This window comes from Nonomuraea sp. NPDC049504 (assembly GCF_040676845.1).
Classification (GTDB): Bacteria; Actinomycetota; Actinomycetes; order Streptosporangiales; family Streptosporangiaceae; genus Nonomuraea; species Nonomuraea salmonea.
The window spans coordinates 1-55,808 of sequence record NZ_JBFAPT010000005.1 but is presented as its reverse complement, the minus strand read 5'-3'; the positions used below and the strand labels follow the sequence as shown (position 1 = coordinate 55,808).

Here is a 55,808-nt window from a genome sequence, read left to right as displayed (position 1 = left end):
GTCACCTTCCCGTACGCCGGATTCACCGCGCACGGCTGGGAGTCGGCCGGGCTCACCCCGTTCACGCTCGCGCGTGGCCGCGCCCCCGAGGCCCCGGGCGAGGTCGTCGTGGACGCCCGCCACTCCGGCGCCACCATCCCCGGCCACCGGGTGGTCGGCGTCACCGCCCAGGCGCTGCCCAGCCAGGACACCCTCTTCTTCAGCACCGAGGAGGCACGCCGGCTGGCCGGCCGCCCCGGACAGCTGACCGCCATCGGCGTCTTCCCGCAGGTGGACCTCACCGTGCGGGACGCGCAGGTCTACACCGGCGCGGCACGCGGCGCCGTCGAGTTCCTCGACGCGGAGAACGCCAGGATCCGGCTGATCAGCCTGGGCGGCGCACTCGGCGGCACCGCGCTGATCGTCGCAATGCTCGTCGTGGTCGGCACCTTCGCCCTGTCCATCCAGCAGCGGCAGCGCGAGATCGCCCTGCTGCGCGCGGTCGCCGCCACGCCCCGGCAGGTCAGGCGGCTCATCTCCGGCGAGGCGCTGGCCATCGGCGTGGCCGCGGGGCCTCTCGGCGCGGGCGCCGGAATCCTGCTCGGGATATGGCTGCACCGGGAGTTCGTCGGGCTCGGCGCGGTGCCCGCCAACCTGCCGCTGGTCGTCGGCCCCTTCCCGCCGATCGCCGCGTTCCTGTGCACCGTACTGGCCGGGCTCGCCGCCGCCCGGCTCGCCGCCCGCCGCGTCGTGTCGATCCGGCCGGTGGAGGCGCTCGGCGAGGCGGGGCTGCCCGCACGGAGGCTCCCCTGGAGCAGGATCGCCGCGGGGCTCCTGGTGACGGCCGGCGCGGTCGTCCTGACCGTCGTGCTCGCCTCGCTCACCACCGAGGCCGCGTCCAGCCCGGTCACCATGCTCACCGCGCTGACGTGGACGATCGCGGTCGCGCTGCTCGGGCCCGTGCTCGCCGTGCCGTTCCGCGTTCCCGGCGTCACCGGCCACCTTGCCCGGCGCAACCTGCGCACCGGCAGGAAGCGCATGGCCTCCGTGGTCACCCCGCTCACCCTGCTGATCGCGGTGACCTGCACGAGCCTGTTCGTCCAGACGACCATGGAGGCCGCCACGCAACGCGAACTGGACGCCGGCGTGCGCGCCGACCACGTCATCCGCGGCGGCACGGCGGCCGACGCCCGGCGCGTGCCCGGTGTCGAGGCCGCCACCGCCGTCCTGCGCACCTCCGTACGCGTCGGCCTGGACAAGTACACCGCGCAGGCCGTCACCCCCGACGGGCTCGGCGCGACCATGGACCTCGGCGTGGTCGCCGGCTCGCTCGCCCGCTTCGGCGACCGGTCGGCGGCGGTCAGCAGCACCGCGGCCGACCGGCTGGACGTCGCGGTGGGCGACCGGCTCTCGCTCCTGCTCGGCGACGGCACGCCCGCGCAGGTCGAGGTGGCCGCCGTCTACGCGCGCGGCCTCGGCTTCGGCGACCTGACGCTCCCGTACGCGCTGGTCTCGGGCCACGTGGACGACCCGCGCGGCACCGTCCTGGTCACGGGCGGCGACCGCACGGCCCTGGAACGAGCCCTGCCCGACGCCACGGTGCTCGACCACGTCGTCGCGATCGCCCCCGCCGCCTCGAACGCCCCTGCTACGGCGATCGCACCCGCTACTGCGATCGCCCCCGCCACCTCGAACGCCGCCGTCAACTACGTCGCCATGGGCCTGATCATCGCCTTCTGCGCCATAGCCGTGGTCAACACACTGGCGATGTCCACCTCGGCCCGCTCACGCGAGCTGGCCCTGCTCCGGCTCGTCGGCACCACCCGCCGGCAGGTGCTGCGCATGCTCCGCACCGAAACGGCGTCCGCCCTCGCCCTCTCCACGGCCCTCGGCACCGGCATCGCCCTCGTGACGCTGGCCGCCTTCAGCACGGGGATGACCGGCTCGGCCCTGCCGTACGTGCCGCCCCTCACCTACCTCGCCGTGATCACGGTGGCGGCCGTCCTGGCCCTGACCGCCACCGCAATCCCGGCCCGCTTCATCCTCCGCACACCCCCGGCCGAGGCACTCGGCACCCGGGAGTAGCGGTCAGCAGACCTTGTAGTCGTCCCGCGAGGAGTTGTACGAGCAGGAGTCGATCAGCTTCCCCGCCGCGTTCCGCAGGTAGGCGGTGTCCTTGCTCTGATTCCAGATGTACGCCAGCGTCCCCCCGCTCCTGCCCCAGTAGCGGGTGGTGCTGGTGTTCTTGCCCTTCCCGGTGCGCAGAGTGACCGTCTTGCCGGGCTTCAGGGTGAACGTCCCGAACGTGTAGATGTGATCCTGCCGCCGCGTCGCATCGCGCATGGTCCAGCCACGCAGGTTGACGGCCTTCTTCGTCATGTTCCTGACCTGCACGTACTCGCCGTTGAGGCTGCTGTTCCCGCCGTTGTCCGGCGACCCGGGCGAGTCATAGTAGATCTTGGTGATCTGTACGGCGGGCGCGGCGGCGTACGCGGGCTGCGCGACGGCGACGACGGACGCGGCTAACAGGGCAGCGGTCAACAGAGATCGGCTACGCACGGGGACGCCTCCTGGGTAGTGAGACTTATCGCGAAAGATCCTATGGAGGATCATGAGCCGATCTTGGACCGTTCCGTATCGGTTTGGTGTCCCACGCGCAGCCTGACGCGGAGTCAACGACCACGGAGATCGTAGTCACGCGGTCCGTCACCCGGAGAACGAGAAAGGCCGCTTCCGATGATCGAAAGCGGCCCTCTAGCTGGGTCGGGGTGGCGGGATTTGAACCCACGACCTCTTCGTCCCGAACGAAGCGCGCTGCCAAGCTGCGCTACACCCCGGTCGCACGCCCGTCGTGCGCGTGCTTCTGAAAGTCTAGCGGACTTCCAAGGTGCTTGTGACCGCCTTTATCTCCGGGGCACCAGCGTCAGCAGGGTCGCCTCAGGGGCGCAGGCGAAGCGGGCCGGGGCGTACGGCGAGGTGCCGAGGCCGGCCGAGACGTGGAGCCAGGCCGAGTCGTGGCGGCTGAGGCCCTTGACGCGGGCGCGGTCGATGCCGCAGTTAGTGACCAAAGCGCCGTAGAACGGGACGCAGAGCTGGCCGCCGTGCGTGTGGCCGGCCAGCAGGAGCTGGTAGCCGTCGGCGGCGAAGCGGGTCATGTTGCGCGGCTCGGGCGAGTGCATGACGCCGAGGCGGAGGTCGGCGTCGGCGGGGGCGGGGCCGGCGACGACGTCGTAGCGGTCGCGGTTGATGTGGCTGTCGTGGATGCCGGCCACGGCCACGTCGAGGTCGCCCACCTTGATGCGGGCGGTGGTGTTGTTCATGTCGAGCCAGCCCTCGGCCGCCATGCCGGCCCCGAGCTCCTCCCAGGGCAGGTTGGGGGTGTGCTGGCGGCGGTCGTTCTTGGAGGTGCGCCAGAGGTAGCGGGCCGGGTTCTTCGGCTGGGGGGCGTAGAGGTCGTTGGAGCCGTACACGAACAGGCCGGGACGCGACAGCAGCGGCTCGAGCGCGTGCAGGAGCGCGGGGACGGCCTCGGGGTGGGCGATGGAGTCGCCGGTGTTGACCACGAGGTCGGGCTCCAGGGCCCCCAGCGAGCGCACCCAGTTGATGAGCATGGTGCGGCGCGGCGTCAGGTGCAGGTCGGACAGGTGGAGCACGCGTACGGGACGCCGCCCCCGCTCCAGCACCGGCACGTCGAAGCGGCGCAGCCGGAACCAGTTGCGCTCGACGACGGACGCGTAGCCCAGCCCGGCAAGGCCGAGACCGAGCAGGGACAGGGGCACTGCGGCGGCTTTCCTCACCTCTTCATGATGCCCGAGATCCGGCGCGGGAAGTCCGGATGGCGCCGGGGTGGTCCGCGCAGGCGGCAAGATAAAGCGCATGAGCGCTTTGAAGGACAAGCTGAAGGCCGATCTGACGGCCTCGCTGAAGAGCAAGGACGAGGTACGTCTCCGTACGGTCCGCATGGCCCTGGCCGCGATCAACGTCGAGGAGGTCGCGGGCAAGGAGGCCAGAGAGCTGACCGACGACGAGGTCGTCAAGGTCCTGACCCGGGAGGCGAAGAAGCGGCGCGAGGCCGCCGAGGCGTTCGGCAACGCCGGGCGCAAGGAGCAGGCCGAGGCCGAGCTGGCCGAGCAGGCGGTGCTGGAGGAATACCTTCCTGCGCAGCTGTCCGACGAGGAGCTCGGCGCGCTGGTCGACGAGGCCATCGCCGAGACGGGCGCTTCGGGGCCGCAGGCCATGGGGCAGGTGATGAAGGCGGTCAACCCGAAGGTGGCCGGCCGCGCCGAGGGCGGCAGGGTGGCCGCGCAGGTACGCGCTCGCCTCGCCGCAAAGTAGACGCCGAGTAACCCCGCGTACCCGGCCCCCAGCGACTCTCTGCGACGCGGCGGGCCGCCAGGTGGCATCCTGGGGCAGCTGAGGCCTCCTCCCTCCCGGGTGGAGGCCTCAGGGCGTCTCAGCGGCCGGGGGTGATGAGGGGGCCGGTGTCGCCGCCGCGGCCGAAGGGGCCGCCCCGCCGGTCGTCGCCGCCGCCGCGCCCGCGATCGGGCCCGTCACCGAGCCGGTCGCCGAAGCGGTCGCCGAAGCGGTCGCCGCCGTCGCGGTCGAAGATGTCGAACGGGTTCCCCCCGTCGCCCTTCTTCTTTTTCTTCGGCTTGGGCGCGCAGTTGTCGGTGCACCCGCCGAACCGCGACCGGTCGACCGACTTGAACTTGGTCGGCTCGACCCCCTTGAGCGCCTCCAGCATGGAGTCCTTCCAGATGCGCCCGGAGATCGACGAGCCGTACACGTAGGGGTAGTAGCGCCCGCCGATGGTGATGCCGATCAGCTTGTGCGCCGAGGTGCCGCGCGGGTCGCCCAGGCTGACGGCGGAGGCGAGGTTGGGGGTGTAGCCGGAGAACCAGGCCGACATGTAGTTGTCGGTGGTGCCGGTCTTGCCCGCCGCGTCGCGCCCGATGCCGCCGACGTCGGTCATCGTGCCCTTGGTGAACACCCCGGACAGGATGCCGCTGACCGCGTCGGCGACCTCCTCCTCGATGACCTGGGAGCACTTCGGCTTGTACTGCTTGGCCTTGCCGTTCCTGTCCGTGATCTCGGTGATGGCGAGCGGCTTGCAGTATTTGCCGCGGGCGGCGAAGACGGCGTAGGAGTTGGCGATGGTGACGGGGTCGACCTCGTTGACGCCGAGCGTGAACGTCTCGACCTCCGACAGCTTCTGCCCGTCGGCCCGCGCGACGCCGAGCTTCTTCGCCATCTTGACGACGTCGCAGAGCCCGACCTCCTCCTGCAGCTTGATGAAGAACGTGTTGACCGAGCCCCAGGTGCCGGACTCGAGCGTCTTGAAACCGCCGCCGCCCTCGCTGGAGTTGCGCACGGTGTGGGACGGGTCGCCGACGTTCTGGCCCTTGCAGTTCTTGAACGAGCTGTAGCCGCTCGCCTTGTAGCCGGCCGGCGAGGGGAAGCCGTCGCCGTACTTGAGTCCTTCCTCCAGGGCGGTGGCCAGCGTGTAGACCTTGGCCGTCGAGCCCTGCTGGAACCCGCGGCCGCCGCCGTGTGCGGCGTCGGCCACGATGTTGTAGCTCATCTCGTTCTTCTTCTTGCTGCGGCCGAACTTGCGCGAGGCGGCCATGGCCTTGATCTCGCCGGTGCCGGGGACGACCATCGCCTGCGAGGCGACGGGCTTGTCCTTGGAGCTGACGTACCTCTTGATCGCCTTCTCGGCGGCCGCCTGCATCTTGGTGTCGAGCGTGGTCTTGATCCGCAGGCCGCCGCGCTGGAGCAGCTTCCTGCGCTCCTCCTGGTTCTTGCCGAAGTCCTCGTTGTTGAGGATCTCGTACTGGACGTAGAGGCAGAAGTACGGATATCTGCTGGCCTCGCAGCCGCCGGGTGCCTTGATGTCCTTGAAGCCCAGCTTCTTCGCCTTGGCCGCCGCCGCCTCCTGCGGGGTGATCTTCTTGAGCTGGGCCATGCGGTCGAGCACGGTGTTGCGCCGCTCCAGCAGGCGCTGCCGCGACTCGGGGCCGACGTTGGGGTCGGTGCGCGCGGGGTTCTGGACGGCGCCGGCGAGCGTGGCGGCCTCGACCAGGTTGAGTTTGGAGGCCGGCTTGTCGAAGAAGCGCTTGGCGGCGGCCTGGACGCCGTGGGCGCCGGCGCCGAAGTAGGCGATGTTGAGGTATTTCTCCAGGATCTGGTCCTTGGAGTACTTCTCCTCGATCGCCATGGCGTAGCGCAGCTCCGACAGCTTGCGCGAGATCGTGGGCGCGATGGCCGCCTGCTGCTCTTCAGGCGTCTCGGCCTTGTTGACCAGCACCTGCTTGACGTACTGCTGGGTGATGGACGAACCACCCTGCGTGACGCCGCCGCTGGTCACATTCTTCAGCAGCGCTCTTGCCGTTCCTTCCACATCGATCGGCCCGTGCTGGTAGAAACGGAAGTCCTCGATCGCGATCAGAGCGGTCCGCATGATCGGGGCGACCTCGTCGAGGCTGACGGACTGCCGGTTCTCGAAGTAGAACTGCGCGATCTTCTTGCCGTCCCCGTCGAAGAGTTCGGTGCGTTCAGGCAAGGGAGGCTCGTCGAGGTCCTCGGGCTTGAGGTTGAGCCCCTCGACGGCGGTCTTGGTCGACATGCCCGCTCCGCCCACCGCCGGCAAAGCCACGGCGGCGGCGAGCACCCCGGCGGCCGAGCCCGCGATGAGGAGTCGCAGGACACTGAGGATGGGGTTGGAACGACGTTTGCCCTGGGCTTGCACGCCTACAAGAGTACGTCGAAAGACAGACCGAATCGGTAGCACGACACCATTTCGCCTTGACTGACGGGGGTGACTAGTCATTCCCGGTCAAGATGGCCGCGAGAAATTGGTCCTCTGGGGTCTGTCGGCCCGAACGTCTGGTTGCGTACGTTCTCCCTGCGGCAACTGAATACGGAGGCTCGGCGCCCGCGCCCGTCGGCCCCAAATGACGACTGACCACCTAAGGGGAGTGGGGTCGAAAAATGTGGATCACGGATTGGACCTCCCGTGCCGCCTGTAAGGGTGCGGATCCGGATGCCCTGTTCGTGCAGGGCGCCGCGCAGAACAGGGCGAAGCTGATCTGCCGGGGTTGCCCGGTCCGCACCGAGTGCCTCGCCGATGCGCTGGACAACCGCATCGAGTTCGGGGTCTGGGGCGGTATGACCGAACGGGAACGTCGCGCGCTGCTTCGACGGCGGCCCGACGTGGACTCGTGGCGAGAGCTGCTCGAGTCCGCCAAGGAAGAGTACGAACGCACCAATGAGCTGATCGCCGGCTGACCCCAGCCAGGCGACCGCGTACGGCCGGCGCCGCCGCCGGCCGTACTTCTATGCGGTGGCCAGCAGGGTCCCGATCTGACGCAGACCCGTCAGGTCGTGGACGTCCTCGGACATGGCGCGTACCTGCACCACGGGCACCGTGGGGTGGGCCGAGACGAAATGCTCCTGCTCGCGGTTCTCGCGGGCGGCGAGCTGCATTCGCCCGGCGTGCAGCCGCAGCACGGCCGCGGTGAGCTCGTGCTCGCCCCTCGACTCCAAGTCCTCCGCGGCGGCGGCGCTGCGGGCGGCGGAGAGCCCCGAAGCGGGCGCGACATGCACCCGGTTGACCACCAGGCCGGCCAGGGGCATGCGCTCCTCGGCGAGGCGCTCCACGAAGTAGGAGGCCTCGCGCATCGCGTCCCGCTCGGGCGCGGCCACCACGAGGAAGGCCGTGCCGGGCGCCTGCAGCAGCTGGTACGTCATCTCGGCCCGCTTCCTGAACCCGCCGAAGACGGCGTCGAGTGCGGACACGAACGTCTGCAGGTCCTTGATCACCTGCGCGCCCAGGAGCTTGGTCATCGCTCCTGCCATCAGCCCGAACCCGGCGTTGAGCAGCCGGAACGCGCTGCGCCCTCCGGCCTTGGCGGGCGCGGTCAGCAGCCGGATGAACCGGCCGTCGAGGAAGCGGCCGAGCCGTTCCGGCGCGTCGAGGAAGTCGAGCGCCGAGCGGGACGGCGGCGTGTCGACGATGATCAGATCCCACTCGTCGGAGCGGCGCAGCTGCCCGAGCTTCTCCATCGCCATGTACTCCTGCGTGCCGGAGAAGCTGGAGGACAGCGACTGGTAGAAGGGGTTCGACAGGATCTGCCGGGCCCGCTCCGGATCGGCGTGCGCCTCGATGATCTCGTCGAACGTACGCTTCATGTCGAGCATCATCGCGTAGAGCTGGCCGCCGCCCTCGGGCGAGCTGACCAGGCGCGGGGTGTTGTCCAGCTCGGTCAAGCCCATCGACTGCGCGAGCCGCCTGGCCGGGTCGACGGTCAGCACGACCACGCACCGGCCGCGCTCGGCGGCCCGCAGGCCGAGCGCCGCCGCGGTCGTGGTCTTGCCCACGCCACCGGCGCCGCAGCAGACGATGATCCTGGTGCCCCGGTCGTCGAGGATCGCGTCGACGTCGAGTGCCGGCGGCTTCTTCACGCTGCTCCCTGGGTGCGCATGCTCTCTGCCAGCTCGTACAGGCCGGCCAGATCGACGCCGTCGGCGAGCAGCGGCAGCTCGTAGCCGGTCAGCCCGGCGCCGGCCAGCGTCTCGCGTTCTGCGCGCTCCAGCTCGGTGCGGTGGGCGTGCTCGACGACCTCGTCGCCGAGCGCCTTGGCCAGCTCGGCGGCCTGGGCGCCGTCGGCGACCCCCGCGGCCTTGAGGCCGAGCGCCAGCTCATCGGGGTCGAAGCGGCCCTTGACAGCCGCGTCAAGAGCGGCCTGGGGCAGCTGGGACTCGCGCACCATGTTGACGAAGACGCCGCCCGCGGGCAGCCCGGCGGCGCGCAGCTCGGAGATGCCGTCGAGGGTCTCCTGGACCGGCATCTCCTCCAGCAGCGTGACGAAGTGCACGGCCGTCTCGGGGGACTTCACGACGCCGCTGACGAGGTCGGAGTGGTTCTTGATGGGGCCGACCTTGGCCAGGCCGGCGACCTCCTGGGTGACGTTCAGGAAGCGCGTGATGCGGCCCGTGGGCGGCGCGTCCATGACGACGGCGTCGTAGATGCGGCGGCCGTTCCTGCCGCGCCTGCGTACGGCCTCGCTGGTCTTGCCGGTGACGAGCACGTCGCGGAAGCCGGGGGCCACGGTGGTGGCGAAGTCGACGATGCCCATCTTGGTCAGCGCCCGGCCGGCCCTGCGCATGCCGTAGAACATCTCCATGTACTCGAGCATGGCCTCTTCCGGGTCGATGGCCAGCGCGTAGACGTCGCCGCCCGAGGGGGCGACGGCGATCTTGCGCTCCTCGTACGGCAGCGGCGGCAGGTCGAAGACCTGCGCGATGCCCTGCCTGCCCTCGACCTCCACGAGCAGCACCTTGCGGCCGCCGGCGGCCAGCGCGAGCGCGAGGGCGGCGGCGACGGTCGTCTTGCCGGTGCCGCCCTTGCCGGTGACGACATGGAGACGTACGTCGGCCCAATCCGTGTCCGGAGAGTCCACGATTCGAGGCTACCGAACGGTCACTTGTCGAAAGCCGACGACCACCGTTTGAGATTGCTCACAATAAGCTGCCGTCATGAAGAAGTGGGAGTACCTGACAGCACCCGTGCTGATCCACAACACCAAGATGATTCTCGACAACTTCGGCGCCGACGGCTGGGAGCTCGTCCAGATCGTGCAGGGCCAGACGCCCGAGCAGCTCGTCGCCTACTTCAAGCGGGAGAAGCAGTGACGCCCGAGCAGAAGATCGAGGAGCTCGGCTACACGCTGCCGGCGCCCGCCACGCCGGCCGGCTCCTACATCCCCACCACGCGCACCGGCGACCTGGTCTACACCTCGGGTCAGGTGCCGATGCTGGAGGGCAAGCTGCACCAGACCGGCAAGCTCGGCGTGGACCTCGGCGTGGACGAGGGCAAGGCGCAGGCCCGCGTCTGCGTGCTCAATGCGCTGGCCGCGCTCAAGGCCGAGCTGGGCGAGCTGTCGCGGGTGCGGCGGATCGTGAAGGTCGTGGTGTTCGTGGCGAGCGCGCCCGACTTCGTGCAGCAGCCGCAGGTGGCCAACGGTGCCAGCGACCTGCTCGCGGAGGTGTTCGGCGAGGCAGGCAAGCACGCTCGCAGCGCGGTGGGCGTGGCGGCGCTGCCGCTGGACGCGCCGGTGGAGGTGGAGCTGATCGCCGAAGTCGGCTGAATGGGCATATGTCACCATGACCGAGTGAAGTTCTAGAGGAGGTCATGTGACCGGACTGCTGCTTCCAGCCGAACTCGCCGCCCGGGCCCGGGACGTCCTGGCCGGGCGGGTCAAGCCGGTCCAGGCGCGGGACGCCGCCACGGTGGTGCTCCTGCGCCCGGGGCCCGAGGTCTACCTGCTGCGGCGCAAGGCCACCATGGCCTTCGCCGCCGGCGCGTACGTCTTCCCCGGCGGCTCCGTCGACGTCCGCGACACCGACCACGACGTCGCCTGGGCCGGGCCTTCGCCCGCCGAGTGGGCCGCGGTCCTGCACGCCGACGAGGCGGTGGCGCGCGGGCTGGTGTGCGCGGCGGTACGCGAGACGTTCGAGGAGTCGGGCGTGCTGCTGGCCGGTCCAGGACCTCACGACGTGGTGGCCGACACGACGGGCGACGGCTGGGAGGCCGACCGGCTCGCGCTGATCGACCACGCGCTCGGGTTCGCCGAGTTCCTCGCCAGGCGGGGGCTGGTGCTGCGGACCGACCTGCTCAAGGCATGGGCGCACTGGATCACGCCCGAGGTCGAGACCAGGCGGTTCGACACGCGCTTCTTCGTCGCGGTGCTGCCCGAGGGCCAGCGCACCCGCGACGTGGGCGGCGAGGCCGACCAGGTCGTCTGGCAGCAGCCGGCCGACGCGCTCGACCTCGCGCACCGGGGGGACATCTTCCTGATGCCGCCGACGTACCGGACGCTGAGCGAGCTGGCCGGCTGCGCGGACGTCGCGGAGGTGCTGGCCACGCCGCGCGACATCGTGACCGTCATGCCGAAGGCGGTCGAGATCGACGGCGAGATGCGGCTGGTGGTGTCGTGAGCGGCTTGCACATCCCGCTCGGCACGCCCGACGGCTCCCGCACCGAGCACGCTGAGAACCTGCTCGCGCCCAACCCGTCGGCGATGACGCTCGACGGCACCAACACGTGGGTGATCGGCGCGGGTGATGACGTGGTCGTGGTCGATCCAGGGCCGGACGACGAGGGGCATCTGAGCCGCGTACGCGACCATCTGGGCGAGCGGCGGGTCACCGCGATCCTGCTCTCGCACGGCCACTTCGACCACAGCGGCGGCGCGAAGAGGTTCGCCGGGATGGTGAACGCGCCCGTCCGCGCCCTCGATCCCCGCCACCGTCTCGGCGACGAGGGGCTCGCCGACGGCGACGTGGTGACCGCCGGGGAGCTGGAGATCCGCGTCTACGGCACCCCGGGCCACTCGTTCGACTCGCTGTGCTTCTGGCTGCCCGCCGACCGCGCGATGCTGACCGGCGACACCGTGCTCGGCAGGGGCACCACGATCATCGCCCGCGACGGCGGGCTGGCCGACTATCTCCGCAGCCTCGACAAGCTGCGGGCCGCCGCCGAGAGCATGGAGGCGCGGGCGCTGCTGCCGGGCCACGGCCCCGTGCTGCCCGACCCGATCGCCGCGCTCGACGGCTACATCGCCCACCGCAGACAGCGCCTCGACCAGATCAGGGCGGCCCGCGAGCAGGGCGCGCGCACGCCGCGCCAGATCGTCAAGATCGTGTACGCCGACGTCGACCGTTCGCTCTGGCCGGCCGCCGAGATGTCGGTGGCCGCCCAGCTCGACTACCTCGACCGGTTGTAGAGGCGGTCCATGTCGAGGATGACCACGGCCTTGGCCTCGATGCGCAGCCAGCCGCGCCCGGCGAAGTCGGCCAGCGCCTTGTTGACCGTCTCGCGGGAGGCGCCGACGAGCTGCGCCAGCTCCTCCTGGGTGAGGTCGTGGTGCACCCGCAGGCCGTCGTCGGTCTTGGTGCCGAACCGCTCGGCGAGGTCGAGCAACTGCTTGGCCACCCGCCCAGGCACGTCGGTGAACACCAGGTCGGCCAGCACGTCGTTGGTGCGGCGCAGCCGCTGCGCGAGCGCGCGCAGCAGGTGGAGCGCCACCTCGGGGCGGCCGGTCAGCCAGGGCCGCAGGTCGTCGTGGCCGAGCCCGGCCAGGCGGACCTCGGTCAGCGCCGTGGCCGTGGCCGTGCGGGGCCGCGGGTCGAACAGCGACAGCTCGCCGAACATCTCGCTCGGCCCGAGCACGCTGAGCAGGTTTTCCCGCCCGTCGGGCGAGGTGCGGGAGAGCTTGATCTTGCCTTCCAGCACGACGTAGAGCCGGTCGCCGGTCTCGTTCTCGTGGAAGAGCGTCTGTCCCTTGGACAGCTGGACTTCGGTGATGCTCGTGCGAAGCGCCGCGGCGCTCTCGCGGTCGAGCGCGGCGAACAGGGGGGCCTTGCCCAGCACATCTTCGGTGTTCACTCTGCCTCCTCTGCTGCCATTGTGACTCACCCCACTCCAGGCGTGCGTACACAGGTTAGGGGAACGCCGGAGTGGTCCGGTCCTGCCCGGACATGTCGAGTCCGGTGGGGACCAGGAGGGAAAGGTACATGACGTCCGTTCCCGTATCGTGACCGGCACCACCTTTGAAGCTCAACCCGCCTTGTGCAAGAGGTCGTCCACCGACGCCACCGCCGCCGCGACGGACCTGCTGAGCAGCACCCTGAGCACGTCTCCCGAGGTGGGACGGCTCGCGGGGTCGGGTCTGCGGCACTGCGCGACCGCGATCCGCAGGGCGGGCGGGAGCACGGTCGTGTCGCCGTACTCGGAGCCCGTTGCGGCGAAGACGACCAGGTCGGCCCACGCGCGGACGTCGTCGGCGTGGGCGGGCGGCCCGGACGTACGCCAGCCGATGAGCACCTGGCCGCCGGGGCCGAGCGCCACGCTCTCCTTGCCGAGCCGCAGCCCGGTCGCGCCCCGCGCGTGCAGCTTCGCCACGGCGGCCACCGTGCCGACCGCGAACCGGTGCAGCGCCTGCCCGCGCAGCGGCCCGCCCTGCCCGACGAACTCCGCCAGCCTCGCTCCCTGCTCCCTCATCCCAGAACCCCCTTCTCGCGCCTGCTGGTTGTACGCGGAAAACCGGTCATGGGTTCAACCGTTCGCGGGAGCTTCTACAGTTGCGGCATGGCGACGAAAGCGGGGCGCAAACCGGAGACCCAGCTTGCCCTGGTCCGGCGGGCGCGCAAGATGAACCGCATCCTCGCGGAGACCTACCCCGACGCCCACTGCGAGCTCGACTTCACCAACCCCCTGGAGTTGCTGGTCGCGACCATCCTGTCCGCGCAGTGCACGGACAAGCGGGTCAACATGGTGACCCCCACCCTCTTCGCGAAATATCCGACGGTGGAGGACTACGCCGCCGCGGACCCGTCGGAGATGGAGGAGATCATCCGCTCCACGGGCTTCTTCCGCGCCAAGACCAACAGCATCATCGGCATGGCGCAGGCCGTCAGCGAGCGTTACGGCGGAGAGGTGCCCGGCAAGCTGAAAGACCTGGTCACGCTGCCCGGCGTGGGCCGCAAGACGGCCAACGTGGTGCTCGGCAACGCCTTCGACGTGCCCGGCCTGACCGTCGACACCCACTTCCAGCGCCTCGTACGCCGCTTCGGCTGGACCGAGGAGACCGACCCGGTCAAGATCGAGCACATCGTGGGCGAGCTGCTGCCCAGGCGCGAGTGGACGATCTTCTCCCACCGGGTGATCTGGCACGGCCGCCGCATCTGCCACGCCCGCCGGCCGGCCTGCGGGGTGTGCCCGCTCGCCGCGCTCTGCCCCTCCTACGGCACCGGCCCCACCGACCCGGCCCAGGCGGACAAGCTCGTCAGGCCCGGCCCCTTCTCCTGAGAAGGGAAGTGAACGACGCCACCGCGTGTTGGAGGATGCGTGACCCGAGTGCCCGAATGGCTGGAGAAACTGGCGACACAAGCGCAGCTGATCAGCGTCCCCCTTCCCCTCCGGCCGGTCGACGGGCGCGGGCGGGCCGCCGCGGTGCTCATGCTGTTCGGCGAGGGGCCCAACGGTCCTGACGTGCTGCTCATCCAGCGCAGCACCCGCGGGCGCAGGCACGCGGGCCAGCCCGCCTTCCCGGGCGGCGGCGTCGATCCCGACGACGCGGGGCCGATCGAGGCCGCGCTGCGCGAGGCCGAGGAGGAAACCGGCGCCGACCCGCGCGGGGTGCACGTCATCTGCACGATGCCCGAGCTCTACCTGCCCTACAGCGACAACCGCGTCACGCCGGTCATCGCCTGGTGGCGCGAGCCGTCGGCGGTCCACGCGGCCTCGCCCGACGAGGTCGACTCGGTCGAGCGGGTGCCGATCGCCGAGCTGGTCGATCCGGCCAACCGCGTCATGCTCCGCCATCCCCGTGGCGACACGGCGGGGCCCGCGTTCCGGGTGCGGGGGATGCTGGTGTGGGGGTTCACCGCGATGGTGCTCGACACCGTGCTGCGCGAGGGCGGGCTGGAGCTTCCGTGGGACGCGACGCGGGTGGAGGAGCTGCCGCCCGAAGTGGTCAGGCTCAGCGCCCGCTAGGCGCCTGACCTGAGCGGGTCGGGCTCAGCGCGCGTCAGGCGTCCGACCTGAGCGGGTCGGGCTCAGTCGCGTCAGGCGCCCGATCTCAGCGCCACGCCGAGCGCGGCCCAGCCGGCCACGTCGGCGTCGTCGTCGGCCGCGAGCGCGCGCAGCGTCTCCAGTCCCGCCCGGTCCGGCGGGTCGCCGAGCACGTGCTGCAACGCGTACGCGGCGCCGTACCGCACCCTGGGGTCGGCGTGCGCGGCCAGGTCGATCACCGACGGGAGCGAGCGCGGGTCGGCCAGGTGGCCGAAGGCGATGAGCACCGAGTAGAGCACCATCGCGTCGTCCTCGCTGGCCGCGAGATAGCGCAGCACCGGCAGCGTACGGTCGACGAAGGGCCGCAACATGCCCATGATGTCCACGCCCAGCAGCCGCTCGCTCACGCTGTCGGCGGCGCACAGCCGGCGTGCCTCGATGAACGACTCCAGGTCGCCCCGCTCACGCAGCAACGAGATCACGTGCCAGCGCAGGGCCCCGTCGGGATCGCTGTCGCGCAGAGCTGCCTGGATGAGGTCGCGCACTGCTGTCTCGTCCGGCGGCATGAAGCTCAAGATAGTCAGCAGGGTGACGCCGTCCTGATCGAAGACGTGCACACTTGACCCTATCGCTGGTTACCTTTGAAGCGTGCGCGGTGATCTGCTTGACCTCATTCTGATCGGCCTCGTGATCGCCTTCGGCGTCTCGGGTTACCGGCAGGGTTTCATCATCGGTGCGATGAGTTTCGTGGGGTTCGTGGGCGGCGCCGTGCTGGGGGTGTTCATCGCCCCGCCCATCTCGAAGGCCCTCGTCGACGGTGACACGCCGCAGGCGCTGCTGGCGATCGTGATCGTGTTCCTGGCGGCGACGATCGGGCAGTTCGCCTCCTCGACATTGGGCGCGGTCGTCCGCAGCCACGTCACGTGGGAGCCCGCCAAGGTGGCCGACGCGGTCGGCGGCACGTTCGCCAGCGCGCTGTCGGTGCTGGTGATCGCCTGGCTGATCGGCTCGCTGATCGTCTCCACGTCCTTCGCCCCGCTCGTCGACCAGGTCAAGAACTCCGCGCTGCTGACCACCGTCGACGAAGCCATCCCGCAGGCCGCGCGCAACTGGCAGCAGCCGTTCAAGAAGTTCATCGACCGCTCGGAGTTCCCGCCGGTCTTCGACGCGATCGGCGCCGGGCAGCTCATCGACGTGCAGCCGCCCGACCAGAGCGTGCTGCAGGGCGCCGAGCTGCGGCGGGCCCGCCGCGCGATCGTCAAGGTGCAGGGCAACGCCGAAAGCTGCAACAAGCACATCGAGGGCACCGGCTTCGTCTACGCGCCCGGCCGCATCATGACCAACGCCCACGTCGTGGCCGGTGTCACGCGCGGCCTGGAGGTCATCGACGCCGCCGACAACCGCCACGCCGCCACCGTGGTCCGCTACAACCCGCGCCGCGACATCGCCATCCTCCACGTGCCCGGCCTCGACCTGCCGCAGCTCGCCTTCGACGGCGACGGCTCGCGCGGCGACAGCGCCATCGTCGCCGGCTTCCCCAAGGGCAAGGGCTTCACCGCCGAGCCCGCCCGCATCGGCGGCCAGCTGGAGGCCGAGGGCCCCGACATCTACCGCGACACCACGGTCAGGCGGAAGGTCTACGTCATCCGCGGCCAGGTGCTGCCCGGCAACTCGGGCGGCCCGCTGCTCACCCCCGACGGCAAGGTCTACGGCGTGATCTTCGCCGCCGCGATCAACGAGGAGCAGACCGGCTACGTGCTGACGGCCGAGGAGGTCGCCCCCGACGCGGCGGCCGGCCGCAACGACACCGCGCCCGCCAGCACCCGCAAGTGCGACTAGCGGGGCAGGCTCGCCAGGATCAGCGCGATGGCCTCGGCGGGGTCGCTGTCCTGGGTCAGACCTGAGGCGGCCTTGCCGACCGCGTCGTACGCGCCGCCGTACGACTGCGCCTTGGCCGCGCCCCTGCTGAACAACGTCACCGCGCCGCGCCCGTTGCCCCGCTGCAGGTGCGTCAGCCCGACGCAGATCTGCGCCAGGCCCTGCCACAGCTCGCGCTCGTCGTCGGGCGCGCACTTCCACCGGCCCTCGAACACCTCGTGCGCGTTGAACGGCAGGCCCTCGTCGAGGAAGCGGCGGCCGTCGGCGAGCGCCTGCTCGGTGGTGGGGGCGTAGTCGTCGGGGACGCGCGGCATGCCGGTCGAGCCGTAGGGGAGCGGACGGCCGTACGCGTCGCGCGGCCTGGCGTTGCGCGGCCTGCCTTCGGGATCGCGGTCTCTCATCGGTCGGGCTCCGGGTCGTTGAGCCAGCCGAGCACCTCGGTGTCGAACACGTCGGGGATCTCCTCGTGGGGGAAGTGGCCGGCGCCCTCCAGCAGCCGCCACCGGTAGGGGGCCGCCACGTAGCGGCTCGAACCCTGCGCCGTGCGCGGCAGCACGCTCGGGTCGAGCGCGCCGTGCAACTGCAGCGTGGGGGCCTCGATCTCGGTGCGCATCGTGCGCGCGTAGCGCCGCCCGTCGGGACGCAGCTGCGAGCGGCCGAACCAGCGGTGGTATTCCAGCGCGCAGTGCGCCACGGCGGGGATACGGAACGCCTCGCGGTACGTACGCGACTCCGCGGGCTCCGGCCATCCCGGCCGCGACCACGCGTCGAGCAGCCGCCCCACCAGCGCCGCGTCGTGCCGGGTGAGCCGGCGCTCCGGCAGCAGCGGAAGCTGGAAGCCGATGCGCCGCCCGCTGGCCTTGAGCTGCCCGAACGGGTCGGTGACCAGCGCGCTGCGCAGCCGCAGCGGATGGGGGGCCGAGACGACGACGAGGCGGCGTACGCACTTGGCGTCGAGCACGGCCATCGTCCAGGCCAGCAGCCCGCCCCAGTCATGGCCCACCACGATCGCGCCGGTCTCGCCGAGCGCCCTGATCAGCCCCGTCGCGTCGGCCGCCAGCGTCGGCAGGTCGTAGCCGCGCGGCGGCTTGTCGCTGCCGCCATAGCCCCGCAGGTCGACCGCGACCGCGCGGTAGCCGGCGTCGGCCAGCGACACGAGCTGGTGCCGCCACGTCCACCAGAACTGCGGGAACCCGTGCAGCAGCAGCACCAGCGGGCCCTCGCCGGCCTCGACGACGTGGAAACGCGTGCCGCCCGCGTGCACCGCCCGGTGGGTCCACGGGCCCTCGATGTGGACGGCCGTCTCGTCAGGTGCCATCGCGGGTCACCGGCTCGCGATCGGGGGCGGGCGTCGGCAGCCGCTCCTGCTCGTCGGGCGTGGCGATCTCCTTCAGCCCTTTGATCGACCGTGCGGTCCGCTTCATCCCGGCCAGCCCCTTCAGCCTGCGCACCCCGAACAGCACCGCGAGGCCCGCCACCAGCAGGTAGAACACCGTCACGATGAGGAACGCCAGCCAGTTGGGCAGCACCTGGGCCAGCGCGTACGCGATCGTGAACGAGGCGAGGATCAGGCACAGGTGCGCCATGAACGCCGCGGCGGCGAACATCCCCACCGCCGTGCCCACCCGTTTGGCGTCGAACCTGAACTCGGCCTTGGCCAGCTCGATCTCCGAGCGGATCAAGGCCGAGATGTGACTGCTCGCCTGGGCGACCAGCGAGCCCAGGGATTCTTCCTCGGGAGTCTGCGGCATGAACGTCTCCTATCGAGGCCGGGTGGCCGTGTCAAACATCATCCAGCGCGACGCCGTACGGACCGCCAGGCGCCGCCGAACACGCCGGGGAACTTACCGAGCACGAGTCCACTCCCAGAACTACCTGATCGGACAAGATAGCGCTTCCGGTTATCGGCCCTCGGCCGCGCCCCCTTGAGTCTTTCGGGGAAAAGCGGACGGCCGCCCCCTGAGCTGGGAGCGGCCGTCTGCCGTGGACCTACGAGGCTCAGTCCTCCGACTTGGCGGACGGGAGCTTCTCCGAGATGAGGTTCATCACCGTGCTGTCGGCCAGCGTGGTGACGTCGCCGATGCTGCGGTTCTCGGCCACGTCGCGCAGCAGACGCCGCATGATCTTGCCGGACCTGGTCTTGGGCAGCTCGGGCACCACCAGGATCTGGCGCGGCTTGGCGATCGGGCCGAGCGTCTTGGCGACGTGGTTGCGCAGCTCGGCCGCGATGTCGTCGCCCTCCTCCGCCGTGCCGCGCAGGATCACGAACGACACGATGGCCTGGCCGGTCACCGGGTCGGTCGCGCCGACCACCGCCGCCTCGGCCACCTTCGGGTGGCTGACCAGCGCGCTCTCCACCTCAGTGGTGGAGATGTTGTGGCCGGAGACGAGCATGACGTCGTCGACGCGGCCGAGCAGCCACAGGTCGCCGTCGTCGTCCTTCTTGGCGCCGTCGCCGGGGAAGTACATGCCGTCGAAGCGGCTCCAGTACGTGTCGATGTAGCGCTGGTCGTCGCCCCAGATCGTGCGGAGCATCGACGGCCACGGGTCGCGCACCACGAGGAAGCCGCCGCCGCCGTTGGGCACGCTGTTGCCCTGGTCGTCCACCACGTCGGCGGTGATGCCCGGCAGCGGGCGCATGGCGGCGCCGGGCTTGGCGGCCGTGACACCGGGGAGCGGGCTGATCATGATGGCGCCGGTCTCGGTCTGCCACCAGGTGTCCACGACGGGGCAGCGGTCCTGGCCGATGTGCTGCCGGTACCAGACGTACGCCTCGGGGTTGATCGGCTCGCCCACCGAGCCCAGGATGCGCAGGCTGGACATGTCGTACTTGGCGGGGATGTCGTCGCCCCACTTCATGAACGTCCTGATCGCCGTCGGCGCCGTGTAGAGGATCGTGATCTTGTACTTCTGCACGATCTCCCAGAACCGGCCCCGGTGCGGGGTGTCGGGCGTGCCCTCGTAGATGACGCTGGTGGCGCCGTTGGCGAGCGGGCCGTACACGATGTAGCTGTGGCCGGTCACCCAGCCGATGTCGGCCGTGCACCAGTAGATGTCGGTCTCCGGCTTGAGGTCGAAGACCGCGTGGTGGGTGTAGGCCGTCTGCGTGAGGTAGCCGCCGGTCGTGTGCAGGATGCCCTTGGGGCGGCCCGTGGTGCCGCTGGTGTAGAGGATGTAGAGCGGGTCCTCGGCGTCGAGCGGCCGCGCCTCGTGCTGGTCGCTCTGGCGGTCGACCAGGTCGTGCCACCAGATGTCCTTCTCACCGGTGGCGACCTCCTGGCCGGTCCGGCGTACGACGACGACGTGCTCCACCTGCGGGCACTCCGCGACGGCCTCGTCCACCGTCGGCTTCAGCGCCGACGGCTTGCCCCTGCGGTAGCCGCCGTCGGCCGTGATGACCACCTTGGCGTCGGCGTCGTCGATGCGGCTCTTGAGCGCCGTGGCGGAGAACCCGCCGAACACCACCGAGTGGATCGCCCCGATGCGGGCGCAGGCCAGCATCGCGATCGGCAGCTCGGGGATCATCGGCATGTAGATGGCCACCCGGTCGCCCTTGCCGACGCCCAGCTCCTGCAGCGCGTTCGCGGCCTTGCTGACCTCGTTCTTCAGGTCGCTGTAGGTCAGCGTGCGGGTGTCGCCCTCGGGCTCGCCCTCCCAGTGGTAGGCGACCTTGTCGCCGCGGCCCTCCTCGACATGGCGGTCCACGCAGTTGTACGCGACGTTCAGCTCACCGCCCACGAACCACTTCGCGAACGGGGGGTTCCACTCAAGCGTCTTGTCCCACCTCTTGGCCCAGGTGAGCCGATCGGCCGCGCTCTCCCAGAACGCGAGGCGATCCGCCGCGGCCTCGCCGTACGCGGCTTCGGTCACGTTCGCGGCCGCCGCCAGGTCAGCCGGCGGTTCGAACCGGCGGTTCTCCTGCAGCAGGTTGGACAGCGCCTGGGTCTCGTTACCAGCGGTCTCCGGGGCCACCTCGTGCTCCTTCTATGGCCAGAATGGATAGGTTCGTGTCCCACTTCACCAGCTCACGGCCTCCGTACACAAGAGGTCTAGACAGGTCTGTACCGACGTGCGCGGCGGGTGCCTGGGTTATCTGGGCGGATGACAACAGCAATTGAAACGTTGTCATCCTGAAATCTTCAGAATGTGCGCGCGGGGGAATGGGCATGCTTTATGGGCCCCCCTCGAGGGGGTTTTCGGGGTGGCGGACAACGGCGTGGGCGCGGGTCCTGGAATGGGGGGAGCGCCGCTCGTGAGCGCCGTCGCGCGGCGCCGGCGGGCCTTTCCGCGGGCCGTCCGACCTTCCCATGGCCCTACCGTACGCAACCGAATCGCGCCGCGAACCACCGGGTGCCGTGCCGGTCCTTACCCGCGGGTAAGGTCGGGTGCGTGAGTGACCCCTTGGCCGTCATCGCGCAATTTCCCGGCGTTCCCGAGGCGGTGGACGAGGCCCGGCAGGCCGTGGACCGGCTCTACCGGCATCGCGTCCTGCGCCGCGCCAGCCCGGCGGTGTCCGCGGAGTCGTCCCTGCGCGGCGCCCGTGCGTCGGCCGCCATCGAGGGCACCGACGTGACCCTCGACGCGCTGCGCCGCGAGGAGGTGCACGACCCGCTGGTCCAGGGCGCGCTGCGGGCGTCGGCCGAGATGGGACGGCTCGGGCCGACGTGGCGCAAGGCGCCCAGGCAGGTGCTCGCGCGCCTGCACACCGTCGCCGCGGCCGGTCTGACCGAGCAGGCGAGCCTCGGACGTCCCCGGTCCTCTGACGAGGCTCCCGACCCGCTCTCGCTGGGTCCCGCGCCGGGCGCGGCCGACACCGCGACCCGCATGGAGAGCCTGCTCGCCCTGCTCGAACGCCCCACGAAGGCGCCCGCGATCGTCCTCGCCGCCGTGGTGCACGGGGAGCTGGCGGTGCTGCGCCCCTTCGGCTCGGCCGACGGGGTCGTCGCGCGGGCGGCCGGGCGGCTGACCCTGGTCGAGTACGGGCTGGACCCCAAGTCACTGGTGGCGGTCGAAGTGGGGCATCTGGAGCCGGACTACGCCGAGGCGCTCAGGGCGTATCTGACCGGTACTCCGGAGGGCGTGGCGACCTGGGTACAACACTGTGCCTCTGCGGTAACCCTGGGCGTCAGAGAGACGACTGCAATCTGTGAGGCCCTGCAGCGGGGCTGAGGGAGGCTCGCACATAGCTGACGGCGTCCCTGTCACGAGACGCCGTCTGCCTGTGCATCGCACCGGGTTACCAAGCGTGCACCTCAATCCGTCGGAGCGGGTCAAGCCCGTCACGACGCGCCTCCCGCGGCTGGTCGCACGTGGGTGCCCGGTCGATGCACCCGGACAAGGTGGTCCGTAACTCCGTTGTATGTCGAATCCGCGCTGATGGGAACCCCTGCGGGCAAGACCTTTACCCGATCATGGGCCCGCCCCCTCGTCTCGTCACTCTCCGTGATCGTCTTTATGTGATCGTTATGGTCGGAGGAAAAAACTTGGCGGAAATGCGAGATTGCTCCTCGACGAAACTCGAGTCGATCGGGCAGCATACGGAGGTATCGCCCGAAACTGGAGCGCTCTTGCTCGGGATGGCTTTGCTAGTCCCTTGCCAGGTTCTGGTCTGGTGATGAAAGCTTTCTTCTGAAACGGGACCGGCTCTACCCCCCCGGAGCCGGACCGATCAGGCGACCCCCGCTCTCCCCCCCGGCGGGGGTCGCCCCTTTTCCCCACCTCCCGCGCCAAGCCGTCGCGCCCGCTAGCGCCGTCCGCGCTTGAGGCTGGGAGCCTTTGATGGCGCCGGTTGTCGCTCGCATCACGCCCTCGTATCCGCTCCCTGCGCCCGCCTGACCACCGCCGCTCCCGAACCACGAGGGCTGCCACGGCGAGAGCCGCTCAGCGCCCGACGTGAGTTGCCCGGGTTGTCCACAGGTATCGGGCCTCGCCGGCCACTCATCCCCAGAACCGCGTTCGGCCCCTCGCCGCCCAGCCCCACTCGGCCAAGCTCGGACCTCCCACTCGCCAGCCGCTGGGAGGCCCACCATGCACCGCCCCTTGGTCATCACCGAAGACCACGCTCTGCTCGACGACCTCGTCCGCATAGCGGCCGCCGCCGGCGCCCAGCTCGACGTGGCCCACGCCCCCGCCCCGGCCCGCCCGTTCTGGAACCTGGCCCCGCTCATCGCCATCGGCGCCGACCAGGCGGAGGCCGTGGCCGCCACCTCACCCCCGTCCCGCGACCAGGTTCTCCTGGTCACCAGAGACCCAGACGACCCGGACACGTGGCGTAAATGCGTGGCGGTGGGCGCCCAGACCGTCCTCACGCTGCCCACCGACGAGCGCAGGCTGGTCGACCGCCTGGCCGACGCGATGGAGCCCGACCCGAGATCGGGTTCGACCATCTGCGTGATCGGCGGCAGAGGTGGCGCGGGAGCCAGCGTCCTGGCCGCCTGCCTGGCCCTGAGAGCTTCGGCCGACCACCTCCGCACCCTCCTCGTGGACGCCGACCCACTGGGCGGAGGCATAGACGCCCTCCTGGGCCATGAAGAGGCGAAGGGTTCACGCTGGGGCGACCTGGTGGCGAGGGAGGGGCGCATCAGCTCCAGCGCCCTGCAAGCAGCGCTTCCCGCGTTCGGCGACCTGGCCGTGCTCTCCTTCCACAGAGGAGACGTCGCCCCGATCCCCGCGCAGGCCATGCGCTCAGTCCTCGAAGCGGGCCGCCGCGGCTTCGACCTGGTGGTCGTCGACCTGCCGAGACACCTCGACCCGGCCGCGACAGAGGCCCTCAGCAGGGCGAAGACGACTTTGGCGGTGGCGCCGGCCGATGTGCGCGGCATCCTGTCCACCGTCCAGGTGCTCACCGAGGTGCGCAAGCACACCCTCGACGTCCGGGCGATCCTCCGTCCTGGAGTGCTGGACGACGACCTGGCCATGTCCTCCCTGGGCATCCCGTCCGCAGGCAACCTCCCCGACCAGCCCAGACTCACCGCCACCCTCAACCGCGGCGAACTCCCCAGGCTGGGCCCCCGCACCGTGCTCGGCGCCCTGTGCACGTCCCTCCTCCGCGAACTGCTCCCGGCGACATGACCGCCACCCCTGTCACGGCGGCCGTCTCACCCGAGCTGGTGGAGGCCGTCCGCGTACGCCTGGCCAGAACCGGCGTAGAGCCGACCGCAGCCCAGGTGGCGGTGGCGCTGAGGGCGGAGAAGGCGGTCTACGGAGACGCCGAGATCCTCGCCGTGGCCCGAGCCCTGTGCGCGGATCTGATCGGCGCGGGCCCCCTGGAGCCGCTGCTGGCCCGCCCCGACGTGACGGACGTCCTGGTCAACGGCCCTAGGGAGGTCTGGGTGGACGACGGCACGGGCCTGCGCCGCACGTCGGTGACGTTCGCCGACGACGGAGCCGTACGCCGCCTGGCCCAGCGCCTCGCCACCGCGGCCGGCAGACGCCTCGACGACGCCTCCCCGTACGTCGACGCCCGCCTGCCGGGAGGAGTCCGCCTCCATGCCGTACTCCCGCCGGTGGCCCCAGGAGGCACCTGCATCTCCCTCCGCCTCCCGCCCCGCCGCACCTTCACCCTGACCGATCTCGTCCGAGCCGGCACCATCACCCCACCCGCCCTCCCGGTCCTGACCGCCATGGTCACTGCGAGACTCGCCTTCCTCATCTCAGGCGGCACAGGCACAGGAAAGACAACGTTGCTGTCCGCCTTGCTCTCCCTGGCCGACCAGCGCGAACGCCTCCTCCTGGTGGAGGACTCCGCTGAGCTCCGCCCTCTCCACCCCCACGTCGTACGCCTCGAAACCCGCCCACCCAACCTGGAAGGCGCCGGCGAGGTGAACCTTCGCGACCTCGTCAGGCAGGCACTGCGCATGCGCCCCGATCGCCTGGTCGTAGGTGAGGTGAGAGGCGCGGAAGTGGTGGACCTGCTGGCCGCGCTCAACACCGGCCACGAGGGCGGCTGCGGCACGCTGCACGCCAACACCGCGGCCGACGTTCCTCCACGCCTGGAGGCGTTGGGTTGCGCAGCGGGCCTGACCAGGGAAGCCGTCCACAGCCAGCTGTCCGCCGCTCTGGACGCCGTCATCCACCTGACCCGAGACCGAAGAACCGGCAGAAGACGCATAGCCCAGGTCTGCCTCCTGACCAGAGCCTCAACCGGCCTGGTAGAGGCCGTCCCAGCCCTGACCTTCACCCCTCAGGGGACCACCCACCCCGGCCCCGCCTACGAGGCCCTCGCCCACCGCACCACCCACAGCCCACCGCTCGATCTCTCGCTACCGAGCGCAGCCGACTTGGACAGCCGCCCATGACCAGCGCCCTGATAGCCGCGTTGTCCACAGCCTGCGCCCTATGGCTGTGGACAGCCCCTTCCACCCCCACAACCCGCCTCACAAACCTGCTGCGGACCAGGAACATGCCACCCCACCCCCGCCCCTCACCGTCGAGACTCCTCGCCCGCCCCAGCCCCACCCGCCAAGCCGAAGCCTGGCGAAAGGCATCGATCGAGCTCTGCCAATCCCTGTCAGCGGAACTCTCCGCCGGCCGGACCGCAGCCGAATCGATGGCCCGAGCCCTGACCGCAGTGGACTTCCCCGACCCGGCCCTCCTCCGCCCCGTCCTGGCGGCCGCACGAGACGGCGGCGACGTCTCCACAGCCCTGAGGACGGCCGCCCCAGCCCAGGGCGGCGAGGGCCTGCACCAGTTGGCGGCCTGCTGGGAGGTGGGCACCACGGTGGGCGCGGGCATGGCCGCCCTGATCGACAGGGTCGCGCAAACGCTGAGAGCCGCCCAAGCCCACCGCCAGGACGTCGCAGCCCAGCTGGCAGGCCCCCGCACCACGGCCAGGATGCTCGCCGTCCTCCCAGCTCTGGGCCTCCTCATGGCCGCCGCCCTGAACATGCATCCCCTGGGCTTCTTGTTCGGCAGCATCCCGGGCCTCATGTGCCTGACAGCCGGCGTGGCCCTCGACGTCTGCGGCCTGTGGTGGACCAACCGCATGGCCACCCGAGCCCAATCCTGACCCGACCCCCGATCGGACCCTGCGATGCTCCACGTGCTGTCCGCCCTGTCCGCCCTGTCCGCCCTGTCCGCCCTGTGCGCCGGCATGGCCGCCTGGCTCTGGCTCTCTCCGAGAACCCCGGCAGAACGCCTCACCCGCCTACGCCCACCGAAAGAACCACCCGAAGAACGTCACCCAGCCCCACGCCGGCTGGAGCCGGCCACCCACCGACTCACAAAGCGAACGATCCTCACCGCAGCATGCACAGGCCTGCTCGCCGTACTCCTCATAGGCGGCACCCCAGGCCTGATCACCGGCGTCCTCCTGACCCCCGCGACAGCGTTCTACCTCCACCGCCGAAGCCCACCCGAATCCCAGGACGACCAGCGCAGAATCGCCGCCGACCTCCCCTTCGCCGCCGACCTCATGACCGCGTGCCTCCGGGCAGGACGCCCGGTGAGCACCGCCACCGAGACGGCTGCTACGGCCATAGGCGGCCCACTGGGCGAGCGCCTGACCTGGGCGAGCACCCAGCTACGCCTGGGCGCCGACCCAGAACCGACCTGGGCCTACCTGGCCAAGGACCCGTCCATGGGCCACCTGTCGAGAGCCATGAGCCGAGCGGCGCAAACCGGCGCTCCCGTGGCCGACGTACTGACCCGCTTGGCCGACGACGCCAGAGAAGCATCGAGAGCAGCCGCAGTCGCCGCCGCGAGAAGCGTCGGCGTGAAAGCAGTGGCCCCGCTGGGCCTGTGCTTCCTACCGGCGTTCGTATTGCTGGGAATCATCCCGGTAGTGGCGGGTCTGGCGTCGACCATCATCATCCCGTAGCCACTCACTACATAAGCCGAGCCATGGGCTCTGCCCATGCATCATCAGCGCTATGTACCAGGGAGCCGAAGGGCAATAAGCCAGCTCATCAGTCCTGTGTAGTGGGCACCTGAACCAGCCGGGCACGAAGCTCGGCTACATCTACATCCGTCAACCCAGCCGCCCGCAATTGCTTCTCCACCTCCAACCCGTCCAACACCCCAAGAAGGGCCTCCCGAGCAGTGGTGCCCTTACGGGCGAGAATGCGGCGAATCTCATCGGTCTGATCCGCAGCCCCCAGGGCTTGGAACAAGGGAGGCAACCGGCCCGCGCTCAACGCGTAGTCGTCGGCGATGTCATCTGGCGAGACCCCCGCCAGCGCCAACGCCAACATGACGATGAGCCCGGTCCGATCCCGCCCAAGCCCGCAGTGCACCAGCACCCCACCAGGCCGAGCCCGCGCCACGGCCGCGACGGCCTCCGCACAGAACCGGGCCTTCTGCTCGATGAAGACCCGGTAGTAGAGCGGAGAACCATCGAGCTCGTTCTCCCAGATCTGGTTCCAGAACACGGTGTCGACGGAGTCGTCCAACGGCACGTGGACGGTCGTCACCTCTTCAGGCCGAGGACTTGAATCACCGCGGCGCTCATCGTCGTTCCGCAGATCGACCACGGTCCGAACCCCGTGCTCGACGAGCGCCCGCCATCCCGCCGCCGTAAGCCGCTCCGGATTATCCGACCGAACCAGGGCTCCCGCACGTACGGACCCGCCCCCGCTCACGGCGATCCCGCCGAGGTCCCGTACGTTGTAGCACCCTTCCCATTCGAGGTCCCGCCGCTCGACCACAGAACCTCCAGGGGCATCCCGAACATTTGCAGCGAACCGGCCTTATCCGTCACCGCCACTCATTGAGACAGCGCCGGCCCTACGTTGGTTCGTCATTTCCGGGACGCTGATCTTCCGCCATGCCGCCGAAGGCGATCTCGTTCCCTTCCGGGTCCTCGTAGATGACCTTGGTCACGCCGTTCTCGTACGTCTCCCGCTTGACGGGCTCGATGCCGCGTCGAGTGATCGCCGCGACCCGTTCCCGCAGGTCCTCGACGAACGACACCACCAGCGCGTTCCCGGCGCGTTCCGGCTCTTGGACGATGTAGACGTACCGATGCTCGGCAAGCTCCCACACGGCCTCGACGTCGTTCGGGATGAACGACGGCTTCTCCCCGAACAACTGCTCGTACCACCGCAACGCCGCCTGGTAGTCGCGGACGGGGATGCCGGCGAACAGATCAAGGGTCATGTCGTCCTCCACATGCAGTCGCGTGCCGCCGCCGTAGTAGACCCCCGCCCCGCCGAAAACTCATCGCCATCGAGCCGAGCGCAGGGACTGGAGGAGCCGAGACCCGGGATGAGGTGGCCGACACCCCACGGCCAGAACCTGCTCATCCACAGACCATCACCCCTTCAACGGGCTCATCCACAGACCACCACCCCTCCAGCAGGCTCATCCACAGAACCGCGTTCGGGCCACCGCCCGCCACCCCGCCTCCGCCACCCTTTGAACCCCCGCCGGACAACCTCCGGCCCTCAACACCTGGAGGCACGATGCCAAGTCCCGCCACCACGCCAGACGACATCAAAGCCACCCCAGAACACTTCGATCACACAGGCGAAGCACGACCTCAGCAACCACCCACAACCCCACACCAAGCCGCTGAGCCCTCCTCGATCCGCCGGGCGAAAGGACCCTGGCCGCGCGTGAACAAGTGGCTCCATTACGCGGCCGTCAACCGCGAGCGCGGCATGTCCACAGCCGAATACGCGGTAGGCACGATCGCGGCCTGCGCCTTCGCCGCACTCCTCTACAAGGTCGTGAGCAGCACAGAAGTCCAGGAGATGCTGACAGCCCTGATCAACCGAGCACTCAACGTAGCCAAGGAATGAGCCTGCGCCTCTCGCGGACACGCAGGGGCGCCAGAGGGCCGGCATCGCGGGGTTCGGTCACCGCCGAAACCGCCGCGATGCTGCCCGCCCTCATGATCGTCCTGGCCGCCGCCCTGTGGGCGATCCAAGCGGTCGCCGTACAGCTCGAATGCGTCGACGCCGCCCGCGCCGCAGCCCGGGCGGCCGCCAGGGGCGAACCACTCGACCAGGTCCGCGACTACGTCCGAGCAGCCACAACTCCGAACGCCGAGATAGCCCTCACACGAGATCCCGACCTCACCAGGGTGCACATCACCGTCGAGGTACGCCCCTCGTGGGCGGCCTCCCTCCCCGCGGTCCAGGTGTCAGCCGCAGCCACCGTGGTCACCGAGCCATGACGACGAAGAACCGGAGGAACCACGTGACCACCTCCCATAGGAGATCGCTGCCCAAAGCCACGGAACGCGGCTCAGCCACCCTCTGGGGCGTGGCCTTGATGGGCCTGCTGATGGCGGTGGCCATGGCATTCGCCACGATCGGCTCCGTACGAGTGGCCCAGCATCGCGTCAACAGCGCCGCAGACCTGAGCGCCCTGGCAGCGGCCAAGCTCGTCCTGATCGACCCGGAAAGCGCCTGCCTTCGAGCCGCCGAACTGGCCGCTGAGAACGGCGCCAAGCTGACGAAATGCGAAATCACCACCGACAGAGCCGACATCTGGACCGCCGTGCCCCTGTCACTCCCGTTATTAGGCGCAACAACCCTGACCGGCAGATCCCGAGCCGGCCCAGCACCCCCCACCCCACCGAACAACCCTCATTGACCAGAGGAAGGAATGACTCAAGTTCATGAGCGACGCGGACCAAGTTGTGCACGTGACCGTGAGCCCGAGGGACCGGCGGGGCCGCCAGGTGCGGAGGACGCTCCGCAGCGGCCAGGAGCCGAGCTCAGCCGGCCAGCAGTGCCGCCGTGGCCGCGTCGGCGGGCAGGAAGGCTTCCAGCTTCAGTTCGGCGACCGTGACGTCCGTGGCGGTCGCGAACGTCGTGATGGTCGTCGTCAACCGCAGTTCGCCGCGGGCCGAGCGCAGCCGTACGGGCACGGCGAAGCCGACGTGGTCGGGGCCTGGTTCGACGGGCGGCACGTACGCGGACAGTTCGTCGTGCAGCTCGCCAGGAGGAAGGCGGTCGAGCACGTGCCGTGCCCACTGGTCGAGGTTGACGATCCGCGGTGCCAGGCCCTCGGGGTGCAGGCAGAGGCGCGGCACGTTCATCGGCGGGCGGAGCAGATGGCCGGCGACGCCTTCGGTGAGCAGCCCGACCGCGTCGTTGGCGAGCACCAGCTCATGCCGGGCGTCCACGACGATCGCCGGGTACGGCAGGTGACCCTCCAAGACATGCCGCAGCGCGGTGCGTACGTGCTCCAAGGCCGGGTCGTGCAACGGAGTCTGCGGATAGACCGGGGCGTAGCCGGCGGCGAGCAGGAGTTCGTTGCGCTCCCTGAGCGTCAGCTCCATGGCCTCGCCGAGCCGTACCACCAGCGATCGGCCGGGCCGGGAGCGGCTGCTTTCGAGGAAGCTGAGATGGCGTTGCGTCGTGCCCGCCCGCAGCGCCAGTTCGAGCTGGCTGAGACGGTGGCGCTGCCGGACCGAGCGCAAAGCCTGCGGGAAGTCCACCACGTCAGTGTGCATGACGTGTCCATTCCTTCGCGGGAATTGCCGCCATTCCCAGCACCGGCGCACGATCCCTCCCATGAACGTGCACATGGGGGTCCTTCTCCCGACGAACCAGGGCCAGTGGGACGACGCCCGGCAGCTGATCGACATGGGCGTACGCGCCGAACGGCTGGGCTACGACTCGGTGTGGGCCAACGACACCCTGCTCGGCCCGCGCCTCGAGCCGCTGGCCACGCTAGCCGCACTCGCGACGGCGACGGACCGCGTCACGCTCGGCACGGCGACCCTGCTTCCCGCCTTCCGGCGCCCGGTCACGACGGCACAGGAGCTCGCCTCCATCGACCACCTGTCGGCAGGCCGGCTCACGATCGCGGTGGGCGCGGGTTTCCCCGGCAGGTCGGAGCCCGAGTACGCGATGTCGGAGGTGCCGTGGCAGCGCCGTTTCGCCCGGCTGGACGACACGGTGGCGCTGTGGCGGGCCTTGTGGGCGGGCGAGCGTTCGTTCTCGGGCCAGGTGCTGTGCTTCGACGAGCTGCCCGCGTCCACGCCCTGCCTTCAGGAGGGCGGGCCGCCGATCTGGCTGGGCGGGGCCAGCCCATCGGCACTGCACCGCACCGGGACGCTCTACGACGGCTGGCTGCCCTACCCGCCCGACCCCGCGGACTACCGAACGGGCCTGACCACCGTACGCCGATCTGCGGCTTCAGCGGGCCGTGCCGCGGACGCAGTCACTCCAGCACTGTTCATCACGGTGCTGATCACCGACGACATGGCAGACGGCGAACGCCAACTCGACGCGTACTGCCGGGAGACGTACGGGCGACCGTACGAGACGGTCCGCACCATCCAGGGAATCGTCGCGGGCCCGACCGAGCATGTGGCCGCCACGCTGACCCGTTACGTAGAAGCCGGCGCAGAACACCTCGTCTGCCGCCTCGCGACCCAGTCCATGAAATCCCAGATCGAGCAACTAGAACTCCTCGCCACCCTCAACCTCCCCACCACGGATCGGCCCATCCTCGACCGGCCCGCTACGGACCAGCCCGCCACGGATAGGCCCACCACGGATCGGCCAGCCTCCGATCGGCCTGCCATGGATCGGCCAGCCTCCGATCGGCCTGCCGTGAATCGGCCCACCCTTGACCAGTAAACCCTCGCCTAGTCGGCCGACCGCTGACCTCCGCTCGCCGCCTGAGACAGGGGCAACCGGTGACCCCGCACGCCAGACGCCGTGTGACCGCGCCCCGCACGCCGCACGCCAGACGCCGTGTAGCCGCACCCCGCACGCCGCACGCCAGACGCCGTGTGACCGCACTCCGCACGTGGGACCGTTGTGGTCGAAGGGGTCAGGTCGCAATCGAATCACGACTTCTTAGACATTGTGTCCAAGAGTTGACTGTCTCCCGTAAGGTTCCGCTTACCCTCGGTCCATGCCAGTTGCGACAAGGAGTGTGGGAGAGCAGGAACACGGTCGCTAGGGTGCGGCCCGAGGTCGGTCGGTGACCGTTATCGGCCGGGCGGACTGCACTTCCGGTCGTCGCATGGGCGCCCCGAGGGTGCTCAAAGCGACGCGAGGCTCTCGACGGAGGGAAGCGTCGTGACGGTAGTCGGCAAAGTCGTGGTCACAGGAGCGATCGCGGCCGGTTCCATCGCACTCGGCAACCCCGCTCAAGCGGCCATGACGACCCAGCACGCCGGCTCATCCAGCCTGACCGCGTCGGCAAGCTCAGCCTGGCCGGCGGCCACGTCACAGATCGCGCCCGGGGAGATCACTTCGCCCTCTGACGGTGAGGTGGTGACGAGCTCGTCCGTGCCGGTTTCCGCGCGAGCCGGGCTGTTGCAGCTGAAGGTGGGGCTGTACGTCGAGGGGCCTTCCACGCCCAGCCAGACGATCGGCACAGGCAGCGGGAATCAGACCATCTCCGGGACGTTCAACGCCGGCGACGCCCCCAACGGCACCTTCACCGTGACCCTCAAGGGCGAGATCACCGGCACGACCTACGCGAGCAGCACGTTCACCCTGCGCAGGCCCGCGCAAGCGCCGGCGGATGTGCGGGCCGGCAGGCGGGGCGCCAAGAAGGTCCTCGTGACCTGGAGAAAGGGGCCCGAGCCGGACCTGCAGTCGTACGAGGTGTCCAGCACGCAGTCCGGTCTCGGCGGGCGGATGCCCGTTGACAGCGCGTGCTCCGGCTCCTCGTGCCGGGCGGAGCTGGCGGTCCCGGCGCAGGTGGCGGGGAAGAAAGTGGGGTTCGCGGTCACGGCGTTGAGGGGGGACGGGAGCGGCGGATCGATCGGCTCGGAGGAGTCGGCGATGACGTACGTGAGTTTCCCGGCCGCGCCGTCCGCCAAGCCGACGAAGAAGAAGCCCGCCGACACCGGCCAGACAGCGAAGAACAAGGGACCCACGAGGGTCGACGCGCTGCCCATCCTGCCCGGAAGGACGCAGACGCGGCCGTCCAGCAAGCCGAGCAACCGCAAGGCGGCGACGTCACCCGAATCATCCGAAGCCGACCCGAACGCCAACCTTCTGGTTCCCTCCGGGGAGGAAGGGCCTGAGAAGGGCGGTGGCCCGGCTACGTCGCATGGCAGGGACGGCGCCGGCTCGGCCCCAGGGCAGACCGGCGGGGTGACGACCGCATCAGGCGAGTCGCCGCTAGGGAACATCGGCCAGTACGGGTGGTACGCGACGGCCGGCATCCTGTTGCTGCTGCTCGGTGTGCAGGTGGGCGGTTGGGCCCGGCGGCGTTCGCTGGCTGCGGCCGAGGGCGGGGTTGCCGCCTCGCCATCCTCAGCGGGCCGAACGCCGGGGCCGGCGGGTGGTGCGTACACGCTCTCGACCGCGCAGGGCACCAAGCTCAGGCGAGCGGATGGCATGGTCACGCCGGTCACGTCGGCGTCGCGACGACCCGCAGTGATCGTGTCCGTCGCCAAGACCCGTGTATCAGAGCAAGAGCCGCATATGGGGACGGATGGCGCGGCATCAGCCTCTGGCTCTTCCGAGGGTTCGCCGCCCCGAGGTGTCTCCTCCTCCGAGGGTTCGCCGCCCCGAGGTGTCTCCTCCTCCGAGGGTTCGTCTGCCCCCTATGTCTCCTCCTCCGAGGGGGCCGCGTCGCCATCTCCTTCAGGCGGGGCGGCGGACGGTTCTGCGTCGCTTGTTCTGCCTTCGGTGCCGATCGACGAGCGGTGGAATGACTTTCTGCCGCCGACGCCCAGGTCCATGGAGGACAGTGCGTTCTGGACGCGTTCTCAGGCGGGGGATGGCGATTTCTGGGAAACGGAGGGCGACGGCGATGGGGCATATTCCGGTCGTGCGCGGAGGAACGGGAAGCATTTAGGTAAGTCGGATAGGGAGTAACTGCTCTTCGGCTGAAACGGGGCTTGGTGATGGCCTCGCTTGGGTGCATGGCTAGTCCGTGGCGGGGTTCGGGGTCCCGCTGGGTGCGGGATGCCGAGGGGATGGGTGGTTCAGCGGTGCGCTGAAAATGCCGGTCTCGGTGCAGGTGGAAAGAGTGTTCGGGGTAGGGTTTCAGGCGGCGGGCATCAGGTGTTGGGCCGGTAACTCTTGTCTGTTACGGCGGTGGTTTGGCTGACGTCATGTCGCAAGCGCGTGAGTTTTATTGCGGGGATAGCAATGTGTTGAGGAGGCGGATGGCGCCTCTTTTGTGTAGGGGTTCGTTGCCGTTGCCGCATTTGGGGGATTGGATGCAGGACGGGCAGCCGCGTTCGCATTCGCAGGACATGATGGCTTCGCGGGTGGCGGTGAGCCAGTCGGTGGCGCGGGCGTAGCCGCGTTCGGCGAAGCCGGCGCCGCCCTCATGGCCGTCGTACACGAAGACAGTGAGCAGGCCCGTGTCGGCGTGCAGTTCGGTGGAGACGCCGCCGATGTCCCAGCGGTCGCAGGTCGCGAACAACGGGAGGAGGCCGATGGCGGCGTGCTCGGCGGCGTGGGCGGCGCCGCCCAGGTCGATGTCGGCTTCGGCCAGCAGGGCCACGGCCGAGGCGGGCAGCGTCCACCAGACGGCGCGGGTGCGGAGGGTTCGGGGCGGCAGCTCCAGAGGTTCGTCGCCGAGCGATTCGCCTGATTGGAGGCGCCTCTTCAGGTACGAGACGACTTGGCGGGTCACCTCCACCTCGCCGAAGTGGAGGGTGCCGGGGCCCAGAGGTTGGGAGCGTTCAGTGGCAAGGATGGAGATGTCGGTGATGTCGCGGGCGAAGGTCGTGTAGTCCGGGTTGGCGCTGGAGACCAGGGCCACTCCGGCGTCCAGGTCCAGGAGCTCCACGAGGAAGGTCTCGCCCTGGTGCAGGTAGATCGCCCCCGTGTGCACGGTGGTGTGCGCGGAGGGCTCGTCCACGCTGCCCAGCAGGCGGCCTGTGGACGACTCCACGACCTGGATCGGGGCTCCTCCGCCACCTCGGATGTCGGCGAGGTCCGTGGCCCGCTCGCGCCTGGTCCAGAACCAGCCGGCCGGACGCTTCCTGAGCATGCCGTCCGCCACCAGGTCGTCGAGGACCTTGGCGGTGGTGGGGCCGAAGATGGGCAGGTCGTCCTCGCTCAGCGGGATCTCGGCGGCGGCGGCGCAGAGGTGGGGGCCCAGGACGTACGGGTTGTCCGGGTCGAGGACGATCGCCTCCACCGGGCGGCCGAACAGGGCCTCGGGGTGGTGCACGAGGTAGGTGTCCAACGGGTCGTCCCTGGCGATCAGTACGGCCAGTGCGTCCCTGCCGTCGCGGCCCGCCCTGCCCGCCTGCTGCCAGAGCGAGGCGCGGGTGCCCGGCCAGCCGGCGATCAGCACGGCGTCGAGGCCGGAGACGTCCACGCCGAGTTCGAGGGCGTTGGTGGTGGCCAAGCCCATGATCGTGCCTGCGCGGAGGGCCTTCTCCAGGAGGCGGCGGTCTTCGGCGAGGTAGCCCGCCCGGTACGCGGCGATCTTGTTGGGGAGCTCGGCGAGGTCGGCTTCGGCCGACTCCGGGATCGCCCAGGCGAGGGAGGACGGTGATTCGAGGGGGGACGGTGATCCAAAGGGGGACGCTGTCTCCAGGGAGGACGGTGATTCCCCGGAGAGGGCGGCGGACGGGACCGGCCCCCGCGAGGTTCCGGTGTGGACGGCCGGTGTGTGGTCCCGGGCTTGTTCGGTTGATGCGGCGGTGTGGGCGGCCGGTGTGTGGTCCCGGGCTTGTTCGGATGATTCGGCGGTGTGGGCGGCCCGTGTGTGTTCCGAGGCTGGAGCAGCGTGTTCTGAGCTGGGGGATGAGTGGTCCGTGCCCAGGGGGGTTCGGCTCGGGTGCTGGGTGGCCTGGTTCTCGTGTGGAGACGGCGTGTCCGGGTGCTCGGTGTCCCCGGTCGAAGGGAGAGGGGTCGGGGGTGGGGTGTAGGGGAGGGAGAAGGCTACGTCGGCCAGTTTGGCGCGGGCCGAGAGGGCTACTGTTTCTGCCCCTCTCCTTGAGCGGACGAAGGCGAGGGTGCGTACGTCGGCCAGGACGAGGTCGGCCAGCAGGTCGGCGGCCTCCGCCGTGGCCGTGCGGCGTACGGGGGCCCCGCCTTCGCCCCGCAGCTCCGTCAGGGGCGGCTCCCACAGCGCGATGGTGGTCGCGCCCTTGGGCGAGGTGTCCACCGTCACCTCGTCCATCTCGAGCCCCGTCAGCCTCCGCCCGAACAGCCCGGGCTCGCTGGCCGTCGCCGAGGCGAGCATGAAGGTGGGGGTGGAGTTGTAGCGGGCGCAGGCGCGGCGGAGGCGGCGCAGGATCTGGGCGACGTGCGAGCCGAAGACGCCGCGGTAGCCGTGGCACTCGTCCACCACGACCAGGCGCAGGCGGCGGAAGAACGACGACCACTGCGCGTGGCGGGGAAGGATGCTGCGGTGCAGCATGTCGGGATTTGTCAGTACGTAGTTGGCGTGCTGGCGTACCCAGGTGCGTTCCTCGAAGGGGGTGTCACCGTCGAAGCAGGCCGCGCGGAGCTGGGTGATGCGCAGCGCGCGCAAGCTGCGGAGCTGGTCGGCGGCCAATGCCTTGGTAGGGGTCAGGTAAAGAACCGTGCCGCCGTCGAGGGAGGCGGCGACCGCCGGGGTGAGGTACGCGAGGGACTTGCCCGACGCCGTACCGGTCGAAATGATCACGTTTCGGCCACGGAATGCCAGGTCGGCGGCCTCGTACTGGTGAGGCCAGAGTCCTGTCACCCCGCGGTTCGCCAAGCGCGTAACGAGGACTTCCGGCGTCCACTCCGGCCAGCGCACTTGACCCGCCTGACGTGCGGGAACATGCTCCACATGGGTGACACGCGCGCGACGTGAGGGTACGCCGAGCAGGTGGCGGAGGAGTGATGCCGTCTGTTCTGGGGAGGATCCGGTGGAAGTCACTGTTTCCAGTCTTGCATCCGTGGGCAAAGTCGCCGGGAATCGTGATTTCGTATAGACACAAGCCAGGCGCGTGGTTGAATGCCGCGCGTCAGGGTCGGACAGTCTGGGGCCACGCTCCAGATTGCCAGGCCGGCAAGACTACTTTCGCAGGCGAGGCGCTGGAGGATCTGTGGATCTGAAGTTGGATCACCGCACCGAAGACCGACTCACCATCGTGGAGGTCGAGGGTGAGATCGATGTCTACACGGCGCCGAGATTGCGTGAGCTCCTCATCGATCTGGTCAACAAGGGCAACTTCCACCTTCTTGTGAACATGGAGAAGGTCGACTTCCTCGACTCCACGGGCCTCGGGGTCCTGGTCGGGGGGCTCAAGCGAGTTCGCGCGCACGACGGCTCGCTGGAGCTGGTCTGCACGCAGGAGCGCATCCTCAAGATCTTCCGGATCACCGGGCTGACCAAGGTCTTCGGGATCTACGCTTCGGTCGACGAGGCCAAGGAAGCTCACGGCAAAGACAAGTAGCATGGCTACCGTCGAGCTCACGTTCAGCGCCCTCCCCGCACACGTGCGCACCGCACGGCTGGTCGCGACGGCTATCGCGCGCCGCACCGGTGTGGAGGAGTCCCTGCTGGACGAAGTCAGGCTCGCCGTGGGTGAGGCATGTTCCCGGGCAGTCGAGGCGCATCGAGTGCACTGTCCGGGCGAGCCCATCCGCATCGAGCTACGTGACGATTCGGGGCGTTTCGAGGTCACGGTCAGTGACCTGGCTCCCAGCGAGGAGATCAAGCAAGAAAAGCCGCTGGACCTGGGCATGCTCTCTGACTCGTTCATGTCCAACTTCGGGATCGCGGTCATCGAAGGGTTGGCCGATGATGTCGAGGTGTTTCCCAGCCCCAAAGGCACGAATATCCGGATGAGTTGGCCGGCTGCCGTCGGCAGCAACACCAACACCGGGACCATCTGAGCCGAGCCGCCCTGGTCAGCCCAACCCCATCCCAGGCGGGGTGAGGCGGGCGGGCTTTGGGGGCGTTGCGGAGGCCTTCGGGTGGCCTTCGGGCGGCTTTCCGGGTGGTTCTGGAGGCCGGGGCACGGGCTGATGTCAGCGGTTCTGCAGTATGGACTGAGGGCCGCCTCCGGCATTCGAAGTTGAGGTAGCTGCGGGCTGAGGTCGAGGTGGTTCGGCCAAGGTCCGCGGCTTTGTGCTGCCGGCAGGGCGGTCTCCGGCTTCCGCGATGGCGGTCGAAGCTGATGGCGGCCGAGGGCTGATGGCGGTCATGCGCTGACGGCGGTCAAGCGCCTATGGCGGTCAAGAGCCGATGTCGGACAAAGGCTGATGTGGTCTGCCCAGTGCTGCCTGCGGTCGGAGCCTGAGGAAGAGGCCGTTCGCGCTGAGGGTTGCGTGGGTGAGAGTTCGGGCGTCAAGGCTGCTGCTCTGAGGTCGGTGGAAGGCTGCTGAGGGCCTCTCTGTGCCCCCAAGGGGCGATTTGTGCGTATTGGGTGGTAGTGGGGGTGGGTTCGGGCGTGGGGCGGGACGGCATGCGTGTCAGGGAGGCCGTCTGAGGATCGAACGGCGGGTTGTCGTCGTGCGTATCCCGGAGGGGTGGGTTTGGGTCGGCGGGAGGTGCGGGGTCAAGCCAAGGGGGTGCAGGAGGGTCCGGTACGTACGGGGAGGCCCGAAGGCGGTGGGGATGGAGGGGTGCGGTCAAGGGGCGGGAACGCCGCAAGAATCGGGGTTTCGGGCGGCCCGAAATGGTGCCTTGCTGTGACCGTAAAGGCTTGGAAATTTCTGGTGTCAGATCCCAAACCAGGGCACTGTCAGGGGATTACTAGACACTCGCACAATTAGCGACCGCCAGAGCCTTCATATCCACGGACTGCCTGCGTAGACTCCCGGCACCGGCCAAGGTGATCCGGCGGAACGCGGATTCAACCGGAAGCGGCACCCACAACCCGGATGGTGCCGCACCACCCGCCGAGGAAAACTGCAGCACCGCCCGGGCAGGACGACCGGTCTTGCCGAGGAGAACGATGAGCAGGCACATGCTGGCAGCGGAGCCAGCGTCCAATCTGGTTCTGAGCGGAAACAATCTCACTATTGTGATCGTGGTCGCCGCGGTCGCACTGATCGCGCTAGCCGTCGCCGGCGGCCTGGTGCGCGAAGTGCTGTCCGCCGGCCAGGGCACCGAACGAATGCAGAACATCGCGCGCGCCGTACAAGAAGGCGCCGCGGCCTATCTCACGCGTCAGTTCCGCACGTTGGCGATCTTCGTCATCGTGATTCCCTTCCTGCTGCTCCTGCTACCGGGAGAGACGGACGTACGCATCGGACGTTCGATCTTCTTCGTGGTCGGGGCGGTGTTCTCCGCGCTGACCGGGTTCATGGGCATGTGGCTCGCGGTGCGCGGAAACGTGCGCGTCGCCGCCGCCGCCAATGACGCCGGTGAGAAGCGGGCGATGCGCATCGCGTTCCGTACCGGCGGTGTGGCCGGCATGTTCACGGTGGGCCTCGGCCTGCTGGGCGCGGCGGTCGTGGTCTTCATCTACCAGGGCAACGCGCCTGGCGTGCTCGAAGGCTTCGGCTTCGGCGCGGCGCTGCTGGCGATGTTCATGCGAGTCGGCGGCGGCATCTTCACCAAGGCCGCCGACGTGGGCGCCGACCTGGTCGGCAAGGTCGAGCAGGGCATTCCCGAGGACGACCCGCGCAACGCCGCGACCATCGCCGACAACGTGGGCGACAACGTCGGCGACTGCGCCGGCATGGCGGCCGACCTGTTCGAGTCGTACGCGGTCATGCTGGTCGCGAGCCTCATCCTGGGCCGGGTGGCGTTCGGCGAGGAGGGGCTGATCTTCCCCCTCATCGTCCCGATGATCGGTGTGATCACCGCGATCATCGGCATCTTCGTCACCGGCATGCGGGACCGCGACCGCAACGGCATGGCGGCGATCAACCGCAGCTTCTTCATCTCCGCCGGCATCTCGGCGGTGCTCGTGGCGGCGGCCGCGTTCTGGTACCTGCCGAGCAGCTTCTCCGGTCTGACCGGCTCCACTGTGCAGTCCGACGCCGACCCGCGGCTCATCGCCATCGGCGCGGTGCTGATCGGTCTCGTGCTGGCCAGCGCGATCCAGCTGCTCACCGGCTACTTCACCGAGACCAACCGCCGCCCGGTCAGGGAGATCGGCGAGAGCTCGGCCACCGGCCCTGCGACCGTCATCCTGGCGGGCATCAGCGTCGGCCTCGAGTCGGCGGTGTACTCCGCGCTGATCATCGGCGGCGCCGTCTACGGCGCGTTCCTGCTCGGGTTCGGGAACGTGACGATCGCGCTGTTCGCGGTGGCGCTCGCCGGCACCGGTCTGCTGACCACGGTCGGCGTCATCGTCTCCATGGACACCTTCGGCCCGGTCTCCGACAACGCGCAGGGCATCGCGGAGATGTCCGGCGACGTCGAGGGCGAGGGCGCGCGGGTGCTGACCAGCCTCGACGCGGTCGGCAACACCACGAAGGCGATCACCAAGGGCATCGCCATCGCGACGGCGGTGCTGGCGGCGACGGCGCTGTTCGGCGCGTTCCGTACGGCGGTGGAGAACGAGCTGGCCACCGCCACGGCGTCGGTCAAGGACGCGCTCGGCACGTTCGCGTCCTTCAGCCTCAGCATCGACCAGCCGAACGTGCTGGTCGGTCTGATCATCGGCGCCGCGGTGGTGTTCCTGTTCTCCGGGCTCGCCATCATGGCGGTCGGGCGGGCCGCGATGCGGGTGGTCTTCGAGGTACGCGACCAGTTCCGCAACAAGCCCGGCATCATGGACGGCACCGAGAAGCCCGAGTACGGCCGCGTCGTGGACATCTGCACCCGCGACTCGCTGCGCGAGCTGGCCACGCCCGGTCTGCTGGCGGTCATGACGCCGATCGCGGTCGGGTTCGCGCTGGGGTACGCGTCGCTCGGCGCCTTCCTCGCCGGTGCCATCGCCTGCGGCACGCTGATGGCCGTCTTCCTCGCCAACTCCGGTGGTGCCTGGGACAACGCCAAGAAGCTCGTCGAGGACGGTCACCACGGCGGCAAGGGCTCCGAGGCGCACGCCGCCACGGTCATCGGTGACACCGTCGGTGACCCGTTCAAGGACACCGCCGGTCCTGCCATTAACCCGCTGATCAAGGTGATGAACCTGGTGGCGCTGCTGGTGGCGCCGGCCGTGGTGCTGTACGCGGGCAACCCGGCCCTGCGGATCGGCATCACCGTGGTCGCGGTGGCGGTCGTGGTGGGCGCGATCATCGTGTCCAAGCGGCGGTCGGTGGCCATCGAGCCGGCGAACAACAACAACCGCGAGCACGAGCCTGTGGCCTCGTAGTTCGTTGAGCGTGTGAGGCGCCCGTCCCCGTAGGTGGGGGCGGGCGTCCTTTTGTTGGAAGGGGAAGGTGGGGGCGGGCGGTTTGTGTGGAGGGGAAGGTGGCGGTGGGGGCTGGGGGGTCGGGTGGGAAACTGGGCGCGTGAACGATGACAAGCAGCAGCCCAGCGGCGGCAAGACCCTGGGCATGATCCTGCTGGCCATGGTCGCCATCCTGGCCGTGATCGTGGGCCTCGCGGTCTGGGCGTCGAGGGGATGAGCGCGTGCGTACGTTGATCGTGCTGCGGCACGCCAAGGCCGCCTCCGTGCCGGGCCTGGTCGACTGGGAGCGCCCGCTGACGGATCAGGGCGAGCAGGACGCCAAGCGGGCGGGCGAGGAGATCAGGGCGGCGGGGCTGGCCCCCGACGTGGTTCTGTGCTCACCTGCGGCCAGGACGCGGCGCACCGCGGAGCTGGCCTTCCCCGGCGTGGAGGTCAGCTACGAGCGGGACATCTACGAGGCGTACCCGGACGAGCTGCTGGAGCTCCTGCGCCGCGCCGACCCCGAGGCGGGCACGGTGGCGCTGTGCGGGCACAATCCGGGCGTCCATGAGCTGGCCCTGGGGCTGGCGGGCGGCGACTACGGGTTCAGGCCGGGGTCGTTCGCGGCGATCGCGGTGGAGCCGTCCTGGGAGCAGCTGTCACCGGGCGAGGGCCGCCTGATCAGCCGCTGGGCCCCGGACAAAGGGCACTGATCAGAGGGCGGGCAGGACGGCGTCCTCGGCGTCGGCGGCCTCCACCTCGTCGCGGGAGATGCCCAGCAGGTAGAGGATCGAGTCGAGGTACGGCGTGTTGACGGCCGTGTCGGCGGCCTGGCGGACGACCGGCTTGGCGTTGAACGCGATGCCGAGCCCGGCCGCCGCGATCATGTCGAGGTCGTTGGCGCCGTCGCCGATGGCCACGGTCTGGGAGATCGGCAGGCCGGCCTCGTGGGCGAAGCGTTCGAGCGCCCGCGCCTTGCCCGGCCGGTCGACGATCTCGCCGACGACGCGCCCGGTGAGCCTGCCGTCGAAGACCTCCAGGACGTTCGCGGCGGAGTAGTCGATGCCGAGCTCGTCGACCAGCGCGTCGGTGATCTGGGTGAAGCCGCCGCTGACGATGGCGAAGCGGTAGTCGAGCCGCTTGAGTGTGCGGACCAGCGTGCGGGCGCCTGGGGTCAGCACGACCTCCTTGCGCACCTGCTCGAACACCTCGGCGGGCAGCCCTTCGAGCAGCGCGACGCGCCGCTTGAGCGATTCGGCGAAGTCGAGCTCGCCGCGCATGGCCTCCTCGGTGACGCGGGCGACCTCGTCGAGGCAGCCGGCGTGGGCGGCCAGCAGCTCGATGACCTCGCCCTGGATGAGGGTGGAGTCGACGTCCATGACGATGAGCCGCTTGGCCCTGCGGGACAGGCCGGTGCGCTGGACGGCGACGTCGACCTCCTGCTGCGCGGCCTCGGCGGCGAGCTCGACGCGCAGGGCGGCCGGGTCGGCGCCGGAGACCGACAGCTCGATGCAGGTGACGGGCCACTGGGCGAGGCGTTCGATGCGGTCGATGTTGGCGCCGGCGGCGGCGATGCGGCCGGCGATGCCCGCCATGGCGGCCGGCGAGAGGGTGGCGCCGAGCACGCTGACCGACAGGCGGCCGCGGCGGCGCTGCTCCTTGGCCTGGGAGCCGGTGGACAGCTCCACCTCCATGCCGAGGTCTTCGGCGACGCGCTCGACGGCGGTCCACATGGCGCCGAGCGTGGTGCCGGTGCCGGTGGACGGCCCGCCCGCGTACGCGACGAGCACGCCGAGCGTCAGGCGGCCTCGGATGACGACCTGCTCGATGTCGGCCACTGTCACGGGGAACTTCGACAGGACGGAGAAGAGCCGGGAGGTGACGCCGGGGCGGTCGGGGCCGGTGAGTGTGATCAGGAGGGTGCGCTGGTCCACATTCAGTCACGGTACTGCGCCCGATCCGGTGCTCGCGCAGCAGGTCGCGCATTCGGGCTCGGGCGCAGCAGGGACGGGGTCAGCGAACGATCTTGGTTTTGACCGTCTTCGCGTAGCCGTGGACGGGGATGCCGAGCCGGTCGAGCTCCTCCTTGCTCATGTTCTCCATGCCCGTCTGGACGTCGTAGGAGACGATGCCGAGCTTGGCGGTCTGGGTGCCCTTGGCCTTCTTGGTGAGCTTGACGTCGAAGATCATGGCGATGCTCTCGCCCTTCTCGACGACCTTGGGCACGAAGCAGTACAGCGCCCGGCCGTCGAGCCCGCACTCCGTGCCCTTGACGCTGGAGCGGTAGTAGACCTTCTTCAGGTCGATGCCCTTGGGGAACTCGCCGCCCAGGAAGTAGTAGTCGGCGTAGTGGGGGCCCTTGTTGCGGGCGACGACGGTGTAGGAGATCTTTCCGCCGCGCTTGACCTTCTTCGGCGCCTTGACCTGCACGTCGAAGACGGAGAACGGGTCGTCCTGGGCGGTGGCGGAAGCGGGGGCGGCGGAAAGCAGCAGGGCGCCCGCCGCTAATGCGACCGTCGCGACCTTGGGCAGAGAGTTACGCATACAAACGTCTCCGTCGTGGATGGAAAACGGGGACGCGACACACTAAGCCCCCGTAAATGTCGGCTTTTCCTATCACGTGGGCAAACCGGGGTAAAGCTCATTTCTGCAGAATCAGGTGCGTGTCCCCGAACTCGTGCCACAGATAACTCTCCCGCAACGCCTCCTCGTACGCCCGCGCCAGCGCCCCCTCGCCCGCGATCGCCGTCAGCATCATCAGGTGGCTCGACCGCGGCTCGTGCAACCCGGTGATCAACCCGGAGACGGCCCGTACGCCACCCTCCGGCGTCACCACGTGCCCGGTCCACCCCCGGGAGGCGGAGACCACTCCCGCGGCGTCGACGGCGGTCTCCAGCGCCCGTACGACGGTCGTGCCCGCCGCCACCACCCGGCCGCCGTTCCGCCTGGTCAGGTTCACCAGGTCGGCCGTGGACGCGGGCACCTCGTACCGCTCGGCGTAGGGCGGCTCGTCCTTCTCCGGCGAGGCCACCCCCGTGTGCAGCGTGATCGGCGCGATGCCGACGCCCCGCGACACCAGCGCCGTCACCAGCGCCTCGGTGAACGGCCGCGCCGCGCTCGGCATCTCCGCGCTGCCCGGCACGGTCGCGAACACCGTCTGGTACGCCTCGATCGGCCAGTCGCGCTCCACGTACGAGTAGCGGATCGGCACCCCGTGCACCCGCAGGTACGCCTCCACGTCCCGGTCGAGCACGGCCCGCCACAGCCGCGGCGTCTCGCGCCCGAGCAGCCGCAGCGTGGCGCCTCCCGGCATGGGCAGCCACTCGCCCGGCTCGCCCCCCGCGTAAGGCTCGCTCGCCTTGGAGGTGCGCCGGCGCAGCTCGACCAGCCACGCGCCGTCCTGCCGCGCGGTGGAGAAATGCACGGCGAGCCGGTCGAGCCGGACGGCGGCGGGCAGCGTCGCGGAGTTGTTGACCACGATGAGGTCGCCGGGGTCCAGCAGGGAGGGCAGGTCGTGGAAGTGGTGATGTGACGGGTCGCGGTCGCCGCGCGAGACGAGCAGGCGCACCCCGTCCCTGGCCGTGCCGCGCGCCTCGGGCGGTTCGTGGGCGGACAGTCCTGGCGGCAGCGAGAAGTCCAGCGCGGCGGTCATCGAATACCTCCGAGGAAACTCCCGCCTTCAGGCGGGAGAGGAATCGGACCCCTGCGGAGCAGGACAGGGGCGGCCGGTTCGCCGTCAGGCGAACCGGCGTCAAAACGCCGTGCGGCACCGCAGGGTTCGGTAGTGTGTTCGACGGTGGCGATGACCAAGCCACCGGACGAACGATCGGAAACATCCTCGCCGCCGGGCCGGCGGAGAGGTGAAACGCCTGTGGAGCTGGTGTAAGACCTCAACGAGAGTTCCTTTCTCGGGCGGGCGACCGGCGGTGAAGCAGGAAGCCTCACGGGCGACCGTGGGAATCCCCCTCGTTCACGAGGGGGAGGAGGTCAATGCAGGCTCACCTTGCCGCTCGCGGGGCGGGAGCTGACCAGGTCGTACAGCGCCGCCGCCACCTTGGCCGGGTCGGCGGCGCCCGCGGCCTCGTGGGCGCCGACGGCGTCGGCCAGCATGCGGGTGTTCATCTCGCCGGGATCGACCCACCAGACGCGCAGGCCGGGCTCCTCGGCGGCCAGCACGTTGGACAGCTGCTCCAGCGCGGCCTTGGTGGCGCCGTAGCCGCCCCAGCCCTCGTACGCGCCGGTGGCGGCGTCGGAGGTGACGTTCACGATCGAGCCGCCGGACGCCCGCAGCGCCGGCAGCGTGGCCTGGATGAGCGCGAGCGGCGCGGTGACGTTCGTCTCCAGCAGCCCTCTGAACGCCTCCAGCGGGTGGTCCGCGAGGTGCGGCAGCGGCGTCACGCCGAGGTCGCTCGCGTTGTTGACCAGCAGGTCCAGCGAGGGCGCCGCGGCGGCCAGACGGGCCACGTGCGCGGGGTCGGTCACGTCGCCGGCGATCGCGGTCGCGCCCAGCTCGGCGGCGGCCCTGTCGAGGTCCTCGGCGCCGCGCGCGGTGAGGACGAGGCGCCAGCCCGCCGCGCCGAGCGCCCTGGCCAGGGCCAGGCCGAGACCTCGTGAAGCTCCGGTGATGAGTGCGGTGTTCGTCATGACACCGACGCTAGGAACGGACGGCCGCGCGGACATCGGGCCGAGGACCGGCCGGTGCCTGGGCACTTCGTCCTAGGACCATAGAGTGGGTCGCGTGCCCTCCGACGTGCCTTCCGACCGAGACGAGATCATGCAGGCGGTGAGCTCGGCCGTGCTCGCGGTCACCCGCCACCTGTCGGTGCGCGAGGTGCTGCAGGTCATCGTACGCTCGGCGCAGCGCCTGCTCGACGCCCGCTACGCCGCGCTCGGCGTGCCCGACGACGACGGCTCGTTCGCCGAGTTCGTCGCCGAGGGCCTGACCGACAAGCAGTGGGACGCGATCGGCCCGCTGCCCCGCCAGCACGGCATGCTCGGCGCGATGCTGCGCGACGGCACCCCGGTCAGGCTGCCCGACCTGCGCAAGGACGAGCGGTTCGAGTGGTGGCCGAAGGCCCACCCGGTGATGAAGGACTTCCTCGGGGTGCCGATCCGCGACGGCGACCGGGTGCTCGGCATCATCTTCCTGGCCAACAAGCGGCGCGGCGGCGGGTTCACCGACGCCGACCAGGAGTTGCTCACGCTGTTCGCCGCGCACGCGGCCATCGCGCTGACCAACGCCAGGCTCTATGAGCACAGCCGCGAGCTGGCCATGCTGGAGGAGCGCAACCGCATGGCGAGGGAGCTGCACGACGCGGTCAGCCAGAAGCTGTTCTCGCTGCGGCTGTCCGCGCAGGCCGCCGGCGCCCTGCTGGACAAGGACACCGGCAAGGCCGCCGCCGAGCTCGACCGGGTGCAGCGGCTGGCCGGCGAGGCGATCTCCGAGCTGCGCGCGGTCATCGTGGAGCTGCGGCCGGCCGAGCTCGACCGCCACGGGCTGACGGAGACGCTGCGCAAGCACGTACGCCTGCTCGACCGGCTGCACCCGCCCCTGGTGGCGTTCGAGTGCGGCGAGCTGCCGGCGCTGGCGCCCGAGACCGAGGTGGCGGTGCTGCGGGTGGCCCAGGAGGCGCTGCACAACGCGCTGCGGCACTCGGGGGCGGCGAACGTGCGGGTGCGGCTGGCGGACGAGGACGGCAGGCTGGTGCTGAGCGTGCACGACGACGGCAAGGGCTTCGACCCGGCGGACCCGCGGCGGGGGCTCGGGCTGGTGTCGATGCGCGACAGGGCCGAATCCGTCGGAGGCGTGATGACAGTGGCGTCGGCCCCCGGTGCGGGGACGACCGTCCGCATGGAGGTGAGCGCGTGATCCGGGTGCTGATCGCCGACGACCATCCGGTGGTGCGGCAGGGGCTGCGCACGTTCCTCGACCTCCAGGACGACATCACGGTCGTCGGCGAGGCGGGCGACGGCGCGCAGGCCGTCGAGCTGGTCGGCGAGCTCTCGCCCGACGTGCTGCTGCTCGACCTGAAGATGCCGGTGCTCGACGGGCTCGGCGCGCTCGAACGGCTCACCGGCACGCCCACCCGCGTGGTCGTGCTGACCTCGGTGAGCGACCCGGCCGACGTCGGGCCCGCGATGCGGGCGGGCGCGGCCGGCTTCCTCTACAAGGACGTCGATCCGCAGGCGCTGGTCCAGGCCGTTCGCGCGGTGCACGGCGGTCAGGTGCTGCTCGCGCCGGAGGCGGCAGGGGCGATGCTGGCCACGCCGGGCAACGGACAGGCGCCGGGTCCCGTGCCGCTGACCGAGCGGGAGGGTGAGGTGCTGGCGCTCATCGCGGCCGGCCGGTCCAACAGGGAGATCGCGCGCAGCCTGGCCGTGGCGGAGAAGACGGTGAAGACCCACGTCTCGAACGTGCTGATGAAGCTGGGCGTCCAGGACCGCACCCAGGCGGCGCTCTACGCCGTCCGCCATGGGCTGGGCTGAGCTACTGGTGGCGTACGGGTTCGAAGATCGCGTGGTGGGCGGCGACCAGCGCGCGGCGCACGGCGCGGTCGAGCTCGCGCAGCGCGTTCTCGCGTACGGCGACCTGCCCGGTGGTGAGCCCGCGCGAGTCGGCCAGGCGCAGCACAGCGGCCAGCCGCGTGGCGAGGGTGGAGACCCGGTGGGCCCGCCCCGGGTAGCCTGGCGCCAGCTCGCCGCCGCGCACGGGACGGCCCGGCCGGTCGCCCACGGGGCCGTCGACCGAGGTGAGCGCTTCGGTGGCGGCGCGCATCGCGTCGGACAGGTCACGCTCCGCCTCGGCCAGCGAGGGCAGGTCATGGCGTACGGGGCCGGCGTCGTGCACGTCGAACCGCACGCCGACGTACGACGACCCGCGCCGGTCGAGCGAGGGCACCAGGCCGAGGTTGCGGTCGGCGAGCACCGCGATGACGGCCTGACCGGCGTCGACCGCCGCCGAGTTGAACGCGGGAGGACCCGACAGGCCGAGCGGGTCGCCCGGCGCGGGCAGCGCGAGCCGCAACTCGCGCAGGCCGTCGGAGCGCAGGTTCGCGAGATGCCTTCGCAGCGGCAGCTCGCCCACGATGGCGGGCCCGCCTGCGGCTTCTACGTGGTCAGCCGCCTCGTCGAGGCCCACGTGACCGGACAGCCACGCGTTGCCCCAGGCGACCAGGGATGGGCAGACAGTCGATTCAGGGAGCACCGGTCCACGATAAGCGCTCGCCCTGCAATAGGTTTGTCCCGAGGGTGACTCCTAAGGAGGTATCGGGGATGGGTGGTCAGGTGCTGCGGCTCCAGGACGTCGCCGTCAGGCGCGACGGAGCGGCCCTGCTGCGCGGCATCGACTGGACGGTCAACGAGGACGAGCGGTGGGTCGTCATCGGGCCCAACGGCGCGGGCAAGACGACCTTGCTGCAGGTCGCCGCCACGCTGCTCTATCCGAGTGAGGGCCTGGTCGAGGTGCTGGGCGAGCGGCTGGGGCAGGCCGACGTGTTCGATCTGCGGCCGCGCATCGGCCTGGCGAGCGCCGCGCTGGCCGAGCGCATCCCGCCGGAGGAGAAGGTCATCGACCTCGTGCTGACGGCCTCCTACGCGATCATGGGCCGCTGGACGGAGGAGTACGACTCCAACGACGTGACCAGGGCCGTCGAGCTGATCGACATGATGGGCGCGGCCCACCTGATCAGGCGCAGGTTCGGCACGCTGTCCGAGGGCGAGCGCAAGCGCGTGCAGATCGCCCGCGCGCTCATGCCCGACCCCGAGATGCTGCTGCTCGACGAGCCGGCCGCGGGCCTCGACCTGGGCGGCAGGGAAGACCTCGTGCGCCGGCTCTCGCTGCTCGCCGGCGACTACCGCGCGCCGACGCTGGTGCTGGTGACGCACCACGTGGAGGAGGTGCCCGCCGGCTTCACCCACGGGCTGCTGCTGCGGCACGGCTCGGTGGTGGCGCAGGGGCCGCTCGAGCACGTGATGACGGCCGAGAACCTGTCGGAGACGTTCGGGGTGCCGCTGTCGCTTGAGCGCAGCGCGGAGGGCCGCTGGTACGCCAGAGCCCACTGATCACCGTTTCGTTCGGTAAGGGACGGGTCAAGCGAAGGGCGAATAGGATCTACGGAGTCGGTTCCCTCGGCTTCGGAGCGTCGCCATGTCCGTCGAGCAGCTCGTCGTCGCCATCGTCGTGGTCGCGGCGGTCGGCTTCGGAGTGGCCCGTACGATCCGCATCATCCCGCAGGCCACGGCCGCCATCATCGAGCGGCTCGGCCGCTATCACCGCACGCTCTCGCCGGGGCTCAACCTGGTGGTGCCGTTCATCGACCGGGTGAAGGACATGATCGACCTGCGCGAGCAGGTGGTCTCGTTCCCGCCGCAGCCGGTGATCACCTCCGACAACCTCGTGGTGTCCATCGACACCGTCATCTACTTCCAGGTCACCAATCCCAAGGCGGCCACGTACGAGATCGCGAACTTCCTCATCGGCGTCGAGCAGCTCACGGTCACCACGCTGCGCAACGTCGTCGGCGGCATGGACCTCGAGCGCACGCTGACCTCGCGCGAGGACATCAACACCGCGCTGCGCGGCGTGCTGGATGACGCGACCGGCAAGTGGGGCATCCGGGTCAACCGGGTCGAGCTCAAGGCCATCGACCCGCCCGTCTCCATCCAGGACTCGATGGAGAAGCAGATGCGCGCCGACCGCGACAAGCGGGCCGCCGTGCTGACCGCCGAGGGGCAGCGCCAGGCGGCGATCCTGGCCGCCGAGGGCGAGAAGCAGGCGGCGGTGCTGCGGGCGCGCGGCGAGGCGGAGGCGGCGGTGCTGCGCGCGCAGGCCGAGGCGGAGGCGCAGGCGATGCGGGCCAAGGGGCAGGCCGACGCGATCGGCATGGTGTTCAGGGCCATCCATGAGGGCAACCCGAGCCAGCAGCTGCTCGCCTACCAATATCTGCAGACCCTCCCCGAGATCGCCAAAGGCGACGCCAATAAAATCTGGATCGTCCCATCCGAAATGGGAAAGGTCCTGGAAAGCCTGGGCGGCCTCTTCACCACACCCCCCAAGGGCCCGGACACCCGGTGAGCGTTCTGACCGGGAGCAAGTGACGGCGGTCTCGGGAGGAACGCGTGACGGGGTGGGAGCTGGCCGTCGTCTGCGGCGTCGGCGTGATCGCCGGTGCCATCAACGCCGTGGTGGGGTCGGGCTCGCTGATCACGTTCCCGACGCTGGTGGCGCTCGGCGTCGATCCCGTCGTGGCGAACGTCTCCAACACCGTCGGCCTGGTGCCCGGCTCCTTCACCGCCGCGTACGGCTACCGCGCGGAGCTGCGCGGCCAGCGTGACCGCCTGCTGCGGCTGGGCATGGCCTCGGCGCTGGGCGCGCTGGTCGGCGGGATCCTGCTGCTGTTCCTCGATCCGGCGGTCTTCGAGGTCGTGGTGGTGGCGCTGATCGCGCTGGCCTGCGTGCTGGTCATGGTGCAGCCGCGGCTCAACATATGGATGGCCGCCCGCCGCGACCGGCCGCATCCGCACGGCGGCCCCATGCTGTGGCTGGGCGTGCTGGGCGCGGGCATCTACGGCGGCTACTTCGGCGCGGCGCAGGGCGTGCTGCTGATCGGGCTGCTCGGCATCTTCCTGGACGATGGCCTGCAGCGCGTCAACGCGGCAAAGAACGTGCTCGCGCTGCTGGTCAACGGGGTGGCCGCGGTGCTGTTCCTGTTCGTGGCCGACATCGACTGGCAGGCGGCGGCCGGGGTGGCGCTGGGCGCGATCGTGGGTGGCTTCGCAGGCGCCCGGCTGGGCCGGCGCATCCCGGCGCCGATCCTGCGGGGGGTCATCGTCTGCGTCGGCATTGTCGCGATTATCGTACTGGTGTACGGATAAGTCGTGATGGGTATGACCTGGTCATGAAAGGTGACCGGGTGGAGATCGTCATCGACGCGGGTGGGTCATCACCGCGCATCTACGAGATCACGGCCACCCGCGCCGGCCGGCGGGTCGAGGTGGCCACCCGGCGCGGGTTCGTCGAGGTGAGCGAGGTCACCAGGAGCGGCACGCCGGTGCGTACCGCGAGGTTCATGTCCAGCCGCATCCTCGCGCTGGTCGAGCACCCCGCCGACGAGGCCTAACGGAAGTCCGCCGCGTGGTCCTCGGCCCACTGCCTGAACGTCAGGGCAGGGCGGCCGAGCAGCCGCTGCACGGTGTCGACGGCCCGCTCGGGCGCGGCCACGAAGGAGCCCCAGGCCGTCAGCGCCTGCTCCACGAACGCCGGCTCGCCCCAGGCGGCCAGCAGCTGCTCGCGGGCCTCCTCGATCGGCTGCTCCGCCCAGCGCACCTCGCGGCCGACCACCTCGCCGATCGTGCGGACCTGCTCGATCTGGGTCAGCTCGGCGGGCCCGGTCAGGTGGTACGCGGCGCCGTTGTGCCCCGCCGAGGTGAGTGCGTGCACGGCCACGGCCGCGATGTCCTTCTCGTGGATGAGCGCCCTGGACGCCTGCCCGTACGGCCAGCGCACCACGCCCTGCCTGATCTGCTCCGCCCAGCCCAGGGTGTTGACCGCGAAGCCGCCGGGCCGCAGGAACGTCCAGTTGAGCGGCGTGCGCCGGATCAGCCGCTCGATCGCGGCGTAGTGCGTGTCATCGGCGCCCGGCACGTTCGCCGACAGGTAGACCACCCGCCGCGCGTGCCGGGCGACGGCCTCCACCACTTCCTCCGCGTTGCCCACGGAGAAGCCGGGCCAGAGCAGGAAGACGCTCTCCACGTCCTTCAGCGCGGGCTCCAGGCTCTCGGGTGCCCTCAGGTCTCCCTGAACGGCCTCGACGCCCGCCGGCGCCCGCTCGGGCCGCCTCGCGAACGCGCGTACGTCCAGCCCCGCCTCGGCGAGCCGGGACACCACATGACTGCCGACATTGCCGGTCGCACCGGTCACCAGGATCTTTCCCATGCCTGCGACCGTAGGACCTCAAGCAAACTTCAGGTCAACCCAGGACGCACCTGGACGGTGCCGTCCCTCCTGATCCGCGTCTCGAACACCGGCGCGGGCGCTGTCGCGGGCCCGTGCTTGACCGAGCCGTCCGACAGCCGGAACGTGCTGCTGTGCCACGGGCACACCACGCACGCCTCGCCGTCCTGCATGACCAGGCGGCCCTGGTGCAGCGGGCCCGCCAGGTGCGGGCAGCGGTCGCCGAGCACGGTGACGCCCTCGCCCTGGCGCAGCACGAAGAGCTGGATGTAGCCGAGCCGCCGCGCGACAGGCCGGCCCTCCGGCAGGTCCTTGATCGGGCACAGGTCGTGCCAGCCCAGCGGCACCAGGTGCGTCACCTGCGGCGCGTGGTTGGCGCCGGCCGCCTGCCGGTGCGCGAGATGCCCGCCGAGGTACGCCCCGAGCCCGCCGACGGCGAGCCCCGCGTACGACAGCAGCCGTCCTGGCCGCTCGCGCCCGCGCAGCCGGGCCAGCAGGGACGCGCTGAACAGGCCGAGCGCGGCCGTGTTGGCCACCATGTGGACGAACCCCACCCGCTGCTGCTCCCGATGCAGCATCGACCAGTCGGTCACCCCGGACGCCGCCGTGGGCAGCGCGTTGATGATGCCGGTGGTCAGCAGCAGGCGGGAGGCCCTGGGGTCGGCGTCCGCGAGGTCCAGCACGGCGGTGGAGAGCCAGCAGCCGAGGCTCACCGTGGCCAGCGACGGGTGCACGGGCTCGCCCAGCGGCACGCCGTGCAGCATGTCGCGCAGCCTGCCCTGGCGCAGCCGCCGGCGGACGACCTTGGCGAGCGCCCTGATCGGCCGGTCCATGCCTTTCGATTTCTCGAGCCGATCGGCTAGCGCAACCGGCCCGGCGAACCCCCGCAACTGCCGACGCTTCGCGCGTACTGTCTCTTTCACGACAAGTCCCCTACCCCGGCCATGTGGGGATCACTCGGACAGGTGTCCCCTGGCCACGGAGAGTTCGACCAGCTCCAGGGCGTACGCGCCGAGCGAGGGCGAGCCCTCCTCGATGATCCGCACCTTCTCCCTGACCTGTCCCGCCGTCACTTTGAACAGCGGCCAGGTGCCGCCCTCGGTGTGGTGATTGGCCAGGATCGGGGCGAACCGGTCGAGCGCCTTGGCGAAGCGCGCCTCCGGCGTCTTGCGCTCCTCGAACTCGTCCCACAACTCCCGCAGCCACGCCCCCTGCTCGGCGGGCAGCAGGCCGAAGATGCGGTCGGCGGCGGCCCGCTCGACCTCCGCCTGCGCGGCCACCTCCACCGGGTCGTAGATGAACGTGTCGCCCGCGTCGATCTCCACCAGGTCGTGCACCAGCAGCATGGCGACGACCCGTTGCAGGTCCGTACCGGGTGGGGCGTGCTCGCCGAGGACCATCGCCAGCGTGCCCACGTACCAGGAGTGCTCGGCGGTGTTCTCCCGTCGCGAGCCGTCGATGAGATGGTTGCGGCGGATGATCCGCTTCAACTTGTCGATCTCGATGGCGAAGGCGATCTGGGCGTTCAGGCGGTCCTCTTCTGGCACGATAGTCACGCGCGACACCCTAATGTGCGGTGATCACCCCGGTTGGTGAAATCGTGACCGGAACTCCGTTGAACACTGCGTTACCACTTGGTGCATCGATCGCCGTTTCGTCCGTGAGCGCGTTGGCACTGACGCCCGCGTGCCCGGCCGCCACGCGCTGCGCGCTCCCCGCGTGTCCCCAGCCGTGCGGCAGGCTGACCACGCCCGGCATGATCGTGTCGGTCGGCTCCAGCGCCACCGTGACCTCGCCCTTCGCCGAACGCACCACCGCCTCGCCGGCCAGCCCGAGCCGGGCCACGTCCTCGGGGTGGATCTGCAGCGTGCACGTGTTGCTGCCGCCCACCAGCGGCTCGACGTTGTGCATCCAGCTGTTGTTGGAGCGCAGGTGGCGCCGGCCAATGAGGACGATCTCCGCCGGCTCGTCCGCAAGCCTGGCGCGCAGCCGCTCGACGTCCTCGACCAGCCGCAGGGGAGCCACCTCGACCAGCCCGGACGCCGTCCGCAGCACCTCCTCCAGCCGGGGCTGCAGCGGCCCCAGGTCCAGGCCGTGCGGGTTGTCCCGCAACGTGCGCAGCGACAGGTCGCCCTTTCCCGACCACTCGCCGTACGGGCCGAGCCGCAGCATCATGTCGAGCCGCCGCTCCGCGCCCGTGTCGCCGTCCAGCAGCGCGCGCAGCTCCGCCACGTCCCGCCCCTCGACGCCGGAGCCGGGCGTCTCCGCCGCCTTGCGCAGCGTCTCGTCGATGACGTACGCGTCCAGGTCCCCTTCGAGCCCCGAGGCGATGCCCGCCAGCCTGGCCAGGATCTCCGCCTCCGACGGCCGCCCGTCCAGCGGCAGCAGCGGCGGCGAGTACCGCGCGTAGTTGCGCACCGCGAAGCCGGTCAGCGCGAAGTCGTAGTGTCCCGCCTGCAGGATGCGCGGCGGCGGCAGGATGACGTTCGCGTGCCTGGTGGTCTCGTTCAGGTACGGATCCACGCTCACCATGAAGTCGAGCCGCTCGAACGCCCTGTCCAGCCGGGCCCCGTTGGGCGCCGACAGCACGGGGTTGCCGGCGATGGTCAGCAGGAACCTGACCTGCCCCTCGCCCGGCGTCTCGATCTCGTCGGCCAGCGTGGCGACCGGCAGCTCGCCGTTCGCCTCCGGCAGCCCGCGCACCCGGCTGCGCCAGCGCCCCACCTGGTACGGCCGGCGCCGCCCCGGCGACTCCGTCGCGGCCTTGGGGAACATCACGCCGCCCGGCCTGTCGAGGTTGCCGGTCAGCACGTTGAGCACGTCGACCAGCCACTGGGCCAGCGTGCCGAACTCGGCCGTGCAGGTGCCGATCCTGGCGTACACGGCCGCCCGCGGCGCCGCCGCCAGCTCCCTGGCCAGCCGGGTCACCACCTCGGCGGGCACGCCCGTCCTGCGCGCGACCGCGTCGGGCGGGAAGTGCTTGGCCGCCTCGCGGACCTCGGCCAGCCCGTTCACCTCGTGCCGCAGACTGACCAGGTCCTCGGCGAACAACGTGTGCACGATGCCGAACAGCAGGTACGCGTCCGTGCCCGGCCTGACGAACACGTGCTCGTCGGCCAGCGCCGCGGTCCGCGTACGGCGGGGGTCCACCACGACCAGCCGGCCGCCGCGCCGCCGCAGGGCCTTGAGCCGGCCAGGGAAGTCGGGCGCGGTGCACAGCGAGCCGTTGGACTCCAGCGGGTTGGCGCCCAGCATCAGCAGGTAGCCGGTCCTGTCCAGGTCGGGCACCGGGATCGTCATCGGATGGCCGAACATCAGCCCGGCCGCCACGTGCTTCGGCATCTGGTCGGCGGTGCTGGCGGAGAAGACGTTGCGGGTGCCGAGCGACTTGATGAGCGGGGTGGCGTACAGGGCGCCCGCCATGGTGTGGGCGCTGGGGTTGCCCAGGTAGACGGCCACCTCGCGGCGGTCCGCCACGCGCTCCAGGCCCGCCCGTACGGCGGCGAACGCCTCCTCCCAGCTCGCCTCGCGCCACCGGTCGCCCTCCCTGATGAGCGGCGCGCTCAGCCGGTCGGGGTCCTCGTCGAGCCGGCCGAGGCTGGCGCCCTTCGGGCAGATGAACCCCTTGCTGAACGGGTCGTCCTTGTCGCCGCGCACGCCGGTCACGTGCCCGGTCGCGTCGAGGGTGAGCGTCAGGCCGCAGACGGCTTCGCAGAGGGGGCAGGTCCGGTGCACGGTCGACGTCATCGTCACTCCTGAGTTCGCCAGATGAACTCATCTTCGCGCGGACCGCGCGCATGGGGAAGCCCCCGCGTCCTCCGGCGGCGATCGTCGTCGGGCCCGCACAGGCCGGCCCCCGCCCGTTCGACGGCGGGGGCCGGTGATGATGGTCTCTCAGTCGGCGCAGATGGCGAAGACGCTGATACCGACGTCGTTGTAGCCGATTTGGCGGCCGAGGCCGATCCAGCCGCGTCCGTCGCTGGTGGGGAACGACCCCACCAGGATGGCGGCGTTGCCGCGAGCTTCGGCTCCGCCGCCGAGGACGCGCTTGGAGCCCGGGCAGTACAGCGTACGGCGCTGGAAGTTGGGGACGTTCGCGTTGGGCAGAGTGACGAGTTGGTAGCCGGGGGGCAGCGCGGCGTGGCGGGTTGCCGCCGCGACGGGGGCGGGTGCTTGAAGGGTTACGACGGTGGCCGTCACGCAGGCTGCCGTGGTGAGAGCGGCGATGGAAAGACATCCCAGGAGCTTTAGTTGTCAAGCAGCAAGCGACTCGGTGTGACGCGACCAGGCGGTTGCCTCGTCGTAGAGGGTGCCGGTCTTGA

56 protein-coding genes and 1 tRNA gene (1 of these 57 running past the window's edge) are annotated in these 55,808 nt (G+C 70.3%); 30 read left to right on the top strand and 27 right to left on the bottom strand.

Annotation, left to right across the window (positions count from 1 at the left end; translation table 11 throughout):
* Positions 1-2,064, top strand: partial view of an ABC transporter permease gene (locus tag AB0K28_RS11615; RefSeq protein WP_364368167.1) — the 3' portion only. The gene continues 309 nt to the left of window position 1, outside the view; only the last 2,064 of its 2,373 coding nucleotides appear in the window; its start codon lies beyond the left edge, outside the window; it ends in the stop codon at positions 2,062-2,064.
* A 3-nt stretch (positions 2,065-2,067) separates the two neighbouring features.
* Here the strand turns inward: AB0K28_RS11615 and AB0K28_RS11610 are convergent, their stop codons facing one another.
* The 3 genes from AB0K28_RS11610 to AB0K28_RS11600 form a co-directional block, all read right to left on the bottom strand.
* A complete protein-coding gene (locus AB0K28_RS11610; protein ID WP_364368164.1) occupies positions 2,068-2,520 on the bottom strand; it encodes a lamin tail domain-containing protein in 453 nt (150 codons plus the stop codon).
* A gap of 222 nt (positions 2,521-2,742) precedes the next feature.
* Positions 2,743-2,816: transfer RNA gene (locus AB0K28_RS11605), tRNA-Pro, on the bottom strand.
* A 66-nt stretch (positions 2,817-2,882) separates the two neighbouring features.
* Positions 2,883-3,776: a metallophosphoesterase gene (locus AB0K28_RS11600; RefSeq protein ID WP_364368161.1), complete on the bottom strand. Its 894-nt coding sequence runs from the start codon at positions 3,774-3,776 to the stop codon at positions 2,883-2,885.
* Between the two features lie 79 nt (positions 3,777-3,855).
* On the opposite strand from AB0K28_RS11600, the gene AB0K28_RS11595 reads away from it, so the two are divergent.
* Complete coding sequence (locus tag AB0K28_RS11595; protein ID WP_345393954.1) at positions 3,856-4,314, top strand: GatB/YqeY domain-containing protein; 459 nt, start codon at positions 3,856-3,858, stop codon at positions 4,312-4,314.
* Between the two features lie 118 nt (positions 4,315-4,432).
* Here AB0K28_RS11595 and AB0K28_RS11590 read toward each other — a convergent pair whose 3' ends face one another.
* On the bottom strand, positions 4,433-6,727 hold the full coding sequence (locus tag AB0K28_RS11590; RefSeq protein ID WP_364368158.1) for a transglycosylase domain-containing protein: 2,295 nt from the start codon (positions 6,725-6,727) through the stop codon (positions 4,433-4,435).
* 242 nt (positions 6,728-6,969) lie between these two features.
* On the opposite strand from AB0K28_RS11590, the gene AB0K28_RS11585 reads away from it, so the two are divergent.
* Complete coding sequence (locus tag AB0K28_RS11585; protein WP_020542548.1) at positions 6,970-7,266, top strand: WhiB family transcriptional regulator; 297 nt, start codon at positions 6,970-6,972, stop codon at positions 7,264-7,266.
* Between the two features lie 48 nt (positions 7,267-7,314).
* Here the strand turns inward: AB0K28_RS11585 and AB0K28_RS11580 are convergent, their stop codons facing one another.
* The gene (locus AB0K28_RS11580; RefSeq protein WP_364368155.1) at positions 7,315-8,442 is read right to left on the bottom strand and encodes an ArsA family ATPase; all 1,128 of its coding nucleotides are present in this window, start codon (positions 8,440-8,442) and stop codon (positions 7,315-7,317) included.
* Positions 8,439-9,440, bottom strand: coding sequence for an ArsA-related P-loop ATPase (locus AB0K28_RS11575; RefSeq protein ID WP_364368152.1), 1,002 nt, complete (start codon positions 9,438-9,440; stop codon positions 8,439-8,441). The genes AB0K28_RS11580 and AB0K28_RS11575 overlap by 4 nt, the downstream gene beginning before the upstream one ends.
* 76 nt (positions 9,441-9,516) lie before the next feature.
* Between AB0K28_RS11575 and AB0K28_RS11570 the strand changes: the two genes are divergently transcribed.
* The 4 genes from AB0K28_RS11570 to AB0K28_RS11555 are packed head-to-tail and all read left to right on the top strand — an operon-like array spanning position 9,517 to position 11,765.
* On the top strand, positions 9,517-9,672 hold the full coding sequence (locus AB0K28_RS11570; protein ID WP_345393967.1) for a hypothetical protein: 156 nt from the start codon (positions 9,517-9,519) through the stop codon (positions 9,670-9,672).
* The gene (locus AB0K28_RS11565; protein ID WP_345393970.1) at positions 9,669-10,127 is read left to right on the top strand and encodes a RidA family protein; all 459 of its coding nucleotides are present in this window, start codon (positions 9,669-9,671) and stop codon (positions 10,125-10,127) included. Before AB0K28_RS11570 ends, AB0K28_RS11565 begins: the two co-directional genes overlap by 4 nt.
* Before the next feature lie 55 nt (positions 10,128-10,182).
* Positions 10,183-10,977, top strand: a complete 795-nt coding sequence (locus tag AB0K28_RS11560) for an NUDIX hydrolase (RefSeq protein WP_364368931.1) — start codon at positions 10,183-10,185, stop codon at positions 10,975-10,977.
* Complete coding sequence (locus AB0K28_RS11555) at positions 10,974-11,765, top strand: MBL fold metallo-hydrolase (RefSeq protein ID WP_364368148.1); 792 nt, start codon at positions 10,974-10,976, stop codon at positions 11,763-11,765. The genes AB0K28_RS11560 and AB0K28_RS11555 overlap by 4 nt, the downstream gene beginning before the upstream one ends.
* Here the strand turns inward: AB0K28_RS11555 and AB0K28_RS11550 are convergent.
* Positions 11,747-12,427: a Crp/Fnr family transcriptional regulator gene (locus tag AB0K28_RS11550; protein WP_364368145.1), complete on the bottom strand. Its 681-nt coding sequence runs from the start codon at positions 12,425-12,427 to the stop codon at positions 11,747-11,749. The two genes, AB0K28_RS11555 and AB0K28_RS11550, sit on opposite strands and share 19 nt — an antisense overlap.
* Before the next feature lie 171 nt (positions 12,428-12,598).
* Positions 12,599-13,042 (bottom strand): hypothetical protein, encoded by a 444-nt coding sequence (locus tag AB0K28_RS11545; protein ID WP_364368143.1) that lies wholly within the window; start codon positions 13,040-13,042, stop codon positions 12,599-12,601.
* Positions 13,043-13,129: 87 nt separating this feature from the next.
* Between AB0K28_RS11545 and nth the strand changes: the two genes are divergently transcribed.
* On the top strand, positions 13,130-13,849 hold the full coding sequence (gene nth / locus AB0K28_RS11540; RefSeq protein ID WP_364368140.1) for an endonuclease III: 720 nt from the start codon (positions 13,130-13,132) through the stop codon (positions 13,847-13,849).
* Positions 13,850-13,888: 39 nt separating this feature from the next.
* Entirely contained in the window at positions 13,889-14,536 is a 648-nt protein-coding gene (locus tag AB0K28_RS11535; RefSeq protein WP_364368137.1) for a CoA pyrophosphatase, read from the top strand.
* A 71-nt stretch (positions 14,537-14,607) separates the two neighbouring features.
* On the opposite strand, the gene AB0K28_RS11530 is transcribed toward AB0K28_RS11535, so the two are convergent.
* Complete coding sequence (locus AB0K28_RS11530) at positions 14,608-15,120, bottom strand: HEAT repeat domain-containing protein (protein ID WP_345393982.1); 513 nt, start codon at positions 15,118-15,120, stop codon at positions 14,608-14,610.
* Positions 15,121-15,202: 82 nt separating this feature from the next.
* Here AB0K28_RS11530 and AB0K28_RS11525 point away from each other — a divergent pair, with 82 nt between their 5' ends.
* Positions 15,203-16,393: a MarP family serine protease gene (locus AB0K28_RS11525; RefSeq protein ID WP_364368134.1), complete on the top strand. Its 1,191-nt coding sequence runs from the start codon at positions 15,203-15,205 to the stop codon at positions 16,391-16,393.
* On the opposite strand, the gene AB0K28_RS11520 is transcribed toward AB0K28_RS11525, so the two are convergent.
* From AB0K28_RS11520 to acs, 4 genes are all read right to left on the bottom strand, one after another.
* Positions 16,390-16,833 carry a DUF309 domain-containing protein gene (locus AB0K28_RS11520; RefSeq protein ID WP_364368131.1) on the bottom strand — a complete coding sequence of 148 codons (444 nt, stop codon included), beginning with the start codon at positions 16,831-16,833 and terminating at the stop codon, positions 16,390-16,392. The genes AB0K28_RS11525 and AB0K28_RS11520 overlap by 4 nt on opposite strands.
* The gene (locus tag AB0K28_RS11515) at positions 16,830-17,750 is read right to left on the bottom strand and encodes an alpha/beta hydrolase (RefSeq protein WP_364368128.1); all 921 of its coding nucleotides are present in this window, start codon (positions 17,748-17,750) and stop codon (positions 16,830-16,832) included. The genes AB0K28_RS11520 and AB0K28_RS11515 overlap by 4 nt, the downstream gene beginning before the upstream one ends.
* Positions 17,740-18,183, bottom strand: a complete 444-nt coding sequence (locus tag AB0K28_RS11510) for a phage holin family protein (RefSeq protein WP_345393991.1) — start codon at positions 18,181-18,183, stop codon at positions 17,740-17,742. The genes AB0K28_RS11515 and AB0K28_RS11510 overlap by 11 nt, the downstream gene beginning before the upstream one ends.
* Positions 18,184-18,430: 247 nt before the next feature.
* On the bottom strand, positions 18,431-20,404 hold the full coding sequence (gene acs / locus AB0K28_RS11505) for an acetate--CoA ligase (RefSeq protein ID WP_345393994.1): 1,974 nt from the start codon (positions 20,402-20,404) through the stop codon (positions 18,431-18,433).
* Positions 20,405-20,821: 417 nt separating this feature from the next.
* Here acs and AB0K28_RS11500 point away from each other — a divergent pair, with 417 nt between their 5' ends.
* The 5 genes from AB0K28_RS11500 (at position 20,822) to AB0K28_RS11480 (ending at position 26,249) form a co-directional block, all read left to right on the top strand.
* Positions 20,822-21,601, top strand: a complete 780-nt coding sequence (locus AB0K28_RS11500) for an oxidoreductase (RefSeq protein WP_364368123.1) — start codon at positions 20,822-20,824, stop codon at positions 21,599-21,601.
* 858 nt (positions 21,602-22,459) lie between these two features.
* Positions 22,460-23,503, top strand: coding sequence for a septum site-determining protein Ssd (ssd, locus tag AB0K28_RS11495; RefSeq protein ID WP_364368122.1), 1,044 nt, complete (start codon positions 22,460-22,462; stop codon positions 23,501-23,503).
* Positions 23,500-24,729 carry a TadA family conjugal transfer-associated ATPase gene (locus tag AB0K28_RS11490; protein WP_364368120.1) on the top strand — a complete coding sequence of 410 codons (1,230 nt, stop codon included), beginning with the start codon at positions 23,500-23,502 and terminating at the stop codon, positions 24,727-24,729. The genes ssd and AB0K28_RS11490 overlap by 4 nt, the downstream gene beginning before the upstream one ends.
* Positions 24,726-25,439, top strand: coding sequence for a type II secretion system F family protein (locus AB0K28_RS11485; RefSeq protein WP_364368117.1), 714 nt, complete (start codon positions 24,726-24,728; stop codon positions 25,437-25,439). The genes AB0K28_RS11490 and AB0K28_RS11485 overlap by 4 nt, the downstream gene beginning before the upstream one ends.
* A gap of 24 nt (positions 25,440-25,463) precedes the next feature.
* Positions 25,464-26,249, top strand: a complete 786-nt coding sequence (locus AB0K28_RS11480; RefSeq protein ID WP_364368114.1) for a type II secretion system F family protein — start codon at positions 25,464-25,466, stop codon at positions 26,247-26,249.
* Positions 26,250-26,337: 88 nt separating this feature from the next.
* Here AB0K28_RS11480 and AB0K28_RS11475 read toward each other — a convergent pair whose 3' ends face one another.
* Complete coding sequence (locus tag AB0K28_RS11475; RefSeq protein WP_364368111.1) at positions 26,338-27,075, bottom strand: tyrosine-protein phosphatase; 738 nt, start codon at positions 27,073-27,075, stop codon at positions 26,338-26,340.
* A 79-nt stretch (positions 27,076-27,154) separates the two neighbouring features.
* Entirely contained in the window at positions 27,155-27,526 is a 372-nt protein-coding gene (locus AB0K28_RS11470; protein ID WP_364368108.1) for a VOC family protein, read from the bottom strand.
* Between the two features lie 458 nt (positions 27,527-27,984).
* Between AB0K28_RS11470 and AB0K28_RS11465 the strand changes: the two genes are divergently transcribed.
* The 3 genes from AB0K28_RS11465 to AB0K28_RS11455 all read left to right on the top strand — a co-directional run bounded on the left by AB0K28_RS11465 (position 27,985) and on the right by AB0K28_RS11455 (position 28,969).
* Positions 27,985-28,170 (top strand): DUF4244 domain-containing protein, encoded by a 186-nt coding sequence (locus AB0K28_RS11465; RefSeq protein ID WP_364368105.1) that lies wholly within the window; start codon positions 27,985-27,987, stop codon positions 28,168-28,170.
* Positions 28,171-28,247: 77 nt separating this feature from the next.
* A complete protein-coding gene (locus AB0K28_RS11460; protein WP_364368102.1) occupies positions 28,248-28,547 on the top strand; it encodes a TadE family type IV pilus minor pilin in 300 nt (99 codons plus the stop codon).
* On the top strand, positions 28,544-28,969 hold the full coding sequence (locus AB0K28_RS11455) for an Rv3654c family TadE-like protein (RefSeq protein ID WP_364368099.1): 426 nt from the start codon (positions 28,544-28,546) through the stop codon (positions 28,967-28,969). Before AB0K28_RS11460 ends, AB0K28_RS11455 begins: the two co-directional genes overlap by 4 nt.
* A gap of 124 nt (positions 28,970-29,093) precedes the next feature.
* Here the strand turns inward: AB0K28_RS11455 and AB0K28_RS11450 are convergent, their stop codons facing one another.
* Positions 29,094-29,834: a helix-turn-helix domain-containing protein gene (locus AB0K28_RS11450; RefSeq protein ID WP_364368096.1), complete on the bottom strand. Its 741-nt coding sequence runs from the start codon at positions 29,832-29,834 to the stop codon at positions 29,094-29,096.
* Between the two features lie 61 nt (positions 29,835-29,895).
* Between AB0K28_RS11450 and AB0K28_RS11445 the strand changes: the two genes are divergently transcribed.
* Entirely contained in the window at positions 29,896-30,969 is a 1,074-nt protein-coding gene (locus AB0K28_RS11445) for an LLM class flavin-dependent oxidoreductase (protein ID WP_364368093.1), read from the top strand.
* Between the two features lie 447 nt (positions 30,970-31,416).
* Complete coding sequence (locus AB0K28_RS11440) at positions 31,417-33,174, top strand: hypothetical protein (RefSeq protein ID WP_364368090.1); 1,758 nt, start codon at positions 31,417-31,419, stop codon at positions 33,172-33,174.
* Positions 33,175-33,433: 259 nt separating this feature from the next.
* Here the strand turns inward: AB0K28_RS11440 and AB0K28_RS11435 are convergent, their stop codons facing one another.
* On the bottom strand, positions 33,434-35,935 hold the full coding sequence (locus AB0K28_RS11435) for a DEAD/DEAH box helicase (protein ID WP_364368087.1): 2,502 nt from the start codon (positions 35,933-35,935) through the stop codon (positions 33,434-33,436).
* A 409-nt stretch (positions 35,936-36,344) separates the two neighbouring features.
* On the opposite strand from AB0K28_RS11435, the gene AB0K28_RS11430 reads away from it, so the two are divergent.
* The 4 genes from AB0K28_RS11430 (at position 36,345) to AB0K28_RS11415 (ending at position 41,248) form a co-directional block, all read left to right on the top strand.
* Positions 36,345-36,695 (top strand): STAS domain-containing protein, encoded by a 351-nt coding sequence (locus AB0K28_RS11430; protein WP_043629845.1) that lies wholly within the window; start codon positions 36,345-36,347, stop codon positions 36,693-36,695.
* Between the two features lies 1 nt (position 36,696).
* Positions 36,697-37,137 (top strand): ATP-binding protein, encoded by a 441-nt coding sequence (locus AB0K28_RS11425; protein ID WP_364368084.1) that lies wholly within the window; start codon positions 36,697-36,699, stop codon positions 37,135-37,137.
* 1,064 nt (positions 37,138-38,201) lie between these two features.
* Entirely contained in the window at positions 38,202-40,517 is a 2,316-nt protein-coding gene (locus AB0K28_RS11420) for a sodium-translocating pyrophosphatase (RefSeq protein ID WP_345394165.1), read from the top strand.
* Between the two features lie 260 nt (positions 40,518-40,777).
* On the top strand, positions 40,778-41,248 hold the full coding sequence (locus AB0K28_RS11415) for a histidine phosphatase family protein (RefSeq protein WP_364368081.1): 471 nt from the start codon (positions 40,778-40,780) through the stop codon (positions 41,246-41,248).
* On the opposite strand, the gene serB is transcribed toward AB0K28_RS11415, so the two are convergent.
* From serB to AB0K28_RS11395, 4 genes are all read right to left on the bottom strand, one after another.
* The gene (gene serB, locus AB0K28_RS11410; protein ID WP_345394171.1) at positions 41,249-42,469 is read right to left on the bottom strand and encodes a phosphoserine phosphatase SerB; all 1,221 of its coding nucleotides are present in this window, start codon (positions 42,467-42,469) and stop codon (positions 41,249-41,251) included.
* 79 nt (positions 42,470-42,548) lie between these two features.
* Positions 42,549-43,079, bottom strand: a complete 531-nt coding sequence (locus AB0K28_RS11405) for a hypothetical protein (protein ID WP_364368078.1) — start codon at positions 43,077-43,079, stop codon at positions 42,549-42,551.
* Positions 43,080-43,176: 97 nt separating this feature from the next.
* Positions 43,177-44,187 (bottom strand): S-adenosylmethionine:tRNA ribosyltransferase-isomerase, encoded by a 1,011-nt coding sequence (locus AB0K28_RS11400; RefSeq protein WP_364368075.1) that lies wholly within the window; start codon positions 44,185-44,187, stop codon positions 43,177-43,179.
* 335 nt (positions 44,188-44,522) lie between these two features.
* Positions 44,523-45,179, bottom strand: a complete 657-nt coding sequence (locus AB0K28_RS11395; RefSeq protein ID WP_345394183.1) for an SDR family oxidoreductase — start codon at positions 45,177-45,179, stop codon at positions 44,523-44,525.
* A gap of 94 nt (positions 45,180-45,273) precedes the next feature.
* Here AB0K28_RS11395 and AB0K28_RS11390 point away from each other — a divergent pair, with 94 nt between their 5' ends.
* Together AB0K28_RS11390 and AB0K28_RS11385 are read left to right on the top strand one after the other, a co-directional pair.
* Positions 45,274-46,404 (top strand): GAF domain-containing sensor histidine kinase, encoded by a 1,131-nt coding sequence (locus AB0K28_RS11390; RefSeq protein WP_364368072.1) that lies wholly within the window; start codon positions 45,274-45,276, stop codon positions 46,402-46,404.
* Positions 46,401-47,021 carry a response regulator transcription factor gene (locus tag AB0K28_RS11385; RefSeq protein ID WP_364368069.1) on the top strand — a complete coding sequence of 207 codons (621 nt, stop codon included), beginning with the start codon at positions 46,401-46,403 and terminating at the stop codon, positions 47,019-47,021. Before AB0K28_RS11390 ends, AB0K28_RS11385 begins: the two co-directional genes overlap by 4 nt.
* A gap of 1 nt (position 47,022) precedes the next feature.
* Here the strand turns inward: AB0K28_RS11385 and AB0K28_RS11380 are convergent, their stop codons facing one another.
* Positions 47,023-47,739, bottom strand: a complete 717-nt coding sequence (locus AB0K28_RS11380) for a hypothetical protein (protein WP_364368066.1) — start codon at positions 47,737-47,739, stop codon at positions 47,023-47,025.
* A 68-nt stretch (positions 47,740-47,807) separates the two neighbouring features.
* Between AB0K28_RS11380 and AB0K28_RS11375 the strand changes: the two genes are divergently transcribed.
* From AB0K28_RS11375 to AB0K28_RS11360, 4 genes are all read left to right on the top strand, one after another.
* Complete coding sequence (locus AB0K28_RS11375) at positions 47,808-48,596, top strand: ABC transporter ATP-binding protein (RefSeq protein WP_345394195.1); 789 nt, start codon at positions 47,808-47,810, stop codon at positions 48,594-48,596.
* Positions 48,597-48,681: 85 nt separating this feature from the next.
* Complete coding sequence (locus AB0K28_RS11370) at positions 48,682-49,608, top strand: SPFH domain-containing protein (RefSeq protein ID WP_364368062.1); 927 nt, start codon at positions 48,682-48,684, stop codon at positions 49,606-49,608.
* A gap of 44 nt (positions 49,609-49,652) precedes the next feature.
* On the top strand, positions 49,653-50,408 hold the full coding sequence (locus AB0K28_RS11365; protein WP_364368059.1) for a sulfite exporter TauE/SafE family protein: 756 nt from the start codon (positions 49,653-49,655) through the stop codon (positions 50,406-50,408).
* Between the two features lie 23 nt (positions 50,409-50,431).
* Positions 50,432-50,653 (top strand): hypothetical protein, encoded by a 222-nt coding sequence (locus AB0K28_RS11360; RefSeq protein ID WP_364368056.1) that lies wholly within the window; start codon positions 50,432-50,434, stop codon positions 50,651-50,653.
* Here AB0K28_RS11360 and AB0K28_RS11355 read toward each other — a convergent pair.
* The 5 genes from AB0K28_RS11355 to AB0K28_RS11335 form a co-directional block, all read right to left on the bottom strand.
* Positions 50,650-51,468 (bottom strand): NAD(P)H-binding protein, encoded by an 819-nt coding sequence (locus AB0K28_RS11355; protein ID WP_364368053.1) that lies wholly within the window; start codon positions 51,466-51,468, stop codon positions 50,650-50,652. The two genes, AB0K28_RS11360 and AB0K28_RS11355, sit on opposite strands and share 4 nt — an antisense overlap.
* Before the next feature lie 29 nt (positions 51,469-51,497).
* Positions 51,498-52,319 carry a Rieske 2Fe-2S domain-containing protein gene (locus tag AB0K28_RS11350; protein WP_345394210.1) on the bottom strand — a complete coding sequence of 274 codons (822 nt, stop codon included), beginning with the start codon at positions 52,317-52,319 and terminating at the stop codon, positions 51,498-51,500.
* 120 nt (positions 52,320-52,439) lie between these two features.
* Positions 52,440-53,051 (bottom strand): HD domain-containing protein, encoded by a 612-nt coding sequence (locus AB0K28_RS11345; protein WP_364368050.1) that lies wholly within the window; start codon positions 53,049-53,051, stop codon positions 52,440-52,442.
* A gap of 1 nt (position 53,052) precedes the next feature.
* Entirely contained in the window at positions 53,053-55,233 is a 2,181-nt protein-coding gene (locus tag AB0K28_RS11340; RefSeq protein ID WP_364368047.1) for a molybdopterin-dependent oxidoreductase, read from the bottom strand.
* Positions 55,234-55,380: 147 nt separating this feature from the next.
* Positions 55,381-55,686, bottom strand: coding sequence for a hypothetical protein (locus AB0K28_RS11335; protein WP_364368044.1), 306 nt, complete (start codon positions 55,684-55,686; stop codon positions 55,381-55,383).
* Positions 55,687-55,808: the final 122 nt, after the last annotated feature.

Coding starts and splice junctions, on each gene's coding strand:
- AB0K28_RS11595 (WP_345393954.1), top strand. CDS start 3,856: ATGAGCGCTTTGAAGGACAAGCTGAAGGCCGATCTGACGGCCTCGCTG.
- AB0K28_RS11585 (WP_020542548.1), top strand. CDS start 6,970: ATGTGGATCACGGATTGGACCTCCCGTGCCGCCTGTAAGGGTGCGGAT.
- AB0K28_RS11570 (WP_345393967.1), top strand. CDS start 9,517: ATGAAGAAGTGGGAGTACCTGACAGCACCCGTGCTGATCCACAACACC.
- AB0K28_RS11545 (WP_364368143.1), bottom strand. CDS start 13,042: ATGAGGGAGCAGGGAGCGAGGCTGGCGGAGTTCGTCGGGCAGGGCGGG.
- nth (WP_364368140.1), top strand. CDS start 13,130: ATGGCGACGAAAGCGGGGCGCAAACCGGAGACCCAGCTTGCCCTGGTC.
- AB0K28_RS11530 (WP_345393982.1), bottom strand. CDS start 15,120: ATGCCGCCGGACGAGACAGCAGTGCGCGACCTCATCCAGGCAGCTCTG.
- AB0K28_RS11520 (WP_364368131.1), bottom strand. CDS start 16,833: ATGAGAGACCGCGATCCCGAAGGCAGGCCGCGCAACGCCAGGCCGCGC.
- AB0K28_RS11515 (WP_364368128.1), bottom strand. CDS start 17,750: ATGGCACCTGACGAGACGGCCGTCCACATCGAGGGCCCGTGGACCCAC.
- AB0K28_RS11510 (WP_345393991.1), bottom strand. CDS start 18,183: ATGCCGCAGACTCCCGAGGAAGAATCCCTGGGCTCGCTGGTCGCCCAG.
- ssd (WP_364368122.1), top strand. CDS start 22,460: ATGCACCGCCCCTTGGTCATCACCGAAGACCACGCTCTGCTCGACGAC.
- AB0K28_RS11490 (WP_364368120.1), top strand. CDS start 23,500: ATGACCGCCACCCCTGTCACGGCGGCCGTCTCACCCGAGCTGGTGGAG.
- AB0K28_RS11485 (WP_364368117.1), top strand. CDS start 24,726: ATGACCAGCGCCCTGATAGCCGCGTTGTCCACAGCCTGCGCCCTATGG.
- AB0K28_RS11480 (WP_364368114.1), top strand. CDS start 25,464: ATGCTCCACGTGCTGTCCGCCCTGTCCGCCCTGTCCGCCCTGTCCGCC.
- AB0K28_RS11470 (WP_364368108.1), bottom strand. CDS start 27,526: ATGACCCTTGATCTGTTCGCCGGCATCCCCGTCCGCGACTACCAGGCG.
- AB0K28_RS11460 (WP_364368102.1), top strand. CDS start 28,248: ATGCTGCCCGCCCTCATGATCGTCCTGGCCGCCGCCCTGTGGGCGATC.
- AB0K28_RS11455 (WP_364368099.1), top strand. CDS start 28,544: ATGACGACGAAGAACCGGAGGAACCACGTGACCACCTCCCATAGGAGA.
- AB0K28_RS11450 (WP_364368096.1), bottom strand. CDS start 29,834: ATGCACACTGACGTGGTGGACTTCCCGCAGGCTTTGCGCTCGGTCCGG.
- AB0K28_RS11445 (WP_364368093.1), top strand. CDS start 29,896: ATGAACGTGCACATGGGGGTCCTTCTCCCGACGAACCAGGGCCAGTGG.
- AB0K28_RS11425 (WP_364368084.1), top strand. CDS start 36,697: ATGGCTACCGTCGAGCTCACGTTCAGCGCCCTCCCCGCACACGTGCGC.
- AB0K28_RS11420 (WP_345394165.1), top strand. CDS start 38,202: ATGAGCAGGCACATGCTGGCAGCGGAGCCAGCGTCCAATCTGGTTCTG.
- AB0K28_RS11405 (WP_364368078.1), bottom strand. CDS start 43,079: ATGCGTAACTCTCTGCCCAAGGTCGCGACGGTCGCATTAGCGGCGGGC.
- AB0K28_RS11400 (WP_364368075.1), bottom strand. CDS start 44,187: ATGACCGCCGCGCTGGACTTCTCGCTGCCGCCAGGACTGTCCGCCCAC.
- AB0K28_RS11395 (WP_345394183.1), bottom strand. CDS start 45,179: ATGACGAACACCGCACTCATCACCGGAGCTTCACGAGGTCTCGGCCTG.
- AB0K28_RS11375 (WP_345394195.1), top strand. CDS start 47,808: ATGGGTGGTCAGGTGCTGCGGCTCCAGGACGTCGCCGTCAGGCGCGAC.
- AB0K28_RS11370 (WP_364368062.1), top strand. CDS start 48,682: ATGTCCGTCGAGCAGCTCGTCGTCGCCATCGTCGTGGTCGCGGCGGTC.
- AB0K28_RS11360 (WP_364368056.1), top strand. CDS start 50,432: ATGAAAGGTGACCGGGTGGAGATCGTCATCGACGCGGGTGGGTCATCA.
- AB0K28_RS11355 (WP_364368053.1), bottom strand. CDS start 51,468: ATGGGAAAGATCCTGGTGACCGGTGCGACCGGCAATGTCGGCAGTCAT.
- AB0K28_RS11350 (WP_345394210.1), bottom strand. CDS start 52,319: ATGGACCGGCCGATCAGGGCGCTCGCCAAGGTCGTCCGCCGGCGGCTG.
- AB0K28_RS11340 (WP_364368047.1), bottom strand. CDS start 55,233: ATGACGTCGACCGTGCACCGGACCTGCCCCCTCTGCGAAGCCGTCTGC.